Raw genomic sequence first — 57,029 nt, 5'->3', positions numbered from 1 at the left:
TGCACCCATTGAGTATTTTGGAGTTTCCGATGAAGATTCTTGTTCTGGTAAAGCGCGTACCGGATCCCTACGGAAGAATCCGCCTGACCGACGCCGGTATCATTGATGAATCGGAGATCAGGTGGGTGATAAATCCCTTCGACGAAATCGCCCTGGAGGAGGCGGTTCGGCTGCGTGAGTCGGGCCTCGATTGTGAGATCGTTGCGGTCGCGTTGGGCTCGGCTGAGTGGGCAGACCAGCTCCGCGCTGCGCTGGCGATGGGCGCAGATAGAGCGATTCTCGCGACATGGCAAGGGCCGGATGACTCGCGCAGCGTCAGCCGGCGTCTTGCGGAAATCTGTCGCCAGGAAGCGCCGGACCTCATCCTTGCGGGCAAGCAGGCTATTGATGACGATGCGAACCAGGTGGGCCAGCGCGTGGCCGCGCTGCTTGGCCTGCCGCAAGCAACCTGCGCATCGGCAATCACGATATCGAGCGACGGCGCCTACGCCGTGGTGGTCCGCGAGGTCGATGAAGGACGCGAGACGCTGGAGGTGAAGCTGCCGGCGGTTATCACAACCGACTTGCGATTGAACGAGCCGCGATACGTGGCGCTGCCCGCGATTGTGAAGGCGCGAAGCCGGCCACTGCAGACGCTGGATGCCGATCCGTCGGAGGCCTCATCGCCGGCCGGTTTCAGGATTGTCAAGCAGGCGCCGCCGCCGGCTCGCAAAGCCGGGCGTAAGGTTGCCGGTGTGGACGAACTGGTTGCCGCGCTGCGCGACGAGGCGCGCGTGATATAGCCGCCTCCAGGTAGAAAGCGAAAACGATGCCGCACCTGCTTGTGCTAGCCGAAACCGATGGGCGCAGCGTGGCGCCTAACACCGGCGCCGCGGTCGCGTTCGCCCAGCAGTGGGCGCGCGCGAGCTCCGGCACGTTCGACCTGCTGATATGCGGAGGCGCCGCCGTAGTCGCGGCGGCGGAGAATTGGCAGGAATTTGGCGCTCGCACCGTGGCTGTGGCAGCCGACGCGGCCCTGGCACAGCCTGTAGCGGATCGCCTTGGCGAGGTGGTGCGGACGCATTGGCGCCGAGCCGGCAATTGCAGCATTGCCGCGGCGTCGAGCACCTCCGGTAGAGACGTTCTCGCACGGATCGCGGGCCTCTGTGACCTGCCGATGCTCTCCGACGTGATTGCTGTGGAGGCGGCCGGCGGCACGCTTCGGGCTCAGCGGCCGATGTACGCCGGTAGCGTGCTTGCAACCGTGGAGCTTCTGGAGCCGGATTGCGTCTTCAGCGTACGGTCCACGGCGTACGGTGCGCCGGAGCGCAGCGACTCGGTATCGCCGGTGGAGAGCGTGCCGATCGACCCCTCTGCGCTGCCATCCGGTACGCGCTGGGTAGGCCTGGATGCTCCCGAGCTGAAGCGGCCGGAGCTGACCACCGCCCGCGTTGTGGTCTCCGGTGGCCGGCCGTTGAAGGATGCCGAGACCTTTGAGCGGGTGCTCGGCGCGCTGGCCGACCGGTTGGGTGGCGCGCTGGGTGCAACCCGCGCCGCCGTCGATAGCGGCATAGCGCCAAACGATTACCAGGTGGGGCAAACGGGCAAGGTGGTTGCCCCGGAACTCTACATCGCAGCTGGGATCTCCGGCAGCGTTCAGCACCTTGCCGGCATGAAGGAATCTCGCGTTATCGTCGCCATAAACACCGACCCGGACGCGCCGATTTTTCAGGCGGCCGACTACGGCCTGGTGATGGACCTGTTTCAGGCGGTACCGGAGCTCACCGCCAGGCTTTAGCGCCGGCGCGCAACCCTGATGTCACCATCAGCTTCCCAGGCTACCCGCACCATTTTCTTCCACATTGGTGTTGGCCAGCAGATTCTCTTCTATCTGCTGGCGGCAATCTCCACGGCCATCTGCGTGTGGGGCGTGGTGCGCCGGCTGGCGTGCTGGCGGGCCGGCAGACCGATGGATCGCCCGCGCGTGACCAGCATCCGGCTGCGCGAACTGTTTGCGCAGGTGGTGGCGCAGCGGCGCGTACGGCGGCGCACCTATGCCGGCAGGATGCACGTGCTTCTCTTTGCGGGCTTCTGCCTGTTGTTCACGGGTACCTGCATTGTTGCCGTGGAGCACTACGGGGCGCTCATTTTCGGTCCTCACTGGCTCTACCGAGGCTGGTTCTATCTCGGATGCAAAGCCGTCCTCGATCTTGCCGGCCTCGGGCTGTTTCTTGGCGCTCTCATGGCGCTGGGCCGAAGGCTGTTCGCAAGGCCGAAAGCGCTGGGGCATACCGCTAGCGACAACGCACTCCTCGGCCTTATCTGCCTGGTTGCCGTAACCGGATGGCTTCTGGAAGGAGCGGGCATCGCTGCGGATCCTCGTCGACAGATATGGGAGGCCTGGTCGCCGATCGGACGCCTCTTTGCCTTGCTGTGCCATGGGATCGGACCGGCCGGTTACACGGCGATCTGGTGGGTACACATTCCGCTGGTTCTCACGCTGATCGCACTGCTTCCCTGGGGCCGCTGGCTCCATCTGTTCACGATACCGGCATCGATTCTGCTGCAGCCGGAGCGGTCAATGGGCGCATTGAGGCCGGAATCGATGGCAGATGTCGAAGCCAGCGGCCGCATCGGCCTTGGCGCACTGTCCGATCTCGATCAGTGGCAGCTGCTCAGCTTGGACGCCTGCATGGAGTGCGGCCGGTGTACCGACGCCTGCCCGGCGAATGCCGCTGGTAAATCGCTCAACCCGAAGCAGATCGTGCTCGACTTACGGGCGTTAAGTCAATCCGGAATGCCGCCAGCCAGTGGCGACGCCGGGCCCTCGACCGATGTCATCACCGACGAAGCGCTCTGGGCGTGCACCAACTGCCATGCCTGCGTCCGCGAATGCCCCGCGCTGATCCGGCATGTGGATATCATCGATGGCATTCGGCGGTACCGTGTGGCAGAGGGGCGGCTGAAGGGTCCGGCAGCCGTGATGCTGCGCCAGCTAACCAGCCGCGAGAATCCGTGGGGGCTGCCGGCAGCTCAGAGGCTGGATTGGGCAAAAGATCTCGACGTGGCGCCGGCGGCTGAGGAGGACGGCCGCGAGGTCCTGCTCTGGGTGGGCTGCGCCGGCGCTTTTGAGCCGAAGGCGCAGGCAACAACGCGGGCCATTGCGCAACTGCTGAACCGTGCCGGCGTGAAGTTTACGGTGCTCGGGGCGCGCGAGCGGTGCACGGGCGACCCGGCGCGGCGAACCGGCGATGAGTTCCTGTTTCAGCAGCTGGCCGAGGCGAATGTCTCCACGCTGGAGGCGATCAAGGCGAAGATCATCGTGACGCAGTGTCCGCACTGCTTCCACACCATCAAAAACGAGTATCCTCAGTTCGGTGGTACGTATCGGGTGATGCATCACACACAGTTTCTACAGCAGTTGGTAGCCGACGGACGGCTGAAGACCTGGGCGTCAAATGGTGGTTCGGTAACCTACCACGATCCATGCTTTCTGGGCCGCGTGAACCGCGAAACGGAGGCGCCTAGGGCGCTGCTGCGGCAGGCGGGAACCGAACTCCACGAGCCGCCGCGCCACGGCAGCAAGACGTTCTGCTGCGGCGCCGGTGGAGGCCGGATGTGGATGGAAGACGCGCCCAGCGAGCGGCCGGGCATGGTGCGAGCCGTAGAACTGACAGCAACCGGCGCGGCCACGGTAGCCGTGGCATGCCCCTTTTGCAGGGTGATGGTCGGCGACAGCGTGGCTGCGGTCGGGGGTGACAAAGCGCCCAGAGTGGCGGACATTGCCGAACTGCTGCTGGAGGCCTCCGCCGAGCGCGCGGCCGAGCCGGAGCGAACGTAGCGCGAGCCGTTCCACCGAGCGCGCCAATTCGGATCTGGGCGCCGGGAAACGCCCTCCACGTGCAGCGACGAATGCTGCGTGACTGCCACAGTCGTTTCCGGTCGTCCGGAAAGCGCCGCGCAGCTCAGGCTCCTATGGCGTTCGGTACCGTCGGGGCAAAAACCAGCGCTCGCAGGAGGTGTACAGATCAGATGTCTGGCCCAAGCGTGTGGGACTCGATCATCATCGGAGCGGGCCACAACGGCCTCGTAGCGGCGGCGTATCTCGCCCGTGCCGGACTGCGCGTACTGGTGCTGGAGCGGAGGGATATCGTGGGCGGCGCCTGCGTTACGGAAGAGCCGTGGCCAGGTTACAAGGTCTCCACGGCGGCATACCTGGTGAGCCTGCTGCGCCCGGAGATCGTGCGAGACCTCGCCCTGGAGGAGGCCGGACTGGGACTGGTGCGCCGGGATCCGGCCGGTTTCGCTCCCTTCCTGGACGGCAGTCACCTCACCGTCTACCCCGATGAAAACCGGATGAGAGCCGAACTGAAACGGTTCTGCGCCTCCACGCCGGCCGACTGCGAGGCTTACTTCCAGTTCGAGCGGGATGTGCAGCGCGCGGCGGCGGTGGTTGACGCCACTTCATTGAGCGCGCCACCGACGCCGGCTGGCATGTTGCGCGCGTTTGAGGCAGCAGGCTGTGGCGAGCTGTACGCCGAGTTTGTGGAAGGCAGCGTGCGCGATCTGATGGATGGGCGGTTTGAGAGCGACCGTCTGAAAGCCGTGCTGGCGACCGACGGCCTGATTGGCACGGATGGCGGCCCATCTACTTCCGGAACCGCATACGTGCTGCTGCACCACTATCTCGGGATGGCCGCCGGCTCACGGGGAGAGTGGGCCTATGTGCGCGGTGGCATGGGGACGATCACACGTCTGTTGGCTCAGCGGGCGCACGAGGCCGGCGCCGAAATCCTGACCGGCTGCGATGTGGCCCGGTGTGAGCCGAAGCCGGTCGCCACCGGCAAAAGCGGCTGGGCGGTGCGCCTTGCCGATGGGCGCGCATTTACCGGCGAGACTGTGCTGTCGGGCGTGGACCCATTCAATACGTTTGTCAATCTCGTTTCCCCGCGGTTTGACACAGGCCGTACCCGTGAGACATACGCCATTGAGGCATACGGCAGGCAGACCGGCGCCTCCGCGAAGATCAATCTGGCCGTCTCCGAGCTGCCGCGCTTCACCTGCCTGGGTGACGCGGGCCACGGGGACACGGCGGGACCGGAGCACGTCGGCACGGTCCATCTATGCGAAGGGATGGATGCGCTGGAGGCTGCATGGGCCGACGCCGCGGCCGGCCGTCCATCGCACACTCCCATGATTGAGATGTATATCCAGACCTCCGTCGATCCTTCACTGGCCCCGGCCGGCCGCCACATCCTCTCGCTGTTCGTGCAGTACTACCCGTATTCGAAGCCGGCGAGCGAGCCGGATCCGGATCCCGATGCCTTTACGGACCGGGTGATTGAGATCGTTGGCCGGTATGCACCGAATGTGCCGGGAAGCATCCTCCATCGCCAGGTGCTGACGCCGTGGCGGCTGGAACAGCAGTTCGGACTGGGCGGCGGGCACATATTCCACGGTGACCTGCTGCCGCCTCATCTGTGGAGCGGCCGTCCGGGATACGGTTGCGATGGTCCACGTACCGGGTTCGATGGCCTCTACCTGTGCGGCTCCGGTGCCCACCCGGGCGGCTGTGTGTCCGGCGCGCCGGGCTATAACGCCGCGCGCGCTGCGCTGCAGGATTTGGGGCTCGCGCCGGGAGTGTAATACTCCGGTCGAACCGATGGCCGGCGACGCAAACCAGGGGTACAGCCCATTGGCCCAAGCGTACCAGACCAATCCGACAAACCAGACTGGTCTGGTGCGCACCGCAGAATGACCAATTCCGATCCGAGGTTGCCTTACGGCGTTACGTGTATTGTGATCGGATTGGCGTACAGCGTGGTCTGCAGCGCCGCCGCGGGCGGGTGCAGGCCGGGGTCAATCGCTGTGGCAACCGACCACGCGCTGAGCGTGTAGGTGCCGGGCGCCGGCGCGGTGGCGTCGTTCTCAAACCCATGGAGCGCGCCCTGGATTATCAGGAACGAATGAATGTCCGGTCCCGAAGGACCACCAGACCCTCCGCCGGCGACCTCGCCGATTCCCGGCGGAGTCGGTGGCACCAACGTCTGCCCGCCCCGAGTGTCTGTCAACAACCACCGTACCGGCTGGTAATCGTTCCCGTTCGCGAACGCAACGGAAACAGTGCCGCCGACGGCTTGCGACTGGGCAAGGTAGTAGACGAACCGCAGATGCATCACCTGGCCGGTCCGGTACGTGGCATGATCGGCCTCCTGAAGGAACGTCACGCCGAACACCGACCTCGGCGTCGATTCCACCATCATATTCTGCGCGGTCGTGCCCGCGCCCGAGCGTCCGCCGTTCCCGCCGCATCCCGAGCCGAGCAGGATGGCTGCAAAGAGAGCAGCCGCAAAGTACGTACTCTTCATAGCTCTATTTCCTTTTGGGGGATGAATGGGGGTTTGTCAGTATCCGAAATGGATGGGGGAGGGGTCAAGCCCATTGGCCCAAGCGTACCAGACCAATCCGACAAACCAGATTGGTCTGGTACGCACCGCAGAATGATCAATTCCGATCCGAGGTTGCCTTAAGGCAGTACGCGAATGGTGATCGGATTGGCGTACAGCGTGGTCTGCAGCGCCGCCGCGGGCGGGTCCAGCCCCGGCGCACCCGTCGAGGTTGCGGTCGACCACGCGCTGAGCGTGTAGGTGCCGGGCGCCGGCGCCGTGGCGTCGTTTTCGAACCCATAGATCGCACCCGCAATTATCACGAACGAATTAGCGTCCGCCGGAGAATAACCGGGTGGCCCGCCGCCTCCCTCGCCGAGTTGCGGCGGCGTCGGTGGCACCAACGTCTGCCCGCCCTTCGCGTTTGTCAACAGCCACCGTACCGGTTGGTAATCGTACCCGTACTCGAATTGAAGCGCCGCACTGGCGGTGACGGCTTGCGACTGGGCAAGGTAGTAGAAGAACCGCAGATGCATCACCTGGCCGGTCCGGTACGTGGCATGATCGGCCTCCTGAAGGAACGTCACACCGGATACCGACCTGGGCGTCGATTCCACCATCGTATTCTGCGCCGTCGGGACCGCGCCCGAACCTCCGCCGTTCCCGCCGCATCCCGAGCCAAGCAGGATGGCTGCAAAGAGAGCAGCCGCAAAGTACGTACTCTTCATAGCTCTATTTCCTTTTGGGGGATGAATGGGGGCGTGTCAGTACCCGAAATGGAACGGATAGATGATGGCAGGTTTGCGTCCACCTCTCATCGCTCCAGCACTGCAGCCTGTTTTAGCCACAGGTCGCCGGTCTCCTGCAGGCTGCTCAGCGTGGCCAGGACGTCGCTGTGGCGCCACTCCGGAGCCAATCGCTGGGCGCAGATGACGCGGATATCGGGCGTGCCGGCGCGCGCCAGGTAGATCATCTCGCGCCGCTGCAGCGGGGTAAGCTCGGTATCGTGCGGCTGCAGCAGCGCGCTTTGGGCCAGTGCCGGCAGCCTCAAATCTCGTATCACCCCTTCACGCAAGAAGGCCAGCCCGGCGGCGATTTCGGCCTGCGATTGCGCGCTGCCCAGGCGCTGAGCCGCGCTCCGCAGGAGCTGCGCCGGCCGGTCTCGGCGGTGTCCGGCGGCAGCGAGCAGAAACGCTGCGGCGCCGGATCCTATCCGGCTCCGGTCTGGGCGGGCGCACAGGAACGCCAGCCACCGAAGCAGCGCCAGCCGCACCGCATTACGCCGAACCCCGCGATGGCGGCTACGCACAAACCAGGCAAAATGTGTGAAACTCCGGCGCAGGTTGGCGCCGGCGAGGTTGACTGGCGCATCGCACGGCGCGGTAACGCACTGCCAGGCTGCCTCGGAGCCGTGAGAGAGTACAAGAGCTTCGCCGGTCAGGAGCCCGCACCGAACGAGGTTCCGACCGTTCCGTATCTCCGGATCTTCGTCCAGCGGATCGCCGCTGCCGGTGCGCTCCGACTCGAAGCGCAGCAGCGTGATGCTGCGTCCGCGCTGCCTCAACCGGTGAAGAGCGGTTTCGAGCCTTGCAGTGCGGCACGGCATCTCCTCAAACCGAACCTCGGCTCCAAGGGCGGCGAGGCCAGGCGCCAGCAGTCGGAGAATATCGGTGGCGTGCAGAGGATAGCCGGGCCGCAGCAGGCATCGCCCGGTGAAACCCCATCTCCACACGCCGGTCTCCTGGCGCCCGATAAGGGATTGTGCCGCCTGGTCAAGGCTCCAGCCGGCGGGTGCGGTAGAATCTGGCTGGCATTCGTACATCATGATGGACGACACCATTTCGATTTGTAGAGGAGAACCGCCATGCCGGAGTTTACCCTGCCCCCGCTGCCGTACGATTACGCGGCGCTGGAGCCAACCATTGATACGCTGACGATGCAGATCCATCACGATAAGCATCATGCCGCCTATGTGAACAACCTCAACGCAGCGCTCAAGGATCAGCCAGACCTTCAGAGTCAAACGGTGGAAGCATTGATCTCCGACCTCGGCGCTCTGCCGGAAAGCATCCGCACCGCTGTCCGCAACAACGGTGGCGGCCATGCCAACCATACGCTGTTCTGGGAATTCATGACTCCCGGCGGCGCCACGGCGCCGCACGGGGCGCTTGCCGCTGCCGTGAGCGCAGCCTTTGGCGATCTGGAAAGCCTGAAGAAACAGGTGAACGAAGCCGGCGCGAAGCGGTTCGGAAGCGGCTGGGCCTGGGTGGTGACGGATGGTCGCGGCGAGCTCTCGGTAATCAGCACGGCCAATCAGGATAACCCCCTTATGGAGGGAAAAAAGGCCGTGCTTGGAGTGGATGTCTGGGAGCATGCCTACTACCTGAAGTACCAGAACCGCCGACCGGACTACCTTGCCGCCTGGTGGAACGTGGTGAATTGGGACGTCGTCGGCAGGCGCTACGACACGCTCCGAGGCTGACGACTGCAATTCGGCAGGTGCCAGGGCGGAGCCTTGTTTGTGTCCCGGACGTGGATGAGGGATGAAATCCCGGGCCACGGTTTCGTACTCCGGCAGTTGACCGTGGGCCGCGGCGAGCGCTGCCTTGCGGCAAGATGCGACGGACAACAGCCGTCAGGTTCGCGTCAGCGGCGTCGAACCAGCGCCGTGGCGGACGAGTCGACCCACGAACCAATCCTGGGTCGCGCGGCCGTTCGCAGCAATCCGTCTTGATCAAAGGGGGCGTATTCATGAGGTTGCGGCATCTTCTGCCTCTTGCGCTGTTGCTGGTATCGGCCGGATCGGCGCGCGCCGGCAGCTTCCGCAGGCAATGTGACGCCTGGTGGAGTTTCCGTCTCGACGGTAGCTCGCACGGATACGCCCTGGAGCTTGTACCGGGTGGAAAGCCTCAGGTCGCCGCGGACTGGACGAAGCCGGACGCGCCCGGACTCTTTGCCGTTGGCGTGAGCACGTACGATCCCCCCCCACCCAAGGGCGACCGGCGGGCGCGATGGTTTGGCCCGCTCGGCAACATCTATAACCGGCCGCAGCGCGAGATATCGCTGCACTGGAATGGCCGTGAGATTGCCAACCGCGTTTGCAGCGCCGCACTGGTCACTCCACGGCCCCAGAGCGCCCACCTGCGGATTGAGTTTCGCGCAGGTGGCGCCTATGTGAGCGTTGTAATCGGCGGCGCCGACGCGGTGTACAACCGATACTTCGTGCCGGAACTTACCCCGTATGCCTGGCAAGCGGCCTTTCACAACCTTACTCCATCGCACGTCCGAACCCGGTTGTCCGGCGGCTCTTTCCGGATGCGGCCGCCGATACGCGTGCAGGCGATCGACCGCGCGTTCCTCAATCCGCAGGTCACTTCTGCGTCGAATACCGTCACCTTTCCGCCGGCCGTTGGCATCGGTCGGGTGATCTGCACGCTGAGGCTGGATCCCGGCCCCAAAGGGTTTGACGCCTGGGATCGGATTGGGCAGATTATGGTGAGCGGCGACGACGGAAAGCCCATCGAGATCTATCGCTACATCACGCCGTACGGCACGCCATGGCAGTGGAAAATGGACATGACGGACTACCTGCCGATACTCACCGGCAAACGCACCGTGACCGTGGATAGCGGTACCTACAGTCAGGGATGGGATGTGAGTGTGCGATTTGACTTCTTCACCGGCAGACGCAAGCTCGTTCCCTATCGCGTGGTGAGCCTTTGGAGCGGCAGCTTTCCCGCGGGCGATTGGGAAAAGCCGATGGACGCCTACTTGCCGCCCGTTCGTGTACCAACCGATGCCTTCACCGCTGCCGCAAAGTTGCGACTTTCGCAGACGGGCCACGGACAGAACGAGGATAACCTCGGTGAGTTTGCGCCTCTCTGGCGCGAGGTTATCTGCAACGGACGGAGATGGCGGAATACGCTGTGGACCACCGACAACTACCTGAACCCGGACCGACCGCAAATGGGAACGTGGAAGTTTGACCGTGCCGGTTGGGGGCCCGGCACGGTGGATCCTCCGTGGTCCATCGACCTGACGCCGGTGCTGGAGCCCGGCAACGCCCTATTGCTTGCTTACCACCTGCAGCCTTACCGAAAGAAGACCTTAACCTCACAGCCGGCGAACGAGGTGCTGAGCGCCCAGGTGATTCTGTACCGGCGCGGGGGTTAGCTCCGCTCGGTGGCCACTTCCGGTCTGGAATGCAGCCCGGTAGGAACGGGGTGCGACGGGTGTGGTTCGTCTGGGCACCGCTCTGTCCCACGGTCGTGTCAAAAAAGCCGCGCCGACCTCCTGTGCGGATCGCCGTTACCTTGCAATCCGCCCATCGCCGCCGGCCATGACGCGCTCAATCGCCGTCAGTGGTGCGATCAGCATGTCGCCCGGCGCTCCGTGCTTCATCGCGGCCATGGCGACGCCGTAAGCAAGGCCAACCTGCACGCTGCCCTCCAGCCAGCCGTGCAGCAGCCCGGCACAGAAGGCGTCGCCGGCGCCGACCGGGTCTACAATCTCGCGCAGCTGGTAGCCGCAGACGCTGAACGTTTCGTCGCCCGTCGCGGCCACCGCGCCATCCGAACCGCAGGTAATCACAGCCGCTTCGGTACAGAACCGTTCTCGCATGGCGACGGCAACTGCCTCGGCGCGCCCGCTCAAGCCGAAAACCTCCTGCGCGTCGCTGCGCGTGCAGATCAGCAGGTTTGCTTTCGTTAACAGCGGCGTCAGCGCCTTACGACAATCGGCTGCGCTCCAGAGTCGTGCCCGGTAGTTGACATCGATCGAAACCGCCATCCCTGCCGCCCGCGCCGTTGAAACCGCCGCTTGTACGGCATCCTTGCACGATGGGCTGAGGGCCGGGGTGATACCACTCACATGAAGCAGCTTCGCACCGGTGGCGCGTTCCCGCGTGATGTCGGCTGCAGAGATGGCGCTGGCGGCTGAGTGCGCCCTGTCGTAGGTTACTTCCACATGCCACGGCGGTGCGCCAAAGCTGACAAAATAGAGTCCGGCGCGCGCATCGCTCCCGGCATCCCATATCACGTGCGAAGTGTTGACTCCCCAGCGGCGCACTTCCGACTCGATGCGAACGCCAATCGGACTGGCCGGTAGGCGCGACCACCACGCCACGCTGTGTCCCAGCCCGGCAAGCGCCACCGCCATGTTCGACTCCGAACCGCCCACGCGCACCTCCAGGGTGGCAGCCTGCTCCAGTCGCTCACTTCCGAGCGGCGCCAGGCGCAGCATCGTCTCGCCGAACGTGATCACCTCAACGCGGGGCCTGGCGCCGGCCGCGGCCCTGGGCATTGTCACGCCACCTCGTTCACAGCGGCCAGCACCGCCTCGGCGTGGCCCGTCACGCTCACCTTCGGAAATATCCTGGCGATCGTGCCGTCGGCAGCGATGACAAAAGTCGTGCGTTCAACACCCATATACGTTCGGCCGTACATCCGCTTTTCCGCCCACACGCCGTACAGCTCGGAGACCGTATGGTCGGCATCGGCCAGAAGTCGAAACCGAAGCGAGAACTTCTCCGCAAACTTCTTCTGCGCTTTCACCGTGTCGGGGCTTACTCCGACGATGAGGGCGTTCGATGCGTCAAACCGTGGCATCGATTCGCCAAAACTGCAGGCCTCGGTCGTACAGCCCGGCGTATCGGCTTTGGGATAGAAGTAGAGTACCAGGACCTTGCCGCGCGCATCCGCCAACGAAAACGGCCTGCCGTCCTGATCGCTCAGACTGAATTCGGGCGCCGGATCACCGGGTTGGAGCATCATGCCCTCCTTGTTGCCCCGGCCTCCGGGGCCGGCAGCGCAAAGGTATCATACCGCCGCAGGGCAGCGGGGAGCATCACGGGATATGCAGCGACCTCAAGTTTCGATTATCGGCGGCGGATTCGCCGGGGTGGAAGGCGCATGGGCCGCAGCACAACGCGGTTGCCGTGTGACGCTCTACGAGATGCGACCGGAGCGGTTCACGGCCGCTCACAGGACGAGTGAATTGGCGGAACTCGTCTGTTCCAACTCGTTCAAGTCCGAGCTGATGACCAATGCCAGTGGCGTGCTGAAAGAGGAGATGCGTCGTCTGGGTTCCCTCATTCTGCCGCTGGCGGATTGTCACCGCGTCGCGGCCGGCGAAGCTCTGGCCGTGGATCGCGAGCCGTTCAGCCGGGCAGTAACGGCAAACATCGAGTCGCATCCTCACATATCGGTCGTGCGCCGGGAGATCACAGAACTGCCACCGGAACGCCCTTTGGTGGTTGCCACCGGCCCGCTCACCTCCCCGCCGCTGGCGCAGGCGCTTCGCGCCGTTACGGGTGAGGATGCCCTGGCGTTTTATGATGCCGTTGCTCCGACACTGCTTGCCGAGTCGCTCGATATGAGCCGCATCTTCCGCGCATCCAGAAGTCCGCGGAACGGACAGCCGGTCGCCGACGAGGGCGACTATCTCAATTGTCCACTCAACAGGGAGGAGTTTGTGGAGTTTTGGACTGCGCTGAAGGATGCGGAAACGGCTCCTCTCCACGATTTTGAGGCCGAGGCTGGGAGTACACCGTTCTTTGAGATGTGCGTTCCGGTTGAGGAACTGGCGCGCCGCGGCCCGCGCACGCTCTGCTTCGGCCCAATGAAGCCGATCGGCCTGAGCGATCCGACCACAGGCCGGCGTCCGTGGGCAGTATGCCAGCTGCGGCAGGAGAACCGCGAAGGCACGCTGTGGGGAATGGTTGGCTTTCAGACGCGGCTCAGGTGGGGCGAGCAGAAGCGCGTATTTCGGATGATCCCGGGTCTGGAGAGCGCCGAGTTTATCCGGTACGGCGTTATGCACCGCAACACGTATGTGAATGCGCCGCGCGTCCTCGGAACCGGCGGCGAGGTGATTGGTCAGGCCGGCCTGTTCCTGGCCGGGCAGATTACCGGCGTCGAAGGGTACCTGGAGTCGGCGGCAATTGGCCTTCTGGCCGGCATCAATGCAGCACGACGGGTACGGGGCTTTCCGGCATGCATTCCGCCGCGCGAAACCGTCCTTGGTTCGCTTTGTCACTACCTCTCGGCCAGCGACCCGCGGCACTTTGCACCAATGAACAGCAACTGGGGAATTGTTTCGGAGTTGGACGGGACCCCGATCCGAGACAAACGCGAACGGGCCCGGCAAAAGGGTGAGCGCGCTTTGGCCGCACTGGACGCCTGGTCAGCGGCTGACGGCGTGCTTCCCGAAGAGTCGACGCCGGCGTAAACTGCGGTACGCGACGCCAACGCAGCCGTTAACGGGAACTCTGATGTAGATATGCTCCGTATAAGTGAGTGTACTACCATCATGCAAATGAATGGTAGTACCATCATACGCTTTTGGGAGGAAGATCATGTCGATACAGAGTCGAAATGTCGGGACGGTTGCGCGATGGTCGCCATGGAGCGACCTGGATCGAGTGCAGAGTCAGATCGACGAGGCTTTCGGCCGGCTCGTGGGCGCGGGATCGCCGGCGCACGCGACCCTGACCGGTCGCCTGGACGCCGAGCTCTCGCCCGACGTCTACGAGACCGAGGCGGAATTCGTGTTTGCAATTCCCGCTCCCGGGCTCGATGCCGAGACGCTGAGCATTGAAGCGCTGCGCGACTCCATCACGCTGAAAGGCGAGCGCAAACCGCTGGTGACCGTGGAGGGCGGAAAGCTGATACGGCAGAGCATCTGGTCAGCCGCGCCGGGAGCTTTTCACTGGCAGTTCAACCTGCCGGCGGACATCGATCCGGATCGCGTCTCCGCCACGTGGAAGAACGGGGTCCTGGTACTCCACCTTCCGAAGCCGGAGTCTGCCCGCTCCAAGTCGGTCAAGGTCGCTATCGAGTCGGCCTGACGCTCGCGCCGGTCTACCGGTGCAGAAAGGGCCCGCTCCTCGATGAGGGCGGGCCCTTTCCGTATCGCCGGCGGAACGTCCTGTTTCCTACTTCACGGCGAGGCCCACCGTGGAGTTGAAGTGGCCGGCGCCGGTTCCCGCCGTTCCATACTTCACCAGGTTCGTCCCCGTCATGTCGTCCATCCGATAGACCGTATTCGCGGTGGTGAACAGGATGTGCTGCGGTGAGGCGTGGTCGAGAGCGACCGATACCGGCTTTGTTGAGCCGTTTCCGGCCGGCACGGCGAACACCGTCCAGTTCTTGCCGGTGATGTCATCGAACCGTACGATGCGGCTGTTGTTGAAATCCGCAACGTACAGGCGGTGCTGCGAGTCCATCGCCATTCCATGTTCGCCGCCATTGGCGCCGAACCCCTGCAGATCGAATTGCGATGCGCCGGAGCCGGTTGATCCCAGGGTTACAACGCCGGCGCCGGTCATATCACGGAACCGGAACACTTCATTCTTCACGGTGTCCAGAACATAGATCGGGCCACTTGAGGTGGCGCTCCCCACATCCGGCACAATGCAGCTTGGAGCGTTGAAATCGGCGTCCGTGAACTTCACGGGGTTGGCTCCGGTAAAGTCATCGATTCGGTTGATGTAGAAGTTGTCATCGCGGTAGTAGATCCGGCCGGCGCCGTCTATCGCGAGCGTGGAGGCCGCTGACGGAGGATGAAACTCCACCAGGTTGGCTCCCGTCAGGTCATCCACGCGCAGGACGCGATACGGATAGTCGGCGATGATGATACGGCCCTGCAAGTCGAAAATCGCACTCTGCGGGGAGAAGCCCTGCGTTGTGGTTGGACTGTAGACCTGCGGATGGGCTGGCGGAATCGCGTCCAGACCAATCACCTGGCTGTTCATAACATCGCATATCAGTATAGAGGCCGTAGCGGGTGGCGTAGCGGTGATGGTGAGTACAACCGACCCAGACTTACCCGACTCACTCTCAGATGCCGTTACGGCGTGGCTCCCGGCAGTGTTAGCGGTTGCAATTGCCGTGAGGCCGGACGGTGCTAACGTGATCGCGCTGGCGCTGTCTGCTGTCCACTTAACCGTGGCCGGGCTTACCAGAACGACTTCCGGTGGGTTCTCGCCGTCGGTGGCCGTCGCAACCAGCGTGCTCGTTTTACCCACTGCCAACGGATTGATGGAGGCGGTTACGTTGATGTGCTGAATCGTACTGCTCATGGTGAGCGCAGGCGTTGTCGTGGTTTTATTGGCGACAATAGTCGCTGAGAGGGCGCCTGTTGCCTGTGCCACGCCCGATCCGTCTGCGTTCGGATAGCTGGAGGCCGTAACGGTCACGCTGCCGGGTGAAATGCTCGGAAAGGTCACGGTGGTGGTGTTGGTTCCGGTTGCCGGTCGCGGCACTGTTTGGCTCTGAAGTATCTGAGCGCCTGCCGCGACCACTACCGTGATGCTCTGCGAGTCAACCGGTATCAGTCGCGTTCTGTTCGGCCAGTGTATGGTCATCGAAAGCGCGCCGGCCGACCGAGAGCCTGTGGGTGCTGTTGCGCCGCCGTTGCTGCAGCCGGCCACGGCGGTCAGAGCGACGGCGGCCATGGCGGCAATCCACGCTGTTTTGTGTTTCATTGTCTCATCCTGTCTCGTATCAGGTCAGAAGCGAGTGAAAGCCTGTCAGTTTGCCTACTTCACCGGTATCGAGATACCGCCGCTGCCGGGAGGCAGCGACGTCTCTGCGCCGGTGATGGCGAACGCGAGCGCATTCACGCCTTTTCCCGAGAAGGTCGGTGTGCCCGTTGCCGTGGGGGCAGAGAAGTCGTTGTGCAGCGTGTACTGCCAAACGGTTCCGTCACCGCTGTTCGCCACATACAGAAACGGCTTGGCAAGTTCCGTCGCGGTCGGTAATAAGGCGCTCGGTGATGGGCCGGTGGCCACGGCTGTTGCTGCGGCAGCCGGACCGGTATCATCGCCGCTCAAGTGGTACTGCAGAAGCTGACCCTCCTGAGTGAGCGCATAAACGGCACGGTCACCGTGGTGCGAGCCCACGTCGAGGTCGGCTGCCAACGCCACCGGGTGGCCCGGCACGGAACTGCTGGAGCCGGCCCCTGTAATCCTCGATGGCTGGATGCTTGCGGTATTCCACGTTGTTGGAAAGCTCGTGATGGTCTCTGCCGTACTGTTCGCTACCCACAAGCCGCCGGCAAGGTTTGGACCCTGCTCCCACGCGATGGCAGCCGCGCCCTTTCCAACGGGATAGGTCGCGGTCGGATCTTTTGGCGGCGCAGGTGGATCGCCGGTGTAGACGAACTCGCCCAGCGTATCGTTGGTGCTGTTCACCTCGCAGAGCTCCTCCGAAAGGATCGTCGCCGCCACCGGCGCTGGGCCGGTTGCAATCAGTCCGTCACCTGCCAGTTGGCCGTTGCCCTGGATCAGATATCTTGCTATTGTGTTCGAGCTTCTGTCGACCACAGAGACGACGTCCGTGAAGTTCCGCCGCACGAATGACACGGGGTCGGTTCCTGTGGGTATGGTGGCCGGTGACAGCGGCTGTAACAGACCGTTGCGGAACATCTGAAACTCGGAAATCGTGCGATCCCCGGCATTCAGTACATACACCACCCGCATGACGTTATTGGTGTCGGGCACGGCCACATCAACCGGCTGATGGCCGGTGGCCACAGTTGAGAGCCTGGTGAGAGCGCCGGTGCTTTGATCCACCTGGAAAACGGTTATCGTGTCGTCGGACTTGTTGGCTGCCAGAACGAAGTAACTGTCCGGTACTTGAACGCCTTTCTGGCCGCCACTGCCAAAGCAGGCGCCACCGGTGCCGAATACGCCGGCTGCGGCCACCGCCGCCAGGGGCAGCAGCATGCGGCGGCGAATGCAGATCCAATCGTTGAACTTCATTTGATCTCCTTGAGACTGCGCGGAACCAGGCGGTGGATTGCCGGCGTTGGCGCCGCATGTTTCCCGCTGGTTGCTTCGTACATAGCATCGCCGGAGTCGTCGACGGCGCTGCAACGCGGCTCAACTCCGTAACGGGGAAGATGCCGGATGCGCCGTTACAAATTCGTTAAATGGCGCGAACGTTCGATTTCAGGTGAGCGCAACGGTATGCCCGAGCCGGGCATCCGGACGGGTCGGGCGCTACAAAACTCACCCGGAGATAGCGCAATAGTGTCAATCCAGCGTCATAGCTGAAGTGCAGCCGCAAATGCAGCACACGAGGCAAGCGTTCCGTCCGTCGCCGTCGCCGTCGGCGCCGTGTCCAGTCCGGGCTTAGCCGGCCGAAGTTCCTTGAGCTTGCGTTGAATGCCCGCGCCGATTGCAGCAAACAGACGCAGGCGGCGGCATCCGGTACGATTGCGCCACGCCTCAACGATCGCCACCTGCTCGGCTGCGGTTCGCCGGTTTTGGGCGTTCAGTGTCACAAAGCAGAGGATATCAACCGCCTGAACGATCGCCAGACCATTCTCCGGTGTTTGAAATCGCGCCACGGCCCGCTTCGTTTCGGAAACAACTGCCGCTCGCTCCGTATTCGATATGGCTGTAAGAGCGAGCAGCGCTAACGTCTCCGTGACTTCGGTCTCGCCCTCCACGTCGCGCAGCAACTCCAGGCTTTGACGCGCGTAATCGGCAGCGTCGTTTCGTTCGCCCCGCAGCCAGGCGATAGCGCCGAGGCTGCCGAGCGACAGGCCAAAGCCGTGTTGGTCGCCGAGGTCCCGGTAAATCAACATGGCCTCGGATAGGGCCGACTCCGCCTCTTCCAGTCTGTTCAATTCAATATCGGCCTGCGCACACCCTTTCAGAGCGTTGGCTACCTCAATGGTCAAGCCGGCGGAGCGCGCCAACGCGAGGCACGACACGAATCGCCGATGGGCGGCTTGGTAGTCGCCTTGCAGTAGATCTACCGTTGCAAGGTTTAGCAGACTCTTGCAACGCCCGATGTCGTCCTCGCTCGTAACCTGCAGTGCTTCGGCTTCCGTCAGCAGTTCCCGGGTCCGCACCAGATCGTACTGCGTGATAGATACTATTGCAAGGTTATGGAGCGAGTTCGCCGCCTGCATCGGCGTACCGTACCGTTGGCGGAGAGCCAGAGCCTCCTCGTGACACTGCATTCCAAATGAGTCGTCGCCGGCACTCACGGCTACGATGCCCAGCATCGTCAGGGCCTCGGACTCCTCGGTTCGCAGCCGCAACTGGCGGCTCATCTGCAATGCGCCGGCGGCATCTTCGCGCGCGGCTGAGTGCTCGCCGCTTACCCACGCGTACGCGGCGGCGCCGATCAGAGCACGCGTTCGATGTTCGGATGGCGCCCGGCTACCGAGCTCCAGAGCGCGCGTGATCCATCCACGCATGTCATCCGTCCGTACTCGCTTGAACCATGGGCGCCACAACCAGCCCGTAAGCTCCAGCGCCAGGTCGGCCAGGTGCGTTTGCGGTTCCGCGTCGAGGCAGGTCCTGATGGCCACCTGCAGGTTTCGCACCTCGGGCTCCAGCCACCGCATCCATTGCAACTGCTCCCTGCCTGTCGCCGCTGTAGAGGCGCGACCGGCCAATTCTGCGTAATACGCGGCGTACCGTCGCGTCAGCGCCAGCCGTTCCTCCACGGAGCACAACGCTGCGGCGAATTCACGCAGTGTCTCGAGCATCGTTGCCCGCATTTCACCGTCGGCCTCCACCGTCGTAATCAATGATCGGGATCGAAGCTCCTCCAGCACCCTCCAGGCATCCGCTGCCGGAAGACCGCAGACTGCTGCCAGGGCATCGGTGGTGAAACCGCTCTGGAAGACACTGAGGGCGCGAAGCACGCTCTGTAAAGACGCCGGCAGCAGGCTGTAGCTCCAGTCGACAGTCTCCCAGAGGCTCCGGTGCCGAGAGTCCAGGTCGCGACGTCGGCTTACCAGCAACTCAAACCGTCGCTCCAGCTTCAGCAGCATCTGTGCCGGTGTAAGAACCTGTATCCAACCGGCGGCGAGCTCGATAGCGAGCGGAATACCTTCCAGTCGATTGCAAAGCGACCCCACGGCCCGAGCGTTGCGCGGAGTCACCTGGAAATCGGCACGAATCGCCTGCGCCCGGTCCACAAACAGCTGCACGCTGGAAAACTCCACAAGTCGCTCGGCAGTGGTTGGAAGGTGGGGCGCCGGAAGCGGTGCAACCGTAAAACCAACCTCACCATCTATGCCAAGCAGGTGGCGTGACGTCGCGAGTACCTTCAGCCCGATCGAACTGGCTATCAACCGGTGGACGAACTCGGCGCCGTCCGCCAGCTGCTCCATGTTGTCGAGGATCAACAGCGTGGCTCGGCCGGAAATCTTCTCAGCGACGGAAGCAATCGGGTCGATGCCATCCTGCATGCGATCGAGTGCTGTGGCGATGGCGGTCGCCGCCGCCGTGCCGTTGCTGGCCTCGGCCAGAGACACAAACCAGGCGGGTCCGCCTCCGGCCGCATGCCATCGTGATGCCGCCTCAATCGCCAATCGTGTTTTGCCCGCGCCGCCTGTTCCGGTCAACGTGATCAGTCGTTGGGGCGCCGTTGGCGAAAGCATCCGCTGCAGCTCCTCGAGCTCGTCGGCGCGGTCGAAGAAGCGCGTCAACAGGAAAGGCAGATGCAGTTCGCCCAGGTTCGGATCGACCGGCGACGGCGCGGCGTTTGTGCGCACCGGCTCGACGGGCGCGTGTGCAGCCGCTGCCGGTGCGTCCATGGGTAGGTCGGGCAGCGACGACCGCAGTCGCTTCAGTTCCGCCGATTCCGGTAAGCCCAGTTCAGCGCTAATTCGCCGGGCAAACGTATCACAGTGCTCGGCAGCGCGCGCTTGATGTCCGGAAGCGGCGTAGATCCGGATCAAGCGCAGCTGCGGACCCTCCTCCAGCGGGTCTACTGCGGCAGCGGCATGCGCATACTCCAAAGCCGAGGTCAACTTGCCACTCTCTTCCGCAAGATCCAGTAACTCCTGAAGCACGCCGCAGTAAGCGTCTTGAAGTTGAGCGCGCTCCGTGAGCACCCAGTCGTAATAGAAACCCAACAGGAACGGGCCCGAATAGAGAGATGCGGCGGCCTGCAGCGCCGGATACAGGTCCGGCGCGCGCGCTGAACGAGCAGTACGAACGGCGGAACGAAACTCCTGCAGGTCGGTCCCTGTGGAGGCGGCGTTCAGAGAGATCCAATCGTAACTGCTTGCAAGCACCGAGCCGGCCGCAACGCCGGGTGGTTCAAGCTGGCGCCGCAGTGAAGCCAGCGCTACACGCAGGCTCAGGCGCCCACTCTCTGGGCTGCGCTCGGGCCAGAACATCTCCGCCAGCAGTTCGCGGGAGTGCTGCTTGCCGATGTGAAGCGCCAGGTAGCCCAGCAGCGCCGCAGTCTTCTCGGTGCGAAAACGCGACAATAACGTTGAGCCGTACCTGGCCTGGAGCGGCCCTAGGAGTTGAATGCTCCAACTACTTGGTAACATGCGCAATCATTCGGCATCATCCGGGTCGATGAGATGCTGCCGCAGGCGTGGCACAGTCACGCGGGTCGGCGCGACGGCATAGCACGCATAATCCACCTAGGATACCACAGGAGGTGGTCCCGGTCTGCCGCCATCCGGCGGCGTTGGTCCCGGCGCCGTTCAGCGGCTCATGTGTGGGTGAATGGTCCGGTGGTGATCGTGTAGACCACGAAGTCGGCGACAGTGGCGTCGGATGCCGTGTTGGCTTTGGACCACGAGCTCACCGGGCGTATCGAGATGGTAACGACGTGGAGGCGCGGCATCTGCCGCCGCAGCCTGTCAACCAGGCCCCAACCCGAGTCGCTGTGCATTGCGCCGTTCAGCTGCATGATCAAGCGCCCATGCAGGCGGCGCGTTGCCTGCGCCACCGAGTCCGCCATCGTGGCGTCCCAAAGCTCCTGCGCCTGTTTCATATGCGGCGGTCCCTCGCCGGCTGTCGCGCCGCCGGGCGCACCGTGATTTGCAAAGATCGCCGTCAGGGCTTGATCATAGCCGGGTGGAATTGTTTGCGAGTAGGGCAGCTTTGGTAGAAAGCGTCGCGACATTCTCGGCAGTTTCAGAAGGGCTTGCTGGCCCTTGGCCGCAACCAGGCTGACGTACCGGTGCGGCACATTGGCAGCGACAACCGGCAGTTGGCGCCGCTTGCAAAACTCCACAAGCGGGGCATAGTCGGTTGCGTAGTTCGGCCATGGCCGCGCCTCCGCCAGGAAGCTCTGCTTGCTGATATCTCCAGCCAGGTACTCGTCCAGTACCAGCTGAACGTCGCGTTCGAACATCTCCATCGAGAGCGCCATATCCGGCCGGCGAGCGTACAGCGCCTGCAGGATTTTCAGCTCCATGGCGTGCCCGGGCTCGTTCGTATGCTCCTCACCGATCACCACAACGTCCGCCCTGGCCAGTGCATCCACCATTCGGTCAAACGGCAAGTAGGCGCCCCTGGCGTACACCTCCCAGGGCGGCCACTGTGCCGGTGTACCGGTCTGCATGGCGGTGACTGCGGCCGGCGCCTGCAGGAGGCAAATCAGGGCAAAAAGCGTCGTGCGGAAGTACTCTTTCATTCGAAAGTCTCTTGGAGCGGTACATGTGAATGCGCCGTGGTGAGCTTAACTTGCCGGCGGCAACAGGGGCGCAATCAGGATAACATGAATCGCCGGAGAAACAGCCCTGTGCGCACGCGTCAAATGCGTTTCCGGCACGTTGCGCCACTGCTGGAGCCTCCTGTATACTGCACGGCATGGCCAACCGGAAATGGCGATTTATTGCCGTAGACTTCGATCACCTCCACATTGGCGACCTGCTGCGACTGGTGAGCGAGCACCCGGGCGCCGAGATTGCCGGCATGTACGATGCCGACCCGCAGCGCATGGCCGAAGCTGCCGAGCGCTTCGGAGTCCCTCCGGATCGGCTCTTCACCAACCTGGAGATCTGCCTGGCGAGCGCTGCGGCAGATGTTGCGCTGCTCTGTTCCCGGCCGTCGCGTCACGCCGAATACGTTGAGCAGATGGCGTCATGCGGAATATCCATTCACGTGGAGAAGCCGTTTGCAACTTCGCTCGAAGAGGCCGACCGAATGATCAGAGCGATGCAGGCTGGAGGCGGCGCCCTGGTGGTAAACTGGCCACTGGCCTGGTACCCACCCCACGTAACAGCGAAGCGCCTGGTGGATAGTGGCGCCATAGGAGCGCTTGAGCAGGTTCACTACTACGATGGAAATCGCGGCCCCCTCCGGCATCTGGCCGACAAGGTTGAAGTTGCAGAGGCAGACGCTGCCGCGCGGATGAGCGATAGCTGGTGGTACACCCCGGGCGACGGCGGGTCGATGCGTGACTATCTCGGGTACGGCGCAACGCTCGCAACCTGGTTCTTCAATGGCGAGCTACCAAGTGAAGTGACCTCTGTGGCCCTTACGCCCGGCGGACGGTCGGTTGACGAACAGAGCGTAACCGTCGCGCGGTATCGTTCGGGCCTGTCGGTGTTTCAGACGCGGTGGGGAACCTTCACCGATCCCTGGGTGCTTCAGCCGCAGCCGAAATGCGGTTTCACACTCGTTGGCTCGGCCGGAACAATCTCCAGCTGGGATTATGAGCCGGTGATCCACCTCCAGACGAAGGAGCAACCCCGCGCGACGGAGATTCCGGTGGACACCCTGCTGCCGCCATTTCGCAACTCGATCGAGTATCTCGTCGCACACCTGGAGAGCGGCGCGCCAGTCACAGGTCCTCTCTCGGTTGAGATCAGCCGGGCTGGCCAGCAGATTACCGACGCCGCGCAGCGGAGCTCAGTGAGCCGACGACCGGAGAGCCTTGCACCATGAAAAAAGCGAAGTCGCCGCCGCCGGACGACCTCAACTACAGCCTCGCCGCGTCGCCGACCGCCGCTACAACTGCGCCGCTCTTGCCATGGGAGCCGCCCACGCCAACCGAGTACCAGCCGCGGATTGGTTTGATCGCTTGTGGCGGGATCACAGAGACGCATCTCAAGGCCTACCGCAAGGTAGGCTGGAATGTAGTGGGACTTTGTGACCTCATTGCCGAGCGGGCCGAAACCAGGCGACGCCAGTTCTATCCCGACGCCTTTACGACTACCGATTACCGCGAGCTTCTGAAGCACGATGAGATCGATGTGGTGGATATCGCGACGCACCCGCAAGATCGGGCGCCGATCATATCCGATGCGCTTCGCGCGCACAAGCACGTGCTCAGTCAAAAGCCATTTGTGCTCGATCTTGCTACTGGGCGCGAATTGGTAGAACTGGCTCGAAGCGTAGACCGGCGCCTGGCCGTCAACCAGAATGGGCGGTATGCCCCGCACTTCAGCTACATGCGCAAAGCTGTGGAAGCAGGCCTGGTCGGCGACGTGACCGGCGTCCACATGGCCGTCCACTGGGACCACTCATGGACGGCCGGCACGCCGTTCGAGAGAATCCGGGACCTGGTGTTGTACGATTTCGCCATTCATTGGTTCGATATGGCGATGCAGCTTCTGGATGGCCGGGCGTGGACGCGCGTTTACGGTGAGCGTACATGTGCGGCAAGGCAGCCGGTTAAGCCGCCACTGTTGGCCAGCGCGGCATTCCAATACGATGGAGGTCACGGAACGCTGGTATTTGACGGAAACGTGCAGTTCGGCCCGGCTGATTCCACATACGTTGCCGGCACACTTGGCTCGCTCTGCAGCACCGGTCCTAACCTATCCAGGCAAAAAGTGGTGCTGACCACCTCTGCCGGTGTGGCATCTCCGCAGCTCCACGGCGATTGGTTCCCAGATGGATTCCGCGGCACAATGGGCGAACTCCTTTGCGCAATCGAGGAAGGCCGTGAGCCGGCGAACAGCGCCGCAGCGAATCTGCGAAGCCTGGAGTTGTGCTTCGCCGCCATCGCCTCAGCGGATGATGGCTTACCCAAACTTGCCGGGGAGGTCAGCCGGCTGCCGACCGGCTCGGCGCCCGGCGCATAGTAGTCTGTCGGAGGAGGTCGCTGGATGGACGAGGGAGACCGCCTGGCCTTTGAACGCGACGGGTTCGTGCTCCAGAAGGCGCTGTTCACAGCACCGGAAGTTTCTGCCATGCTCGACGCAGTTGAAAGCGGTGAGCGCGTTGCCAACACGCAGAATGCAGCCAGAGACAAGGAGGGCCGCTCGTCGCGGTTGGCGATCTGGGGCGCCCTTGGAAACGACATCTGGGCTGCGGCCAGTACGCTTCCTCGTGTTGTGAATGGAGTGCGCGCGTTGATGGGCGAGGATATTGCCTTCTTCCACGGCAAGGTGATGCTGAAGGAGGCCGGAAGTGGCGGCGCCTGGGAGTGGCACCAGGATTACGGGTACTGGTACGGTGACGGATTTGTTTTCCCCAGGTTGATGAGCGTGTTTTGCGCGCTGGATCCGTGCACGAGAGAAAACGGCTGCCTACAGGTGCTTCGTGGATCGCATCGTCTGGGTCGGCTGGACCACGGAGCCGTCGGCTCCCAGGTCGGTGCGAGCGAATCGCGGATCGAGCAACTCGAACCGCTGTTTGAGCGCGTCCATTGTGAAATGCAGCCCGGCGACGCACTATTCTTTCATTGCAACCTTCTCCACGCGTCGGCCCCGAACACGTCGGATCGACACCGGCGCGCATTCATCATCTGCTACAACGCTCTCCACAATCCCGTGCTTGGAAGTCCGGATCGTTATCGTGAACCGTGCCCAACCTGCCCCGATGACGCCATTCTTGCGGCAGCGGCCGGTGAGGCCCGGGGCGAGGGCAGCAAAACACCGTGAGGTATCATGGTGAACGGCATGGCACAGAAGCAACAGATTGTAGGTGAAGGATGATCTCCTCCGTTGGCATCCCCACCGGAGCGCGAATACAACTGCGCAAAGCCCATCCGTGTGGAAGCCGGTGGTGGCTGGTTACGCAGCCAGGCGCCGATATGCGCCTCACCTGCGCCGGCTGCGGGCGCCGCGTCCTGCTGGACCGCGCCGAGTTTGAGCGGCGCCTCACAGCAGTTGAGCCACCAGCCTCCGGTGACGCCTCTTGACGGTTTGGGCCAGTCGCCGCATGGCGTCTATTCTTGGATGCGCCGCTAGTGTCGCCGTCCTGGCGGCCTGGAAACCCACAGGTCCGCCAACTACCGCGGTGCAAGCCGGCGGCTCGCCGGCCGCGACACTCTTGCCGATTCCGATCGTCGTGAACGTCGATTCGCGCTCGCTCTCAGCCGCAGACCCGGATGCACTTCACATGCTGCTCCACGCGGCGCCGCAGGATGCCACCGCACAGGCATCCTGGATTGCATGGGCGTCGCTTAGCGCACGGCGTGCGGCGGTCAGCATACGGGCGCCAATCAGCGCGCCGACCGACAGCCTTGCCGCGTATGCCGGATCGACCGGCGGCAGCGTGGGCGTGGCGCTGGACAACCGGGCGGCTGCTCCGGAGGTGATCCGCCTGCGAGTGCGCCTGGGAGAAGGCGCCTGGAGTTGTGACGCCATCGTTGCGGGACAAAATGGAGTTCGGTTCCGACGGTTCCAGGGCAACGAACTTAATCGCACCTCAGTACTGCTCAAGGTCATCACGCTGGATCCTGGCGGCCTCTGCATCGTTCGCCTGCACGATCAGCGGCGCGCCTCCCGGGCCGCCTGGATCGGTCTTTTCCAAACCCTCCACCGACTGGCGGCTTCCAAACCTGCGATCGCCCATCGAACCGAATTGATCCTGCAGGAAGCACGGCCGTTTATGGACGGCCTGTCGACCGCACGCTCACCAGAGACCCGCGTGGCCTGCGCGCACCGCCTGTTGCTGATTCTGGCTCAAGTCCTTTCGATGCAGCACAACGAGGTGGCTCATCACGGTGAGCCCAGCAGTCTATCCCACCAATTGCTGATAGAAATGGAGAATCTCGATCATTCGGTATCTGGCGCCAGCGCCGCAATCCTCTGCCTCGGCGCCCAGGCACAGCCGGAGGCGTCCACCACCGGTGACGGCAGCGCTATCATGGTGACGGTAAGCCTTGCAAATGGCGGAAGCACAACCCTTCATAGCGTCAAGCTGGGTATAGCGCTCGACGCGCTGCCACCCGGAGTGACCTGCCTGCCGGCCGCCCCGGGGTACTTCAACACACTTTCGCCGGGCCAAACGGCCAGCGCGCGGTTTTCGCTGGCCGGCCTCGAAAACGGCGTCGACGGCCTGCAGAAGACGCGGGCCATGGTATCTTACTTCTACGGTAGCGCAGCCGCCAGACTTCGCTTTTTGGTAGCACCGCCGAAGTAACGCCCAAGGTAGGCTGCCAACACCACCGCTTCTACTCCCCGATTGAAGGTTGATTTCATGAGAACTCCCCCACTGAACAGGATCTGGCATGGGCCGCTATGCCCGGTGGTTTGCCTGCTGGCAATTACGATCGGCAGCGGCGCGCGCGCACAGGTGTCGCTCCGGCTGGACCTGAAGGATGGCGACAAGGTGAGCGACGTTGCTCCGGTTCTGGCGCACGCTTACAGTAAGGCCGGTATCAACAGCGTTACGTTTGCCGTGGATGGCACGCTGGCAGCCACGGTAGCCAGCGTGCCCTACCTCTTCAATTGGGATACAATTGCCACAACCGAGGGCGCGCACACGCTTACCGTTACGGCAACCGACGCCGATGGAGCCACGAAAAGCGCGTCCGTTCAGCTTACGGTAGATAACGGATTGGGCGTCGGCTCGCACACGCTTGCTAAACAGGCCGATGCGGCATTTAAGGGTGGCGATCGGGCAGGCGCCGTCAAGTTTGCGCGGCGCGCGCTTAAAGCGGACCCGAACGAAACGCTGGCGACACTGGTGCAGGCGCGGGTAACCGCAGCAGATGGAGACCTTGCCGGCGCCATTGCCTTGCTGAGCAAAGCGCCGGCGCTGGCGACCGACCTGGCTGCCGAAGACCAGCTGGCCTCATGGCGTATAACTCTTGCGTTGGCGCCGGAGAATACGGCGAGCTTTGCTTCAGAGCTTCAGGCGGCCGTGAAGCTACGCCAGAGCGCTGCAGACCAAATGGTTGCGCGGCTGCGACAGGGTTCTCCGTCTCTGACCGCCGTGATCGGCATGGAGCAGATGCGCGCCGGAGATTATGACGGCGCGATAACCACGTATACGGCCGCCGGCGCTGGAGACGCGGCCGCCGCAGCCGACATGAACCACCTCGCGCTGGCGTATATTCTCGATGGCCGCTACTTTGATGCAATCACGCTCCTGCGCGTAGCCGAGCGCGCCGGCAGAGCAGATTCAAACAGCCATGCGCTGCGTGCGCTGGCGCTGCTTCGAGAAACGCACTTTGCCTCGGCACGGGCACAAATAACGGCGGCCGACCTCGATGGCCACTGCCCTGCCTGCAGCATCGTAGCCGCCATTGCCGACGTGGCATTGGCTCAGCCGGACGCTGCGGCGGCCGAGGCCCAGCAGGCGGCCAAACTCCTGCCAAACTCTGCAGACACGCAGTACGCGCTTTCGCTGGCGACACCAGATGAGCGTCTCTCGGAGACAGCTCTTCATCAAGCCATTGAGCTGGATCCGGTCCAACCGGGTCCGCTTCAGGACCACGCCGTGCGCCTGGCACAGGTGGATACCAGCGTCTACAGCGATGCCGCACTCGCGCTCGCAAAGTACCTGGTTGGCGCCACCAAGGAGAAGCTGGCGCCTTCAATCCTGGAGGCCATGGTCGATCTCATTCTCAAAGACAGCAAGAGCGCTCAAGTGGTACTTACGGCCCTCTACCACGACGACAAGACCTCCCCAGACCTGCTGATGGCGCTTGCAACCTACTGGCATACACAGGACGAGGGCAGCTACAGTTCTACATTCATGGGCTACGCGGCGAGCCACGACAAGAAGCGATTCGACTGGAACCTGCCGCGAAACCCGCGGGAGTACCTGCAGAAGGTATATCGAGGCCTGGCGTACCGCGTCTTGCCGTTCCTCGAGCTATCCACACTTAGCGCCCAGCGCGCCGTCGCCGGCGGGTGACCTTGGCCTAGCCGTTGACCCGTTGACCGTACAGGTAACGTGCTCGAACCTTTTCATAGAAGCCGGCATCTGCTGTAACGTAAAGGCGCGTGATACAGCTTGCACGCCGCGCTCGTACGCGATCGCCAGGCTCGAGTGTGGCGAGATCGGCGCCGTCCACCGTAACCAGCACCTCGGCGCCGTCGTCCTCCACTTCGATCTCCACGACCTCGCTCGCCGGTACCAGTAATGGCCGCGCGTTCAGTGTGTGAGGGCAAATCGGCGCCACGGTGAATGCATCTACCAGCGGCGCAACCAAAGGCCCGCCCACCGAGAGGGCGTACGCCGTGGAGCCGGTAGGTGTAGCCAGAACCAGGCCATCAGCAGGAAACGTGGCGAACGGCCGCCCTGCCAGCCACGTGTCGATATGGATGATGTGCGACAGCGCCGAACGGATCACCACCTCGTTGAGGCCGGCGGTTGTGTGCAGGATGCTTCCGGCTCGCAGGATTTCCGCCTGGATCATCATGCGGTCCTGGGTCTTCAGGCTGCCCTCCAGGGCCGCCTCCATGCATACAAATACATTGGCCGGCGAGACTTCGGCGATGAAGCCGAATCGGCCCATGTGCACGCCGAGTATCGGCACGGAATCGGGCATAACCAGGCGCGCCGCCGTCAATATCGTTCCATCGCCCCCCAAACTCACCACGAATCCTGCGCTTCGCCAATGGCTTTCATCCGCCAGCAGATCCGGCCGATTAAGCGCCGTGGCAGCGGGCTCCGACAGAATCACCTGCACTTCGCGCTCGTGGAGCCACGAAACAACACTGGCAGCCAGATCCAAAGCCTCCTGGCGTGATGGGTGCGTTACAATTCCAACATGGCGTCCCATAGTGTTCAGGCGCCGATGTGCAGCACAACCAACGCGTGCGCGGGGAGCGTGAGATCAATCTCGTTGCCGTGCCATGCCGGCAGTGGAAACGGCGCCGGATGTACGGCATCCCGGTGCGCGACGGTGTTGGCAGTCTGCAGCGTGCTGCCGGTCAGAATGGTCGCCTTGACACCGCCGACCGCGGCGCCGGCCAGTGTCAGCGCAACGCTTCGAGGCGCCGATGCCCGGCGGTTCACCAAAAACACCACCAGCCGCCCTCCAATGTGTGTTGTAGCCGCAAATGCGTCCACGTCGGGCACGTCGTTCACCGCTGGTAGGTCGCCGCGTGCCGGAACCGACTCTCCGGGACCGGTTTCGGATATAGCCACCGGCTGTTCGATACCCGCCGTGTCGTACAACAACTGGGTGTAGTACTGCGGATCCACTGTGACGATGCCCTGGTGCTTCTTGATGCCGCCGCCGTGCATCAATCCGGTGACATTTGAGAGTCGAACCGCGCCACTGTGGCGCAGCATGGCATTCAGAAACAGGGCGTTGTAGATGGCGCCGGCAAGGGTGACGCAGTTCGGACTCTGCCGCCACGTCGGGCCGCCGGTGATCATGCCCCACTCGGTGAACGCCAGATGCGTCTTGCCGCCGGCGCCCTCAACTGCGCGGATCTGGCGCTCCATCTCCGGAATGTACGTGCGATCGATGTATTGGGGAAAAGCGGCGATACTCGCGTACTGGCTGTCATATGGCAAACCGCGCAGGCTGCCCGGCATCGGCAGAAGCGGGTGGAGCGCCAGAAACTCCGGTTCACGGCCGCCATCCAGGCCGGCAATGTGAAGCAGTGTCAGGTTCCAGCGTCCATCATCACGCAGGCCCATCGGCGAGTACAGATCGCCCTCACCGCATGCAATCAGCTGGATGCTGCTATCCTGCGCGAGCATCGCATCGCGGTATTTCACATAGCGCTGAGCGTATCCTGAGGCATCGGTGTGGCCAATCTGCCAGCTGCCGTACATTTCATTGCCAACTTCCCACAACTTGACGCCGTAGGGGTCTGGAGATCGATTGGTGGCCCGCATGAGGCTGTACTTCAGGTGGGGTTCCGCGTTGCAATACTGCACCAGGTCGGCAGCCTCTTCCGGTGTACCGTTGCCGGCATTGACGGTGATCTGCGGTTGGGCGAAGGTCAGGTCGCACAGGTGGATGAACTCATTGATACCGAAGCTGTTCGGTTCGACGCCGCCCCATGCCAGGTTCGGACGCGTAACCCTGCGGTCTTCCAGGCCTAGGCCATCCATCCAGTGGTACTGACTGGCAAAGTTACCGCCCGGCCAGCGGATCGTCGCCGGGTGAAGATCCTGCGCCAACTTCAAAACGTTCGGGTCGAACTGCAGCTCACTGTCGCCCGGCCACAACTCCAGACGGTCCACGTCCGCCGCGCCGCCCGCCATGTTTTCAATCACCAGACGCACCTGTGTGCCCGCTGGAACGGTGGGGGCCAGATGAATAACAAATGCCTGTTTGCGCCACCCGCGCGTCACGGCCTGAAGAGTGGATTGCTCGATACCGCCGGCTAGCGGACCGGTAGCGGGTGGCGGCCAGTTCTGCGCTGCGCCCTCGAGGGTTATTCGCAGAGTGGCCGGCTGATCCACCACACGCGAATAGAGGTAACCGCGGTAGGTACCGGTTCGCTCCTCGGGAAGGTAGATTGCCTGCGACAACGCGCTGTTTGGCTGGCCGGCAACAGGCGCATTGAGACGCACGCACAGTGGCGACTGGTAGCCGCCGGTTTGCCACACCGCACCGCCCGTAAAGGCCCAGTCCGGCGGCACAGTCTCCGACGACGCGGCCTGCTCGAGGCTCGGGTTTAGCAGGATCTGTGCCCAAAGGCCGCCGTAAATCGCGTGGTCAAGGTGCTCCAGAAAGTTGCCGAACACCAGCCGGCTCACAGCGGGACCCGTGTGCGAAGCGTCAACGGTAAGGTGTGTTACGCCGGTGGCGCCATCGCGATTGACGTGCAGTCGATACATCGCGCCTGCGGCTTGCGCGCCGGCCGTGGCTGAGATGCAAACAGAGCCCACGCACAACAGAAGCCCTGCTGCAACTGCCGTCCACGATCTGATCCGCTTCATATGGCCCTGGATATCCTTCACCGCACCGCTAGGCAGACGGCAGTTCGAGAGGCGTACCCAGGACGGCGCCGGGTAGGCCCTTTTGATAGATTCTCGTCAGCAGTTCAACTGCTTTGCGTCCTTCATGACCATCCACTGCCGGCGGGCGTCTGTTGCGTACTGCGTCGTAGAAGTCCACAATCTGGGAGCGGTGTCCTGCCAGACTGATGTCGAACGGTTCGGAGCCACCGCCCGTTCGCTCACCAGGGTCGGTGAGGCTGGCCAACAGGTCTTCGCCGGCCACACCAAACGCAGTTACCTGGGCGTCACGCAGGGCCGCGGAGCCATACTCCCCGTAAAGCTCGATCCGTGTGGAAAGGTCCGGCCGGCAGCAGGTTGTCACTTCCAGCATGCCGCGCGCGCCGGAGGCATAGCGCATAACAACAAGCGCCACGTCCTCACACTCCATCTTGTGCGCCTCGGTCGACAATCGGGCAAACTCCACCTCTTCAACCGGTCCTGCAAGCCAGAGCATCTGGTCCAGAGTGTGAATGCCCTGGTTGGCCAGGGCGCCCCCATCAAGCGCCAGCGTACCGCGCCAGGCGTCCTTGTCGTAATATGCCTGAGATCGCCACCACTTGACCGATCCGCTGCATGAGATGATACGGCCAAGTTTACCCGCAGTAATTGCTGCGCGCACGGCGCGGCCACCGGCGCTCATTCTGCGCTGGAAGATGCAGCCCAGCAGTACCCCGGCGCGTTCACACTCTGTAACGAAGCGATCTGCATTAGCAAGTGAGATATCCAGCGGCTTCTCGCACAACACATGAACGCCACGACGGGCGGCGCAGATACCATGCAGGGCGTGAAGCCCGGACGGAGAGCATATATGTACGATATCCGGGCGAGCCTGCTCCAGAAAGCGCGTGTAATCCAGCCAGAACGGCGTACCGTACTGCCCATTCATGCGCTGCACACGCTCCGGGCGCTCATCACAGATGCCCACGAGTTCCACATCCGGCAGCGTACGGATAATGCGAATGTGTTCCGCGCCCATTCCTCCGCAACCGACCAGGCCGATTCGCAGCAGACTATCCATAGAGTGGTTCCATGTATGCGGTGTGCCGCTCCGGTGCGTGATGCCGTTGCATTATAACGGCTTGGCGCGCCCGTCGCACTCAACCGCCATGTTCAGGTCGCGCCACAACGGCAGGCGGATCGCTGCTGTTCACCGGCAGAGGCGGCAGCCGGTCACTTGAGTCGCGGTTCTCGCAGGAATCTGTGCCACATGAAGCGAATACGAGTGCGAGTTTTGGATTGTATCGCGCAGATTATTCCTTCGTCGCCACGTTACACGCCGGGTCGGAATTGCCCATAGCAGGTACTCGAAATGCAGTTCACCAACAGACCATACTTGACGAAAGCGGCCGCACTGGCATTGCTGATCTTCCCGGGCGCCGTCGCCGGCGCCCAGTTTCGCGGGCCGCAGGGGCAAGCCGCGTGGGAGCCACCGCTTGCCCACATGCACTACGCGCGAACGCGTGATTACCACGTGCGCCACCTCAACCTGGTGCTGAGTATCGATCCTGCCACACACAGCGCGGCAGGGGTCGTGACCCATGAGTTGGCGCCGCTTCGCGATGGGCTCCGCAAGATTGAGGTGGATGCCGGCGCGAATCTCACCATTAGTTCTTGCACCATAGGCGGCGTCTCCAAGCCATTTACGCACACGGGAGAGCAGCTTTTCATCGACAACGGTTCCGCGCTCGCCCGTGGGCAGTACGTCTCGGTAGCAATTCACTATGCAATGCCGGGTGGTGGCCGCTTTGGCGGGGCAAACGGCGCCGGAGGATGGCATTGGATCGACGCTGACCCCAACCAGCCGGATCGGGTGCCGGGATTCTGGTCGCAGGGAGAAACCGACGGTAACCACCACTGGGTACCGCTGTACGATTATCCCAACGATAAGTGCGCCAGCGATGAGATTGTAACGGTCCCGGAGGCCTGGGAATGCATCGGCAACGGCGCTCTCATCAGCGACACGGTTGACCCGGCGAACCACACGCGAACGGTGCACTGGCAGATGAAACTGCCGCACTCCACCTATCTCCTTTCGCTGGCTGGTGGTGAACTCGATATCCAGAAGGCCGAGTGGCGCGGTGTTCCACTCTACTACGTTGTGCCCAAGGGGCGCGGCTGGATGATCCCGGGCAGCTTCGGAAACACGCCCGATATGCTCAGCTTCTACTCGGATAAGCTGGGATACAAATACGCGTGGCCAAAATACGCCCAGGACGCCATGATCGACTTTGGCGGTGGCATGGAAAACGTCAGCGCCACCACGCTTGGGGCGAACAGCCTTACCGATCTGCGCGCCGGTCTGTACCCGATGGCCAGCCTTGATTCCCACGAGCTGGCGCACCAATGGTTTGGCGACAACGTCACTTGCAAGGATTGGGGCGATATCTGGCTGAACGAGAGCTTCGCTACATTCATGCAGATGATGTACACCACCCATCTGAATGGAAAGGACGCTGGCGATTTCGATCGCGACCGCGCTGAGCGGCAGTATCTATTCGAGGCATCCCGGTATATTCGCCCGGTGCGCGACCTGATGTACTCCGACAAGAACCAGATGTTCGACAGCCACACCTACCCCAAGGGCGGCCTCATTCTGAACATGCTGCGCCTCTGGATGGGTGACGGGCCGTTCTGGCGCGGGATGGGCCACTACCTGAGAACAAACCAGTTCACGCCGGTCGATACCAAGGACCTCGAAAAGGCTCTGACCGACAGCAGTGGAATCAACGTTGGGCCGTTCTTCGACCAATGGATATTCAAGCCGGGCCACCCCGTCCTGTCGTTTACGTGGAATTACGATCAGGGTGCCGGCTCGGTTTCCGTTGAGGTGCTGCAGCAGCAGGACACCTCCAACGGCACACCGATCTACAACATGCCGCTTACCCTTGCCGCCATAGACGGAGAGACGGGCGCTGTTACGCGACATGCCTTCACGCTCGATGCCAGGGACCAGACCTTTACGTTCCCGGCGGCATCGCGTCCCGGCGCCGTACTCCTCGATCCGGACCACTCATTGCTCAAGCAGATGAAATCCAGTGGCTGGACGCCTGATGAGCTGCCTGTGATTCTCGAACATGCGCCATGTGTGGTCGACCGGGTCGCCGCCGCCAATCTGCTCGCAGCCAGAGTGGTGCCGCCTTTCCAGAGGTTCCGGCGGGGCCAGCCACGGCCTCAGCCAACGCAGGCGCTGACAGACGCCAATGCACGCCTCATCGCCGGCGCGCTGGCCAATGAGAAGAGTCCACTCGCCGCATCTGCGTTCCTCACGATACTGGGCGCCGGCGCGCAGGAGTGGATGCGCCCGCTGTTTCGCAGCCAGGCCGCAGTGATGACCGAACCAGATCGGAGGGCCGCTGCTCTGGCCGCGCTCGGCCGCCTCCCGGCTACCGATGCCGATGTGGCCACGGAGCGTACCGCCGCGCTCAGCGATACCGAGCAGTACAGCGTCGTGGAAGCCGGCCTCCGTACGCTCGCCGGCTGGAACGACAAGGCGAACCTGGACGCGTTCACGCATCAGGTGGCGGTCCGCTCGCCCGGCGACCAGTTGGCCGCCACCGTGGTGAGCGCGCTCACGGCGGATAACACCGACGCGGTTCTGCCGGTCCTCACGCTCGCGTCGCAGGGCAGCGAGAGGGCGGTGAGTGTGCGGGCCGACGCAATCAAACACCTTGCAGCACTTCCGGCTGGCGATGCCTCGGTTACCGCGGTCCTGGTCTCGCTGCTTAAACCCTCTAATCCGCCGGTACTGGCGGTCGACGCCATCAACGCACTGCATACCCGCGGTGATAAGTCTGCCGCGGCCGCGATTCAAAACCTGGCGTCCGAAACCAGGGATCAGGCGGTCAAGGATGCGGCGCAAAAGGCGCTCGCCGATCTCGGGTAAATACAGCGGAGAACGGCTAACGTCTGCCGTACCCACAGGAAGTAGTTCCGGCCGTATCGCAGCCGCGGCCGGCGCCGTACATTAGCTGATGTCTGTAGAAGCGCCAGGCCTGAGCAGGTCCCGTACGGTTGTTGCCGTAGTTGTAACAACCTTACTTTTCGACTCGGCCTGGCTCTACATCGCCAATCATGCTTCCGGACCACCCCGCCTGCAGGTGGCAGCCGTTTTCTACGAAGGAGCTCTGCTCCTTCACCTCACCATCGGTCTGGCAGCGCTCGGCTGGTTCTGCCGGCGTATCCGGCGGCTTTGGGCAGTCTCCCGTGGTTCTGTGTCGGCCGTCTTCGGGCGCGTTGCACTGGTGGCTCTTGCCGGGTCGCTTGCCACAGGGTTGACGTTCCTCCCAATCGGCCTGCAGTGGCTGCCGATCGGGACCCGGCACACCATCGAGCCGCTGCACGATGTCACCTCGGCCGTGGCCGTTCTGGCAGCGCTGGCATGGCTGTGGCTCCGGCCTGTACAGCCATCGCCACAGCGAACCTCCGCCCGGAGGCTCAGCCTAAAGCTTGGCATCGTGCTGGGAGCGCCGCTACTCGCGCTCTACCTCTACACCGCCTTCGCACCGAATACTGACCGTTCTATTCACAACCCCGCCCTCGCCCCGGCCAGCATGGAGCTGGAGGGCGATGGCGCCACCGGTAAGTTCTTCCCGGCCTCCGCGCAAACCGTTGACGGACAGTTCTTTCCCAAAGCCTACTTTATCGATTCCAAAACGTGCGGAGCGCGGGGCTGTCACCCCGATATCTATCGGCAGTGGTCCAGTTCCGCGCACCACTTCGCCTCGTTCAACAACCAGTGGTACCGCAAATCTATCGAGTACATGCAGGATGTGATTGGTACCAAGCCTTCGCAGTGGTGCGGCGGCTGCCACGACATGGCCGTGCTCCTTACGCAGGACCCGCACAACCCGGGTAAATCACGCTTCGGGTTGCCGATTGCCAATCAGGATTGGCCGCCTGAGCAGTACCCGTGGTCGCATGCCGGTATCGGATGCGCGGTGTGCCATTCCATCGTTCATGTCAAGAGCACGATGGGTAACAACGACTATCTCGCCGATTACCCGCCAATGCACAAGGTGATCATGACGCAGAACCCGCTTCTGCACGGCCTGTACGAGTTTCTCACACGGATCGCGCCCGAGCCGCACGCGAAAACGTTTCTGCGGCCGTTCCACGTGGATGATACGGCCAAGTTCTGCTCCGCTTGCCATAAGGTACACCTCGATGTGCCGGTCAACGACTACCGATGGTTCCGCGGATTCGATGAGTACGACGCGTGGCAGTCGAGCGGGGTCTCGGGCTTCGGCGCCGCCTCGTTCTACTATCCTGTTGACCCAAAATCGGGCGGTCCCGCGTTCAAAACGTGCGCCGACTGCCACATGCCGCTGGTCGCCTCGGGCGACGCCGGCAATATCGAGGGGTTTGTCCATTCCCACCGGTTCCCTGCCGCCAATACCGCCTTGCCATTTGTAAACCACGACAAAAAGCAGCTGGATACCGTGACGAAGTTTTTGACCGACAAGGCGCTCTCGGTAGACATCTTCGCAATTCGGCGGTCGCAGCAGCCGAAACCGAAAGTGAGCGCCCCACGGCCGGCGCCACAAGGCTATAACGGACTGAGCACCACTTCAGGTATGCCTCTCCAGGCGCCTGGCGCCACCGACCAGGACCAGATCACGGCGCCCATCAACCGGGGCGCCGTATTGCATCGGGGCGAGGATCCGCTCGTGGATGTCGTCGTACGTACACTCAAGATGGGGCATGCCTTCCCCGGGGGTACATTTGACGCATTTGATGTTTGGGTGGAACTGATCGCCAAAGAGAGCAACGGGCATGTTATCTACCACTCCGGCTCACTTCAGTGGAAGAACGGCCCGGTTGAGCCCGGCGCGGAGCAGTACCGCGCGCTGCTGATCGATAAGCACGGCCACATCATCGATAAGCGGAACGCATGGGCGGAGCGCGCGGTTGTGTATGCGAAGGCAATTCCGCCCGGCGCCGCCGACGTGGTTCACTTCCGGATTCCAATTCCGAAAAACTGCGGCAACTCGATCACCCTTACCGCCAAGCTCAACTATCGGAAGTTCAGCTGGCGCAATACCTGGTTTGCGTATGCAAGCCGCACGCCCGACGAACCCAAATCTGCGCCGAACGGATTGGTACCTACTGCGGTTGGTGTGGGCAAGACCAGCGGCCCGGTCGCGTGGGGCTGGGATGATCGCAAGCTGCTGTACGATGCCGACCTCTCGCGTGTTTCCGGCAAGATAAAGGCGCCGCCGGTTTTGCCGATTATCGTGCTGGCGCAAAACTCCGTAACCATTCCCGTAGTGGCGGCCGGTGCGCACGCGCCGGTACACGTTACACCGCCGAATCCGCCAGTCGATCGCATCCGCTGGAACGATTACGGTATCGGGCTGCTGTTGCAAGGCGATCTCAGTGGCGCCAAGCGTGCCTTCCACCGTGTCATCGCGCTAAGCCCGCAGTGGCCGGAAGGCTGGGTGAACCTCGGGCGGGCCGACCTTGCCGAGAGTGACGCCGGCGCGGCCATTTCAGACTTCAACAACGCGTTCACACGGTATGCCGCGCACGCAACACCGATGAATCCATGGCTGATAGCGCGAACCCGATTCTTCTATGCACGCGCACAGTTTGAGTTGGGCCAGCTCCGGCGCGCCTGCGGTACATTGCGGCAGGTAACGCAAGTCTTCCCGCAGGATCGTAACGTACGAAACCTGTACGGTGAGATTCTCTTTCGGCTCGGTAACTTTCCTGAGGCTGTCCGACAGTTCCTGGTAACCACATCTATCGATCCCGAGAACGCTACCGCGCACTACAACCTGATGAAGTGCTTCCGTGGTGAGGGGAACATGAAACTGGCCGCGGTTCACGAGGAGTTGTATAACAGGTTCAAGGCCGATGAACTGAGCACAGCGCTCGCGGGCAACTACCTGCGCAAGCATCCAAACGTAAACAATCTCGCACAACCGATTCACGAGCACGCCACCGGTATTTCGCGTCCGCCACCGGCCTGGTACGTGCGCTGGTTGAAGCAGGGATACCCCACCGGCCAATGGACGGCATCCGCTGGCCCGGCGCCGCAGCGTGTAGCCCGGCGATAGGTGGCGTAAGCGTAGAACATGCAGGAGCGCCCATGAGTTCATCTCGCGCCGTGCGGCCGGACCGCCGGCAGTTCATCACCGGAGTTGGCGCCGCAGCGCTTGCAGCCGCTCAGGGCTGCGGAAAGCGGGGCCCGCGTTCAATTGCGCCTGAGGCAGTCGCGACGCCGTTCGGCATCACATTTGCGGATGTAACGGAACAGGCCGGAGTTCACTTCAACCATGTGAACGGCGCGTTTGGATTGAAGTGGCTTCCCGAGACGATGGGCAGCGGCGTCGCATGGATCGACTACGATGGAGATGGCTTCCAGGATCTGTTTCTTGTAAATAGCCGAAACTGGACTCCCGCCGAACTTGCCTCCGCGGGCGTCCACGCGCCGGCGGGATACGGAACCGCTCCGGACGGCGTTTGCGCGCTCTACCGCAACAACGGCGACGGAACATTTACCGATGTTACGGCCCGCGCCGGCCTCAACGTGCGCATGTACGGTATGGGCGTTGCCGTTGGAGATTACGACAACGACGGCTTTCCCGACCTGTACGTTACGGGCTTAGGACGCAACTACCTGTTTCACAACAACGGCCGTGGCGGCTTTACAGAAGTCGCAGCCGAGGCCGGAGTAGCCGATGGCGGCTGGAGCACCAGCGCCGCCTGGGTGGATTACGACCGCGATGGTCACCTGGACCTACTGGTTTGTCATTACGTCCAGTGGACGCCTTCCACCGACATTCCGTGCCCGCGAAACGGTGAGCGCGTCTACTGCACACCGCAGCAATACGCCGGCGCACCTCTCGCGCTCTACCATAACAATGGCAAAGGCCGCTTTACCAACATTGCCGGCCGCGCCGGCTTGCTGCACGATTCCAACGGACGTTCGCTTCAGGGTAAGTCGTTAGGCGTGGCCGTTCTGGATTACAACAACGACGGCTGGCCCGACATCGCTATCGCCAATGACACGGAACCGAACTATCTGTTTCGGAATGGCGGAAACGGCACATTTGCCGAGGTCGGAGTGCGTGAGGGCATTGCATTCCCCGATAACGGAACGGCCCGCGGAGCGATGGGGATTGACGCTGCCGACTACGACCGGTGTGGACGGCCAAGCCTTATCATCGGCAACTTTTCCAATCAGATGCTGTCGCTCTATCACAACGACGGACGGATCTTCCGCGATGTGGCTGCGCAGGCTGGGATCGGCACTCCAAGTCTACTCTCGCTCTCGTTCGGGTGTTTCTTCGCCGATCTGGATGGTGATGGCTGGAACGACATCTTTGTGGCTAACGGCCATATCGACGACACCATCCAGCAGATTCAGCGGGAGGTGACCTACGCAGAGTCGCCGCTGCTGTTCCGCAACCTGTGCAACGGCCAGTTCGAAAACGTGTCGCGGTCTGCGGGCGCCGATATTGCCCGGCCCATGGTCGCCCGCGGCGCCGCTTACGCCGATTATATGCTGCGCGGTGTGCCGGATATCGCGGTGAGCACCAACAACGGCGCGGCACGTCTGCTCAGAAACAGCGGTAAACCCGGGCACAACTCCCTCAGGCTGGAGCTTACCGGCACGCGGAGCAATCGCAGCGCGATCGGTGCCGCCATTGCGGTGCATGTCGGATCCGGGGTGCAGCGATACCGCGTACGCAGCGGTTCGTCGTACTGCTCGCAGAGTGAACTGCCGGTGACCGTCGGGTTGGGGACCGCGACGCAGGCCGACACTGTTGCCATCACGTGGCCCTCCGGCGCTCAGACCACGCTTGCCAACCTTCCGGCCGCAGCCATCTACGAGGTTGTGGAGGGTCGCGGCGTCGTCAGCCGCCGTGCGTTTGGGCAGGGCCGCAAACAGCCCGCGGCATAAGCGCGCAGTGAGATGAGCAAAGGGTTCGGGTGCATCGCTGCAGCCGACCCTTCGATCCGCGCTCCGGCACGTGCGGGCTTACTACACCAGTTGCATCGTTTGTAATGTGCGCAAGCGGATCCGCACGTGGTCATCCGTGTGGTTAGCCGTTCTGGAACACCCTTAAACAATGTACGCACGCGATTATGTCCCAGGCAGATGCCTCATAAGGGGGCTTTACCGGATCGCTTATTGAGTGCCTCGGCGATCGCTTCAGTCAGATTCATCCCGCTTCTCCTTGCTTCGATCAGCCGGTGCGGGCGTTGGCGCTTGTCTACCCTGGCCGACAGGTTCACCAACTCTGCCGCGCCCGTGTTTCTTGGCTGTCTTTCTGACAAGCTGGCATGCTGGCTAACCTGCTGAAAGCGCTCCCGGCTAGCTGCCCAGATCGCGTCCGAGAGGGATGAAGCAGAATCGGACCTCTTCACGCAACAGCCACCCGGGTTTCACTGCCAAGTGCTTGGTAGTCCACCCAGGCTGCCGCAGGTTGTGGGTCGGCCAAGTCACGAACCGTAACGCCGCCTACAGTCGCTCTGGTGAAATCCACCGACCGGCGAGTAATCGTGATAAACGTTGACTACCCGGCAGATCACAGTTCCTCTTGGGCCGCCTCCCCGTCCCTGCCTGGCTTTGGCGGAACAATCGTAGTCAGTGCCTGATAGTTGGCACTCCCGAGCGCCTTCAACGTCTCGACCACTGGGAGGAGGCTAACGAGACCCAGCGATGCCGGTAGAACCAGCCGACCGCAGCCTTTGATCGATTCGGCAAGGTCTTCGCTATTGGGTCTGGCGGGCGTGTCGAAAACAACCCAGCCTTTTCCGGAAACAGACCTAAGGCTCTGCTGTGCCGTAGCGACTTCAAAGGGCAGTTGTCCTCATCGCGCCCGGGCGATGGCGGTGTGGCTTGGCGCGCCGTCCACCAGCAAGGTTTGACCCAGGGCGCTGAAACATGCGTCAAGGTGAGTGCGAATAGTGCTCTTACCCGCTCCGCCTTTGAAGCCTGTTACCGTAATGATCTTCATCCACTCGCTGGCTTGCTTGCTGGCTTTCTGGCTTGCCAGAGTGCAGGTGAGATGTCAAAGAGAATTGTCGAGCCTTTTTGCTCTTACCCTTGACTCTTAAGTCGGATATGTCATAATAGCGGCATAACCCGCTCATGTCTTAACATGAGTTGCAAAAACCGCCTCCGGGCGGTTTTTGCTTTTCAGGACATTCTGTGAACATCTCGGTTTACATAGATGGATTCAATCTCTACAATGGTGCGCTCTAAGGGACGGCCTATAAGTGGCTGGACTTGCATGCCTTCTCTCAGAAACTATGCCTTGGGCAGCAGACGAGGCTTCCCGAAGAAGCTTCGGTAGCCGAAATAGAGGCGCGATTGCGGGATGGGATGCCAATCACCGGAATGGCACCGAGTTTTGTGCTTGTTCGTCGTTCGGAAGAGAAGGGTACTGATGACAACATCGCGACCCATCTCGTGCATGATGCTCACTTAGGTCGATTCGATGCTGCTGCTCTCGTCTCAAATGACTCGGACCTAGCCGAAGCAGTGCGCATTGTCTGTAAAGACCTAGGAAAGCCGGTACATATTTATCGCCCGTCTACAACTCATCCCAATCACAAGCTGCAAAGCGTAGCAGCAAGCTTCAATAATATCACCGTCCACCACCTCAGCACGAGCCAGTTTCCTGCCAACTTGAGCGATGCAAAGGGATCGATCGCGAAGCCTCCAACTTGGTAACGCCTCAAAGCAGACCCGCATGAGCCGGTCTTAAGACAACTACGGCCTCCACTGAGCGATTTTAAACAGATTGCAATACTTTGCATATTTCTTTCTGGTGTAATCGGCTCCGATGCGGAATGCACCAATTGGCTCGTCAAAGCGGAGATCGCCGGCATTTCAAGCGGTCTACTGGCGGACGCTTACGCCGATTTGTCTGCCGACATCGCCGCACGCCGTAAGGGCCTGGAGAATCGTCGTGGCGTCCTCCCGTCCCGTCCAGCAAGGCAGCCCGGCTCGAAGCGTTCGCGGTGCGATGCGAAGAGCGTCCTAAGCCGTGCGTTTAACGAACTGCTTACCGTCCTTACCGACGAGTTCGTAGAGGGTCAAGAAAAGCGTGTGCGACTGAGGATGATCGTGCATAAGGTCGTGCCGCACAAAGAAGGTGCTGACGTACTGTGCGCCCCCGGCTTCATACGTGAAGCCGAGGGCGACACAGATGCAGACTCCAGCGCGCACATTTTCACACCAGCTGCATCGGCATCAGGACGTACAGAAACCGGTCCGTCGCCGATTCGGGCTCCTCGGTAGCTGGCCGCACCACAGCCGGCTTGAGCGGCTCGGTAAGATCGATGTGGACCTTGTCGGTCTCCATCACCGCCAGCGCTTCCAGCAGATAACCGGCGTTGAACGCCAGCACCATCTCGTCGCCGTCGCTCGAAGCCTCAAGCTCCTCCAGCGATGACCCTACAATCGCGCTCTCGGCACTCAGTTCTACGGTATCCTGTCCGACCGTCATCATCACGCGTCCGGCATTCTCACGGGCTACAACCTGCGCGCGGCGCAGCGCTTGGGTCAGCGCCGAGGTGTTCATGGTCACGCGTTTGTTGTACTGGCCGGGAATAACCCGGTTGTAGTTTGGGAACTGGCCTTCGATGAGCGTCGAGCCGATCTGTGTCTCGGTCTCACCCGGCAGGTCAAACCGCACCTGGTTCCCCGAAAGGGTTATCGTCACGTCGCCGGCAGCATCGGTAAGGAGGCGGCCAAGCTCCTTGATAGTGCGGGCCGGCACAATGGCGTCTCGCACCACGGCCCCACTCCCGACCTCGGTGGTTCGCAGCGCCAGCCGATGCGTATCGGTAGCCACCATCCGCAGCGTCTCGCCGTCAAACGACATCAACACGCCGTTGAGTGTCCGGCGCGTTTCATCTCCCGAGACGGCGAACGCCGTTTGGCGGATCATCTCGCGCAGCAAAACTTGCGGCACGGTGCACACAGCGTCGTTTCGCAAGTCCGGCGGGCGTACAAAATCGGCGGGAGAACGGCCCAAAACCTTCGTTGTGGAGCGCTCGCAGTGAATCTGCACGGTGGAACCGACGTCGCTGGAGATATCCACGTCGCGGTTTTCGGTCAGATTGCTCAGAACGCCGACCAGTGTTTTTGCCGGCGCCGTCAGCATTCCCTGCCGCGAAACGCTGGCGGCCACGCGGCAGCTCATGCTCAATGCTTCGCCATCGTATCCGATCAGTCGCAGGGCGCCCTCCTCGGACTCGATCAGTATGTGAGAGAGTATAGCGATGGTGGTACGGTCGCTCACGGCGTGAGCCACCGTCTGCACCGCCTCGTAGAGATCCCTGCAGGGCAGGGTGGCGTTCAAGGTATTCCCAATCTCGGTTGCAGCGACCATAGTTCCTCCAAAGATGTCACAGGTTATAGAGGTGACGGCCGGGCGGGCCGAAAAGTATCGGGCCGGAAATCATTTTTCGGATCCGTCCGACTGCAGCCTGAAACCGGCCTGGGGCCGATGGTGAACCGGCTCTCGCCGGGTTCCGCTACGGCAGTCCTATAGCCTCGCGCACTTGCTTCAGCGTGTCGGCCGCTACAGGTCGCGCTTTCTCGGCTCCGGCCATCAGCACGCGGTCAAGTTCAACGGGATCGGCCAGCAGTTCGGCCCGCCGCACGCGAATCGGCTCGAGAACAGAGTTCACGATTTCAATCAGCTCGGTCTTGCTCTGCATGCATCCGCGCTCGCCGGCCCGATCCTCGTCCCAGGACGCTCTGTATCCGGAAGGATCGTACAGACGGCGAAGCTGACAGACCACGCAGCTCTCCGGCACGCCCGGGTCGGACTTGCGGATTTTGGTCGGCGTTGTGAAAGCGCCTCGTATCTTTGCCGCAACCTCGTCGGCGGTGTCGCGCATATAGATCGCGTTGCCGTACGATTTCGACATCTTGCGACCGTCCAGTCCCGGAACTGCAGCCGCGGTTGCAGGAATCACTGCCTCCGGCTCCGGAAACACGGGTCCATAAAGCCGGTTGAAGCGGCGCGCTATCTCCCGCGTCACCTCCAGATGCGCTGCCTGATCGCGGCCAACGGGCACCACATGTGCCCGGTACACCAGAATATCCGACGCCTGAAGTACCGGATAGCCAAGCAGGCCGTACGAAACCGATTCGTCACCGACCCCGCGCTCGGCCAACAGGTCGCGTTTTTCCTTGTACGTTGGCACGCGCTCCAGCCATCCGACCGGCGTGATCATTGAGAGCAGGAGGTGTAGCTCGGCGTGCTCCTTCACCATGCTCTGCAAGAAGATCGCGCACCGTGCCGGGTCCAGGCCCGAAGCGATGTAATCTGCAGCCACCTGCCGGCACGCGGGGCCAATAGCCCGTGAGTCGTCGTACCGTGTCGTGAGGGCGTGCCAATCCACAATACAGCAGAACATCTCGTAATCGTTCTGCAGCGCGATCCAGTTTCTTAGCGCGCCTTCCAGGTTTCCCAGGTGCAGCGCGCCGTCACCGGTCGGCTGCATTCCGCTTAAAAGGCGTCGGCGCCCACCGGCGCCAGGATGATCCGGATCCACCGCTCTACCTCCGACTAGAAGAGCCCTGCCGGCATCAGCAGGCGTGCCAAATGAAATGTTGCGGGCTCAAGCGTGTTGCCGAGAAGCCGCCCACCGAGCAGGAATAGTCCGATCAGACAGAGTGCACCGTACCGTTGGCCGAAGGCCGTCCATGCCATCGACATCCGATCCGGCATCAGGCCGGCGACAACCTTCGAGCCGTCCAGTGGAAAGATCGGCAGCAGGTTGAAAAGCATCAACGCGATGTTCAGGATCACTCCAGCTGCACAAATCCTCAGTATAAACGCCGCAAGCGCGGCATGTCCGTAGAATACCGGCGCGACCACAAATAACAGCCGCAAGGCCAGCGCAAACGCCAGCGCCTGAGCCAGGTTCATGGCCGGCCCCGCCAAGGCAACCAGCATCATGTCGCGCTTTGGCCTGCGGAACCATCGCGGATTCACCATTACCGGCTTGGCCCAACCTAGCCCGAATCCGGCATACAGTGTAATGACAATAAAAACAAACCCAAACAGTTCCATGTGCCGATCCGGCCGGATGGTCAAGCGCCCAGCAGCACGCGGGCCGGGATCGCCGAGACGATCAGCCGCTAGCGCGTGCCCAAACTCGTGCAAGGATAGGCCTAGAACAATAACTATCAGACCAATTGCAAAGCCGGTAAACGTCATCGGGAGTCCATTCGATCAGTTCACTGCCACGTTGGCGGCCGGACGCCTGGCAAGCCGCTCCGGAACGCGCTCCCGGCGGAGCAAATCCGATAACGACTCCCGCTCTACAATCAAGTCAGGCTTACCTGCGCCAACCAACACCATCGCAGGTCTTGGCATTCGGTTATAGTTGCTGGCCATCGTAGAGTTATAGGCGCCTGTGGTCTGTACCGCTACCGTGTCGCCCGCCTCAACGTGCGCCAGATGCGCCCGCTGCACCAATACGTCGGTCTCACAATGTTTGCCCGCGAGTGCACAGACTTCCGTGTGCGGCTCGTTCGCTCGATTTGCCACCACACAGCTGTAAACTGCACCGTACATCTGAGGCCGCGGATTGTCTGACATGCCTCCATCAATCGAAACGTACTTTCTACGTCCGGCCGGCTCCGAAACCGGAACCGATTTAATCGCTCCGACCGTGTAGAGCGTCAAGCCGGCCTCGGCGGCGATGGATCTGCCCGGTTCCAGGCCCAGTACCGGCAGGCGATCCTCATCCATTGCCAGCGCAGCCTTCAAAGCGCCGGAGACCCGTGCGGCAAACTCCGCGTAGGTAGGCGGATGGTCGGCGTCGCTGTAGCGGACGCCAAGCCCGCCACCAAGATTCAGCTCCTCCACCCGGGCGCCTAGTTGAGCGTGAACTTCGCGCGTAAGCGACGCCATAATCGCCGCTGCCTGCTCGTGTGTCTCCGCATCCTGCAACTGCGATCCGATGTGACAGTGGAGGCCTACAAAATGCAGATGAGGGGTATCCAGCACGCCGGCAACCGCCTTCAGCGCCGAGCCATCGGTGATGTTAAAGCCGAATTTGGTATCCGCCTGCCCGGTTCGAATCAGCCGGTGCGTTTGCGGATCCACACCGGGCGTGCACCTCACCATGACACGCACTCGCTTGCCGGTCTGTGCCGTGGCCGTGCGCAGCAGTTCCAGTTCGTGCTGATTGTCCAGCACAAAGTGGCCAATGCCGGCGCCCAGGCCGGCCATCACTTCACCCATCGACTTGTTGCTGCCGTGAAACGCGATTCGCGCCGCCGGTAGTCCGGCCGCCACGGCGACCGCCAATTCGCCCTCCGTCGCTACATCCAGGTTCCAGCCAGCCTCATCCACTATGCGCACCACGGCGAGATTCAGCAGGGCCTTACCGGCGAAGTAGCAGCGACAGCGGGGGTACGCCTGTTCAAATGCCGTGCGGTACCGATTGAGGTTGCCCCGCAGCGCATCCTCGTCCAGTACATAGAGCGGAGTGCCGAATTCCGCCGCCAGGGCAACCGTGTCGCAGCCTCCAACCGTCAGGTGGCCCTGGTCGCTGATCGCTTGCGTTCCTTGCAGATGTATCGGCACGCGAATCCTCTGATAGCAAAAAATCGCGGCCATGCGTCGCCGCAGGCCGCTCTGTCACGCGCCAGTGTACCTGCTTGATCGTATGGTATGTCAATAAACTTATAGCTAAAGTAACCCTATTAACCAGAATCCACGCCAGACCGCTCCGACTGGTTGTTGAGTCTCTTCGGTATCGGAAACGGTTTGCTATGCAGGTAACGCTACATAATGCACCCGGTCGGAGCACGGGCCCGGTGGCGCCAGGGTGAAGCTGTTGAACGCCTCCACGCGACGGAATCCCGCCAACATCAACAGGCGTGTCACCTGTTCCACGGAGGGCGCCCGTTGAACATGGGTTTCGTGCAGCATCTCGTCCGTGCCGTCCTGCCGGCGAATCCAGAACTCCATCTCGACGCGGCACAGGCCCGTATCTGCATCATAGCGACTGAGCCACCGGTGGCGTAGAGGCTCCTCCTCATCCAGCACCTCCTGGTCAAAGAACTCGTTGGCCAGGGCGAACTCCGTGTTCATGTCAAAGATGAACGCGGCGCGTGGCGTCAAGCTGCTGCGCACGCGCGAGAAGCACTGCAGCAGGGCGGTGTCATCCAGGATATAGTTGAGACTGTCGAAGAGGCATACGCACAGATCGAACGGCTCGCCGCCGACGTCGAGAGCGCTGGCTTCCTGTACCAGGTATCGAACATCCAGGTTTTGTGCGGACGCTTTTCGGCGGGCCTCGTCGATCATGCCTGCGGAGCGGTCCACACCGGTTACCGCCATACCGCTCTTCGCCAGCAGCAGGCTGAATGTGCCGGTGCCGCAGGCAAGGTCCAGTGCGCTCGTCGGACTCCGGCCGTTGCGCTGGAGCAGCAGCAGCACGTAGTTGTACCACTTGCCGTACGGTACTCCCCGCATCAGTTCATCGTAGATCGGCGCGATCTGCGAGAACGCCGAGCCGGCTTCCGACGTCATCCGCCGCCGAATCCGAACAGCGAGATCGCACCAACCTCTACAAAGCCCATTCGGTGATAGACCGGTTTGCCCATTGGCGACGCCTGCAGCGTGCCCACCCGGCATCCCATCTCGCGGCCCGCGGTAAGCGCTGCCCACGTCACTGCAGTGCCGAGACCCCGGCCGCGTGCTTTCGGGAGGGTCGACACCGCGTAGACTCCGGCCACGCCCAGCGCCACCGCAAGCTGGGCCGTGGCGACCGGCACGCCATCCAGCGAGGCCAGGAACATCCGGGCGCGTACCTCACCGTCGCGTGGCATGCGCATACCGGCATCGGACCAGAGAGCGATGGCGCCACGTGGACATTCAAACGCTTCAGCGGCTATATCCGTGAAAGTCGCGAGCTCGCTATCCGTCTCTACCTCGGAAATCGTGACTCCCGCTGGCGTCGCCGTCGAGCTGTACTTCTCCAGGTCGATATTCATCAGCGGCAACTGCGTCTGGTTTATAAGACCATGGGCCTCGAGTTCTTTGTCCAGGTTGCCGGGCGTTGAGGCGGGCCCAACCAGCCAGGCGATGGGGCTGCCCAGCTTGCGGTAGGTATCGAGAAGGTTTTCGATCGCTCCTTCACGCGGTGGCCCGCCGAGGCGGGTGCGTACTACCATGTTGGCTACCGGGCTCGCTATCCGGCTCGCGAACCATGATAAACCATCCGCGTCGCCCCGAAACTCGGTGGCTGCCAGCCGGGCAACACAGCGGTTGGCCTCCTCCATGCTTCGATGGTTCAGTATGGCGGCCAACAACATGGCGTCGCCGCTGGATTCGCCGTCATGTTCCATCCTGCGCCTTCAGCCCGTCTTCGGCTGGACGACCACCGCCGTGCCGTAAGCGAGAACCTCGGTGATGCCCGGGCCCAATTCCGTGGCGTCGTAGCGCATGCCAACCACTGCGTTGGCGCCATGCTCGCGGGCATGCGTCAGCATGTACTGCAGCGCCTCCTCGCGGGCGTATTCACACAACTCCACATAGGCGCCGATACGCCCACCGACCATCTGACGCAACCCCACAGCGATCTGAAACAGCGCGCCCCGAGTACGGACTGTAATCCCGCGCACAATCCCCAGGTGGCGCGTAATCTCGAAGCCGTCGACCTCAAGAGTGGTGGTGCACATTACATCGTGCACCGGGGTCATGGTAGTACCGGTCATTTGGAACCTCCCGTGCTGCCCGGGTCGTTGTCCGGCAGCGAGTACATCTCAATGCTGTAGCCGTCCGGGTCGGTGAAGAACAACTGCATGGGGCCATCTGGACGCGGCGCCGGGCCACGAAGGCCCGCAACGCCATGCTCCTCAAGGTGCCTGCGCGCCTCGAAGGCATTGGGTACACGCAGCGCGAAGTGGTGGTGCAAACGTGGGCCGGTAGGCGGAGGCCAGTCTGCGATGAGGTGGAGTTCCTGAGAGCCGAGTGCGAACCAGGCGCCAGGAAACGCGAATGCCGGCCGCGCAATCTGCGGCAGTCCCAGGGTTTCACCGTAAAACCGAATGGAACGGTCCAGGTCGCTAACGTTAATCGCCACGTGGTTGAGCTCGAAGACCCGAATTCCCATGGTGGTGGTTCTCTCCTCCGCTTTTGTAACTTCACCGGCGGCATCTGTTTTGCCTGCTCCCCGCAGGAGTTCCGCAGCCGGCAGACGAAATCGCACCGGCTGGACCTAAACCCCAGCGCAAGCTACGGTAGCCGAAGACCTATGGCGAACTCAATCATCAATGCAGCGCTCGTGGGATGTGGCGTCATCAGCGGAGCGCATATGCGCGCCTGGCAGCACGTGACCGATTCTGCGCGGGTGACCGTTTGCTGCGACGTGAATGGAGCGCTTGCCGCTCAGACTGCAGAGAAGTGGAACGCCCGCTCGTGTGTGGAGTTCCAAATGCTCCTCGACGACCCCGCCATTCAGGCCGTGGACCTGTGCCTGCCACACCACCTTCATGCTGAGTACGCCATCCGCGCGATGAACGCCGGCAAGCACGTTCTGTGCGAGAAGCCCCTGGCAATCAGCGTTCAGGATTGCCGGGCGATGATCGATGCATCGGTGCGGAGCGGGGTGGTACTGATGCACGGCGAGAACATGCGATTTGCCGCGACGATAGCGATGGCGGCGGATGCAGCGGCGTCCGGCGAAATCGGCGATCTGGTTGGGGTACAGGCCGCTTACAGCCACTACCAACGCGCGGAAATGAACAGCGGCTGGCGTGGCGATCTCAGTCTGGCGGGTGGCGGCCACCTGATAGACGGGGCAATCCACGTCGTAGATGCCATGCGGCAGGTGGCCGGCGATATTGAGACGGTTTTCGCAGCCTGTGCACGGCACCGGCCGGAATTAGGCGCCGCGTCGGAAGATACCGCGAGCCTCTCGATGCGCTTTGCCAGTGGCGTGCTGGGCCAGCTCTTCGCCACGCATGCCGCCACCGGGCGCGGCGGCGCGCCGGTACTCACCCTCTTTGGCACAACGGGTTGCGTAAGCGTCGGAAGCCCACTTGGCGCCGTAGTGGCCTGGTATCCGGGCAGTGAACCGAACGTGATGATGCCGGCTTACGACTGGCAGGATACCTTTGACGGCGAAATCCGGAACTTTGTGGACGCAGTCAACGGCATTCAACAACTCCGCGGCACGCCGCGCGATGGATTGCTCAATCTGGCCGTAGTCCTGGCAGCGTACCGCTCCGCGGAGGTTATGGCGGAAGTCTCCGTGGCGGAAGTGCTGAACGGCTAGGCAGCCGTTACCGTGTTCGTGAGCGTTCCAAGCCCGGAGATGGTGACCGCCACCTCGTCACCCGGAAGCAGAAACACCGGTGGATCGCGGAATACGCCAACGCCGCCCGGTGTACCGGTGCTTACGATATCGCCAGGCTGCAGCGTAACCACCTGCGAAAGATAACTGACCAGCGAGTCGACGCCAAAGACCAGGTTTCCCGTATTCGACTGCTGCATCACCTTACCGTTAAGCGTCAGCGAGATTGCCAGGTTGTGCGGATCATCTATCTCGTCCGCCGTCACCAGCCATGGTCCGCATGGAAAGAAAGAATCGAACGTTTTGCCGCGAACCCACTGCTTGTCGCCAAACTGGATGTCACGCGCCGATACATCGTTGGCGCACATGTAGCCGGCAATATGGCGCCGCGCCTCAGACTCAGGAATGTCGCGCCCGCCAACGCCGATAACAAACGCCAGTTCCGCCTCGTAATCCACCTGTTCCGATATCTTCGGCAGAACGATTGCGCCGCCGGGCCGGTTGAGGGCAGTGGCAAATTTGGAGAAGATAATCGCTCGCTCGGGTATAGGCTGATTCTGCTCGGCACAGTGATCGCGGTAGTTCTGACCAATGCAGATGATCTTCGGCGGATCACCCACCGGGGATAGCAGCTGAACGGATCCGGGTGGCAGCACGCTGGTGGGCGATGCCGCGTCCGCGGTTCGAACTGCGTCTGCGAAGCCCTCAGCTCCGCGCGCCAAAAAAGCCGACATCGAAGCCGGAAACCTCTCGATGCCGGCCGGGCCGGCCGCCGCGGCAAGGTCGATCACCGAACCGTTCGGGGTCGCGACGCCAAGGCGTCCCTCATTAAAGCGAACAAGCCTCATGGAAAGCTCCTCTAACCGTGCTGCAACCGGTTGTATTGCCTGCCCGAACCTGCTAGAATAGTTTGTGAAATTTCATGCAAACGCGAACCGCGTTTCGGCAGCGATCACGCCGACCCGGCAGGAAGTTCCCGCTCAGCGTTCATAATAACGCAAACCGCGTGCCGGTACAACGTACCCATGCCGGCCCGTCTCAACGCCACGCTTCGCCACGCCGCCGGGTCGTTACGCGGCCGGTTCTACGCAAAGGAGCCAGTAGCCCCACATGGCAACCGGACAAATCGTACAGGTTCAGGGACCGGTAGTTGATCTCGGCTTTCCGGCCGGAGAGCTTCCGCAGATACTGCATGCCTGTACCATCACGGATCCCGCCCGAAACATCAACCTGACCGTTGAAGTAGCGCTTCACCTTGGCAACAATGTGGTGCGCTGTATCGCGATGTCCAGCACCGATGGCCTGGTGCGCGGGATGCCGGCGCAGGATACCGGCGAGGCGATATCCGTGCCGGTCGGCAAGAATGTACTGGGGCGGATCGTGAATCTGCTCGGCCGCCCGATTGACGAGAAGGGTTCGATCGAGGTAGCGGAGCGCTGGCCCATCCATCGTCCACCGCCGAGCTTCTCCGACCAGAATCCCACGCAGGAGGTCCTGGAGACCGGCCTCAAGGTCGTTGATCTGCTCACACCGTTTCTCAAGGGCGGCAAGATTGGCCTGTTCGGCGGCGCGGGTCTCGGCAAAACGGTGCTTATTCAGGAGCTTATCACCAACATTGCTACCGAACACGGCGGCTATTCGGTGTTTGCCGGCGTGGGGGAGCGCACCCGCGAGGGCAATGACCTCTGGCTGGAGATGACCGAATCCGGCGTCATTGATAAAACCGCCATGGTCTTCGGCCAGATGAACGAGCCGCCGGGCGCGCGCCTCCGTGTTGCGCTCTCCGCGCTCACTATCGCCGAGTACTTCCGAGAGCAGGAGGGCCAGGATGTACTGCTCTTTATCGACAATATCTTCCGCTTCGTGCAGGCCGGTTCCGAGGTATCCGCGCTCCTCGGCCGCATCCCGAGCGCGGTCGGTTATCAGCCGACGCTCGGCACCGAAATGGGTGACCTGCAGGAGCGCATCACGTCAACCCGGAAGGGCTCTGTAACCTCGGTGCAGGCAATCTACGTGCCCGCCGACGACCCAACGGATCCCGCTCCGGCCACAACCTTTGCGCACCTGGACGCCTACGTCTATCTGGAGCGGCGGGTATCGGAGAAGGGCATCTATCCGGCGGTTGACCCGCTCGCCTCTACCTCGCGCATCCTCACGCCGGCCGTGGTCGGTGAGGAGCATTACCAGGTGGCGCGGCAGGTTCAGCAGATTCTTCAGCGGTATAAAGAGCTTCAAGACATCATTGCCATTTTGGGAATCGAGGAGCTTTCCGATGAAGACCGCACCGTGGTGAACCGCGCCCGGCGCATCGAGCGGTTCCTGTCGCAGGCGTTCCGCGTCGCGGAGCAGTTTACTGGCCAGCCCGGTAAGTACGTGCCGATCAAGGATACGATCCGCTCGTTCAAAGAGGTCGTAGAGGGCAAATACGATCATCTGCCGGAGCAGGCGTTCTACATGGTCGGTACTGTGGAAGAGGCGGTTGAGAAAGCGCGCACCATCGAGGCCGGCGCCGCGTAGTTAACGGATCCTAAAATGCCCACCTTTCAGCTCGATCTCGTCACGCCGGAGCGCATGGTCTTCTCCGATCACGTGCAAAGTATCGTAGCGCCCGGCGTCGAAGGGTCCTTTGGCGTGCTGGCAGGCCATGCCTCCTTCCTCACCGAGCTGCGCGTGGGGTTGATCTCACTCACGCTTCCCACGGGGTTTGGTTCCCACATCGCCACCAGTGGCGGATTCCTCCAGGTCAGCGGCAATAAGGTGATCATACTGGCCGATACAGCGGAACTGGCCGAAGAGATCGACGTGGAGCGAGCCCAAGCCTCGGCGGATCGGGCGCGCAGTGCGCTGGAAGTTGGGGGCGGTTCGGGCGGAGCGGAAGCGGCTCGGGCCGAGTTGGAGCGGTCGCTCAACCGGATTCGCGTCGCTCAAATGCGCCTGCACACGTAGCTGGGGTCGGTTTCCGCCGCCACATCTACGCGCCATGGCGGAGATAACGACTGCGGTGAGTGCGCATAACCCAGGTTTGGATCACGCCGCGCCGTCGTATCCTGACGTTCGGCGCAGAGGCATGCACCACAAGGGACGAGCGAGGCGCTCATTCCCAACTACAGGCGCCTGGTCGAACTATCCATGCCGGTGTACCCGCCAACCACATGCTTGCTTGCGACTGCGGTCAGCCCCTGCCGGTAAGCTTTTGTGCGGCCACCGTATCAACCGGTACGCCAGGGCTCATGCTGGAGCTGACTGAGATGGCGCGCAGGTACTTGCCTTTGGAGGTTGGCGGCTTTGATTTGATCAGCGCCAGCAATAGCGCCACAAGGTTGTCGCGCAGGTGGTCATCCGGGAAGCTGGCCTTACCGATGGACGAGTGGATAATGCCCGCCTTCTCCACGCGGTACTCGGTACGCGTACCCTTTTTCACTTCCGTTACAATGTCGCCGGGCGCTGCCGTCACCGTTCCCGATTTGGGGTTCGGCATCTTTGCCTTGAGCAGTTGCCCAAGCGGGCGCAACAGAACCATCATATCCGGCGCGGCGACCAGCAGGTCGCACTCGGCGCCGCCGGCCTTCTGAATTCGTTCAACAAGGTCCTCGGCGCCAACCACATCGGCGCCGGCTGCGGTAGCGGCGGCCGCGGCATCGCCCCGCGCGAATACCCAAACAACCTTTCCCTTCCCGGTGCCATGTGGAAGCATGGTGGTGCCGCGCACCGCCTGCTCGCCATGGCGTGGGTCTACGCCCAACTGCACCGCGACTTCGATGGTTTCGTCGAAGCCGGCTGTCGCCATCGATTTTACAAGAGCAATCGCCTCATCCACCGGGCGCGGCGCTCCGCGGCCAACGCGGCGGACTAGCTCCAGATATCGGTTGCTATGTTTGCGTCTGCCGCGCTTTTCCCGGCGGCGAGTCGCAAAGGATCGACTGGCCCTCTCAGGCTCTTCATTGGTCTTCAGATCTTCCGGTGGCATGCATTATTCTCCGGTGGTGCAAGCGGGCATGCGCCCTCCCACGGGTGGTGTCGGCGCAATTGCGCCGGCGGTGGATCTACTTGCGGTCGCTGCTGGACCGCATCTCTGGCGAGCCCGGCAAGCGGCCGGTAACCAGATGGGCAGTTTGCGCCCATACGAACGCTGTTACTACGATTCCCCAAACGCCTGCAGAGCGCAGAACGCCAAGAAGCAGTTCACGCTGTGCCACAGATGCAAACGACACAAGCGGCAGCAGATCCTGAAGCACCAGGCTAAGGAATGCGGCCGCCAGGGCAACCCATACCGATCGGACAAAGAAGAGGCGTTGGCGGGTTTCACGGCGATCTACGGCAACGTGAAACGGAACGTCGGTGTCGGTCCTGCCGGCATGCAGGCAGGCGATTGCCCACATGCTTCCGAGCGTCAGAAACGTTACTGCCTTTGCAATAGTGGGTGATGGAAGCATAAACTGCCCTCCGATTCCGTCCGCAGCGGCTGGCGCCGGGACTATTGTGCCACGTCCACGCCCATGGAGCGCGCCGTGCCGGCCACCACCTTCATGGCGGCCTCCAGATCGTTGGCGTTCAGGTCGGGCATCTTGATCTCGGCGATGCGCCGAATCTGTTCTGAGGTCAGCACGCCAATCTTGTCTCGATTCGGTACGCCCGAACCCTTCTCCAGGCTCAACTCCTTCTTTATCAGTTCCGCCGCCGGTGGCGTTTTGGTGATAAACGTGAAGGAGCGATCTTCATAGATGGTGATCTCCGCAGGCACGATCGTTCCGACCTGGCTGGCCGTTTTGTCGTTGTACGCCTTGATGAACTCCATCATGTTGATGCCATACGGGCCCAGGCTGGAGCCGACGGGCGGCGCCGGGGTAGCCTTGCCGGCTGATATCTGTAGTTTTACAACCGCCGTAATCTTCTTCGCCATGTTCCTCTTCCCGCTAAACGATCTTTTCTACCTGTTGAAAATCAAGCTCGACCGGCGTATCGCGTCCGAAGATGGAGATCAGTACCTTCAGCTTCTCCTTGTCGGCATTCACTTCTTCGATCTTGCCGGTGAATTCCGTGAACGGACCCGAAATCACGCGCACAACCTCGTTCTTCTCGAAGCGCACCACCGGTGTCGGCTTGTTGCCCTCAACCGCCTCCAGAATCTGCTGAACTTCGCTCTCCTGAAGCGGAATCGCCTTGTCACCCGACGTGACGAAACCGGTAACGCCCGTCGTCGACTTCACCAGGTGCCACGTGGTGGGGTCCAGAACCATATCGATGAGTACGTACCCTGGGAAGACTTTGCGCTTGTGTTCCGTCTTCTTGCCCGCGCGGGTTCTCAACTCGGCTTCCGTGGGCACCAGCACGCGAAATATCTTGTCCGCCAGGCCCATCGATTTGGCCCGGCTCGTGATGTTGTTCATCACCTTGTTTTCGTGGCCGGAGTAGGTGTGGACGGCGTACCAATGTCGTTGCATTAAAGGGTGTTTCCGTAATAGGGCGGATGCGGTAGCGGCGGTGGGCCTGTTAGCGCAGCAACTGGAACCTGTTGACGATCTGCGTGCAAAGCCAATCCAGCGTGCCCATGTAGATGCCGACGACCAGGAGCACCATCAGCACTTCCATTGTAAGCCGGTTGGCTGCCTGGCGGGTGGGCCAGGTGGTCTTCTTCAACTCGGTAATTACCTCCGCGAAGAAGTTCGGCTGTTTGCGGACCGGCTCACCGGGCGCGCCCGTCGTTTTTTCTGCTGCCATGTTCGCCCTTCGTTGTTTGCCGGTACCTCGCCGGCCCTTGTCAGTAACGTGCAGCGCCTGTGTTCGCCACCGGCGCTGACCGGCAGGGGAGGCAGGACTTGAACCCGCGACCTACGGTTTTGGAGACCGCCGCTCTACCAGCTGAGCTACACCCCTGTACGCTCGCGCCGCAATCCGCGGCGCGAGCGGCAAACCTACTTGCCCTCTGTGTGCCGCGTGTGTTTCCGGCATTTCGGATTCGGGCAGAACTTCATCAGCTCCAGCTTCTTTTGAGTCTTCTGACGATTTTTGCTCGTCGTGTAGTTCCGCGACTTGCACTCCGGGCAGGTCATCGTCACCAGTACCCGGACCTCTTTTTGCGCCATCTCGGCCTCCAGTTCAGCCCGTGCAGCCTACTCCAGTATCTTGGTCACAACCCCGGCGCCAACGGTATGGCCGCCTTCACGAACGGCAAAACGTAGGCCCTCCTCCATCGCGATGGGCTGGCCAAGTTCGCCCGTGATGCGGATGTTATCGCCCGGCATCACCATCTCCACGCCTTCCGGCAGGTTCATGGCGCCGGTTACATCCGTGGTGCGGAAGTAGAACTGTGGCCGGTAACCGGTGAAGAACGGCGTATGCCGCCCACCCTCTTCCTTGGTCAGGATGTAGACCTCGCCCTCGAACTTGGTGTGCGGCTTGATGCTGCCGGGTTTGGAGACCACCTGGCCGCGCTCCACGTCGGTGCGGTTCACACCGCGAAGCAGTACGCCCGCGTTGTCACCGGCGAAGATCGTATCGCAGATGCG

At 62.3% G+C, this 57,029-nt stretch carries 50 protein-coding genes and 1 tRNA gene; 21 read left to right on the top strand and 30 right to left on the bottom strand.

The features are described 5' to 3' along the window. Positions 1-29: 29 nt before the first annotated feature. The 4 genes from KGJ62_00255 (at position 30) to KGJ62_00240 (ending at position 5,625) form a co-directional block, all read left to right on the top strand. Complete coding sequence (locus KGJ62_00255) at positions 30-782, top strand: electron transfer flavoprotein subunit beta/FixA family protein (GenBank protein ID MDE2125006.1); 753 nt, start codon at positions 30-32, stop codon at positions 780-782. 26 nt (positions 783-808) lie between these two features. Continuing rightward, positions 809-1,777 carry an FAD-binding protein gene (locus KGJ62_00250; protein MDE2125005.1) on the top strand — a complete coding sequence of 323 codons (969 nt, stop codon included), beginning with the start codon at positions 809-811 and terminating at the stop codon, positions 1,775-1,777. An 18-nt stretch (positions 1,778-1,795) separates the two neighbouring features. Further along, the gene (locus KGJ62_00245; GenBank protein MDE2125004.1) at positions 1,796-3,820 is read left to right on the top strand and encodes a 4Fe-4S dicluster domain-containing protein; all 2,025 of its coding nucleotides are present in this window, start codon (positions 1,796-1,798) and stop codon (positions 3,818-3,820) included. 191 nt (positions 3,821-4,011) lie between these two features. Beyond that, positions 4,012-5,625, top strand: coding sequence for an NAD(P)/FAD-dependent oxidoreductase (locus KGJ62_00240; GenBank protein MDE2125003.1), 1,614 nt, complete (start codon positions 4,012-4,014; stop codon positions 5,623-5,625). A 134-nt stretch (positions 5,626-5,759) separates the two neighbouring features. Here KGJ62_00240 and KGJ62_00235 read toward each other — a convergent pair whose 3' ends face one another. The 3 genes from KGJ62_00235 to KGJ62_00225 all read right to left on the bottom strand — a co-directional run bounded on the left by KGJ62_00235 (position 5,760) and on the right by KGJ62_00225 (position 8,190). Beyond that, a complete protein-coding gene (locus KGJ62_00235) occupies positions 5,760-6,347 on the bottom strand; it encodes a hypothetical protein (protein ID MDE2125002.1) in 588 nt (195 codons plus the stop codon). 158 nt (positions 6,348-6,505) lie between these two features. Further along, positions 6,506-7,093 (bottom strand): hypothetical protein, encoded by a 588-nt coding sequence (locus tag KGJ62_00230; protein ID MDE2125001.1) that lies wholly within the window; start codon positions 7,091-7,093, stop codon positions 6,506-6,508. 86 nt (positions 7,094-7,179) lie between these two features. After that, positions 7,180-8,190, bottom strand: coding sequence for a hypothetical protein (locus tag KGJ62_00225; protein ID MDE2125000.1), 1,011 nt, complete (start codon positions 8,188-8,190; stop codon positions 7,180-7,182). 39 nt (positions 8,191-8,229) lie between these two features. On the opposite strand from KGJ62_00225, the gene KGJ62_00220 reads away from it, so the two are divergent. Next, positions 8,230-8,847 carry a superoxide dismutase gene (locus tag KGJ62_00220; GenBank protein MDE2124999.1) on the top strand — a complete coding sequence of 206 codons (618 nt, stop codon included), beginning with the start codon at positions 8,230-8,232 and terminating at the stop codon, positions 8,845-8,847. Between the two features lie 269 nt (positions 8,848-9,116). Next, complete coding sequence (locus KGJ62_00215) at positions 9,117-10,538, top strand: hypothetical protein (protein MDE2124998.1); 1,422 nt, start codon at positions 9,117-9,119, stop codon at positions 10,536-10,538. A gap of 135 nt (positions 10,539-10,673) precedes the next feature. On the opposite strand, the gene KGJ62_00210 is transcribed toward KGJ62_00215, so the two are convergent. Continuing rightward, positions 10,674-11,672, bottom strand: coding sequence for a sugar kinase (locus tag KGJ62_00210; GenBank protein ID MDE2124997.1), 999 nt, complete (start codon positions 11,670-11,672; stop codon positions 10,674-10,676). Continuing rightward, on the bottom strand, positions 11,669-12,133 hold the full coding sequence (gene bcp, locus KGJ62_00205; GenBank protein ID MDE2124996.1) for a thioredoxin-dependent thiol peroxidase: 465 nt from the start codon (positions 12,131-12,133) through the stop codon (positions 11,669-11,671). The genes KGJ62_00210 and bcp overlap by 4 nt, the downstream gene beginning before the upstream one ends. Positions 12,134-12,218: 85 nt before the next feature. Between bcp and trmFO the strand changes: the two genes are divergently transcribed. After that, on the top strand, positions 12,219-13,592 hold the full coding sequence (gene trmFO / locus KGJ62_00200; GenBank protein ID MDE2124995.1) for a methylenetetrahydrofolate--tRNA-(uracil(54)-C(5))-methyltransferase (FADH(2)-oxidizing) TrmFO: 1,374 nt from the start codon (positions 12,219-12,221) through the stop codon (positions 13,590-13,592). Positions 13,593-13,719: 127 nt separating this feature from the next. Continuing rightward, positions 13,720-14,211: an Hsp20/alpha crystallin family protein gene (locus tag KGJ62_00195; protein MDE2124994.1), complete on the top strand. Its 492-nt coding sequence runs from the start codon at positions 13,720-13,722 to the stop codon at positions 14,209-14,211. 87 nt (positions 14,212-14,298) lie between these two features. Here KGJ62_00195 and KGJ62_00190 read toward each other — a convergent pair whose 3' ends face one another. From KGJ62_00190 to KGJ62_00175, 4 genes are all read right to left on the bottom strand, one after another. Next, positions 14,299-15,849 (bottom strand): hypothetical protein, encoded by a 1,551-nt coding sequence (locus tag KGJ62_00190; protein MDE2124993.1) that lies wholly within the window; start codon positions 15,847-15,849, stop codon positions 14,299-14,301. Positions 15,850-15,903: 54 nt separating this feature from the next. Next, positions 15,904-17,127, bottom strand: a complete 1,224-nt coding sequence (locus KGJ62_00185) for a beta-propeller fold lactonase family protein (protein ID MDE2124992.1) — start codon at positions 17,125-17,127, stop codon at positions 15,904-15,906. Positions 17,128-17,411: 284 nt separating this feature from the next. Continuing rightward, the gene (locus KGJ62_00180; GenBank protein ID MDE2124991.1) at positions 17,412-20,609 is read right to left on the bottom strand and encodes a hypothetical protein; all 3,198 of its coding nucleotides are present in this window, start codon (positions 20,607-20,609) and stop codon (positions 17,412-17,414) included. A gap of 233 nt (positions 20,610-20,842) precedes the next feature. Continuing rightward, on the bottom strand, positions 20,843-21,772 hold the full coding sequence (locus KGJ62_00175) for a ChaN family lipoprotein (GenBank protein MDE2124990.1): 930 nt from the start codon (positions 21,770-21,772) through the stop codon (positions 20,843-20,845). Positions 21,773-21,948: 176 nt separating this feature from the next. Here KGJ62_00175 and KGJ62_00170 point away from each other — a divergent pair, with 176 nt between their 5' ends. From KGJ62_00170 to KGJ62_00145, 6 genes are read left to right on the top strand one after another with little or no spacing between them, the layout of a single operon-like run. Further along, entirely contained in the window at positions 21,949-23,028 is a 1,080-nt protein-coding gene (locus KGJ62_00170; GenBank protein MDE2124989.1) for a Gfo/Idh/MocA family oxidoreductase, read from the top strand. After that, complete coding sequence (locus KGJ62_00165; GenBank protein ID MDE2124988.1) at positions 23,025-24,170, top strand: Gfo/Idh/MocA family oxidoreductase; 1,146 nt, start codon at positions 23,025-23,027, stop codon at positions 24,168-24,170. Before KGJ62_00170 ends, KGJ62_00165 begins: the two co-directional genes overlap by 4 nt. A 24-nt stretch (positions 24,171-24,194) precedes the next feature. Then, complete coding sequence (locus tag KGJ62_00160) at positions 24,195-24,971, top strand: phytanoyl-CoA dioxygenase family protein (GenBank protein MDE2124987.1); 777 nt, start codon at positions 24,195-24,197, stop codon at positions 24,969-24,971. 50 nt (positions 24,972-25,021) lie between these two features. Further along, positions 25,022-25,231, top strand: a complete 210-nt coding sequence (locus KGJ62_00155; protein MDE2124986.1) for a DUF951 domain-containing protein — start codon at positions 25,022-25,024, stop codon at positions 25,229-25,231. 20 nt (positions 25,232-25,251) lie between these two features. Beyond that, complete coding sequence (locus tag KGJ62_00150) at positions 25,252-26,457, top strand: hypothetical protein (protein MDE2124985.1); 1,206 nt, start codon at positions 25,252-25,254, stop codon at positions 26,455-26,457. A gap of 57 nt (positions 26,458-26,514) precedes the next feature. After that, positions 26,515-28,179, top strand: a complete 1,665-nt coding sequence (locus KGJ62_00145; GenBank protein ID MDE2124984.1) for a hypothetical protein — start codon at positions 26,515-26,517, stop codon at positions 28,177-28,179. A gap of 7 nt (positions 28,180-28,186) precedes the next feature. On the opposite strand, the gene KGJ62_00140 is transcribed toward KGJ62_00145, so the two are convergent. From KGJ62_00140 to KGJ62_00130, 3 genes are read right to left on the bottom strand one after another with little or no spacing between them, the layout of a single operon-like run. Then, complete coding sequence (locus KGJ62_00140) at positions 28,187-29,050, bottom strand: NAD(+)/NADH kinase (protein MDE2124983.1); 864 nt, start codon at positions 29,048-29,050, stop codon at positions 28,187-28,189. Between the two features lie 5 nt (positions 29,051-29,055). Further along, on the bottom strand, positions 29,056-31,173 hold the full coding sequence (locus tag KGJ62_00135) for a hypothetical protein (GenBank protein ID MDE2124982.1): 2,118 nt from the start codon (positions 31,171-31,173) through the stop codon (positions 29,056-29,058). A 28-nt stretch (positions 31,174-31,201) separates the two neighbouring features. Beyond that, positions 31,202-32,251, bottom strand: coding sequence for a Gfo/Idh/MocA family oxidoreductase (locus tag KGJ62_00130; GenBank protein MDE2124981.1), 1,050 nt, complete (start codon positions 32,249-32,251; stop codon positions 31,202-31,204). Between the two features lie 291 nt (positions 32,252-32,542). On the opposite strand from KGJ62_00130, the gene KGJ62_00125 reads away from it, so the two are divergent. The 4 genes from KGJ62_00125 to KGJ62_00110 all read left to right on the top strand — a co-directional run bounded on the left by KGJ62_00125 (position 32,543) and on the right by KGJ62_00110 (position 41,920). Further along, positions 32,543-35,116 (top strand): hypothetical protein, encoded by a 2,574-nt coding sequence (locus KGJ62_00125; GenBank protein ID MDE2124980.1) that lies wholly within the window; start codon positions 32,543-32,545, stop codon positions 35,114-35,116. Positions 35,117-35,204: 88 nt separating this feature from the next. After that, complete coding sequence (locus KGJ62_00120) at positions 35,205-38,291, top strand: tetratricopeptide repeat protein (GenBank protein ID MDE2124979.1); 3,087 nt, start codon at positions 35,205-35,207, stop codon at positions 38,289-38,291. A 32-nt stretch (positions 38,292-38,323) separates the two neighbouring features. Next, positions 38,324-40,141, top strand: coding sequence for a CRTAC1 family protein (locus KGJ62_00115; GenBank protein ID MDE2124978.1), 1,818 nt, complete (start codon positions 38,324-38,326; stop codon positions 40,139-40,141). 1,443 nt (positions 40,142-41,584) lie between these two features. Beyond that, entirely contained in the window at positions 41,585-41,920 is a 336-nt protein-coding gene (locus KGJ62_00110; GenBank protein ID MDE2124977.1) for an NYN domain-containing protein, read from the top strand. 309 nt (positions 41,921-42,229) lie between these two features. Here KGJ62_00110 and KGJ62_00105 read toward each other — a convergent pair whose 3' ends face one another. The 9 genes from KGJ62_00105 to KGJ62_00065 form a co-directional block, all read right to left on the bottom strand. Beyond that, positions 42,230-42,418: a hypothetical protein gene (locus KGJ62_00105; GenBank protein MDE2124976.1), complete on the bottom strand. Its 189-nt coding sequence runs from the start codon at positions 42,416-42,418 to the stop codon at positions 42,230-42,232. Positions 42,419-42,422: 4 nt separating this feature from the next. Continuing rightward, on the bottom strand, positions 42,423-43,586 hold the full coding sequence (gene dnaN, locus KGJ62_00100; GenBank protein MDE2124975.1) for a DNA polymerase III subunit beta: 1,164 nt from the start codon (positions 43,584-43,586) through the stop codon (positions 42,423-42,425). Between the two features lie 145 nt (positions 43,587-43,731). After that, positions 43,732-44,709, bottom strand: coding sequence for a tryptophan--tRNA ligase (gene trpS, locus KGJ62_00095; GenBank protein ID MDE2124974.1), 978 nt, complete (start codon positions 44,707-44,709; stop codon positions 43,732-43,734). Between the two features lie 65 nt (positions 44,710-44,774). Next, the gene (locus tag KGJ62_00090) at positions 44,775-45,428 is read right to left on the bottom strand and encodes a site-2 protease family protein (protein MDE2124973.1); all 654 of its coding nucleotides are present in this window, start codon (positions 45,426-45,428) and stop codon (positions 44,775-44,777) included. 15 nt (positions 45,429-45,443) lie between these two features. After that, positions 45,444-46,838: a diaminopimelate decarboxylase gene (lysA, locus tag KGJ62_00085; GenBank protein ID MDE2124972.1), complete on the bottom strand. Its 1,395-nt coding sequence runs from the start codon at positions 46,836-46,838 to the stop codon at positions 45,444-45,446. A gap of 153 nt (positions 46,839-46,991) precedes the next feature. Further along, positions 46,992-47,756, bottom strand: coding sequence for a class I SAM-dependent methyltransferase (locus KGJ62_00080; protein ID MDE2124971.1), 765 nt, complete (start codon positions 47,754-47,756; stop codon positions 46,992-46,994). Continuing rightward, positions 47,753-48,574 (bottom strand): GNAT family N-acetyltransferase, encoded by an 822-nt coding sequence (locus tag KGJ62_00075; protein MDE2124970.1) that lies wholly within the window; start codon positions 48,572-48,574, stop codon positions 47,753-47,755. Before KGJ62_00075 ends, KGJ62_00080 begins: the two co-directional genes overlap by 4 nt. Before the next feature lie 9 nt (positions 48,575-48,583). Continuing rightward, on the bottom strand, positions 48,584-48,907 hold the full coding sequence (locus KGJ62_00070; protein MDE2124969.1) for a YbjQ family protein: 324 nt from the start codon (positions 48,905-48,907) through the stop codon (positions 48,584-48,586). A gap of 32 nt (positions 48,908-48,939) precedes the next feature. Then, positions 48,940-49,335 carry a VOC family protein gene (locus tag KGJ62_00065; protein ID MDE2124968.1) on the bottom strand — a complete coding sequence of 132 codons (396 nt, stop codon included), beginning with the start codon at positions 49,333-49,335 and terminating at the stop codon, positions 48,940-48,942. A 147-nt stretch (positions 49,336-49,482) separates the two neighbouring features. On the opposite strand from KGJ62_00065, the gene KGJ62_00060 reads away from it, so the two are divergent. Next, entirely contained in the window at positions 49,483-50,505 is a 1,023-nt protein-coding gene (locus tag KGJ62_00060) for a Gfo/Idh/MocA family oxidoreductase (GenBank protein ID MDE2124967.1), read from the top strand. Here the strand turns inward: KGJ62_00060 and KGJ62_00055 are convergent. Next, positions 50,502-51,371 (bottom strand): fumarylacetoacetate hydrolase family protein, encoded by an 870-nt coding sequence (locus KGJ62_00055; GenBank protein ID MDE2124966.1) that lies wholly within the window; start codon positions 51,369-51,371, stop codon positions 50,502-50,504. The genes KGJ62_00060 and KGJ62_00055 overlap by 4 nt on opposite strands. Positions 51,372-51,633: 262 nt before the next feature. Between KGJ62_00055 and atpD the strand changes: the two genes are divergently transcribed. Both atpD and KGJ62_00045 read left to right on the top strand, forming a co-directional pair. Beyond that, positions 51,634-53,040 carry a F0F1 ATP synthase subunit beta gene (atpD, locus tag KGJ62_00050; protein ID MDE2124965.1) on the top strand — a complete coding sequence of 469 codons (1,407 nt, stop codon included), beginning with the start codon at positions 51,634-51,636 and terminating at the stop codon, positions 53,038-53,040. Positions 53,041-53,055: 15 nt separating this feature from the next. Continuing rightward, on the top strand, positions 53,056-53,469 hold the full coding sequence (locus KGJ62_00045; protein ID MDE2124964.1) for a F0F1 ATP synthase subunit epsilon: 414 nt from the start codon (positions 53,056-53,058) through the stop codon (positions 53,467-53,469). Positions 53,470-53,695: 226 nt separating this feature from the next. Here KGJ62_00045 and rplA read toward each other — a convergent pair whose 3' ends face one another. From rplA to tuf, 8 genes are all read right to left on the bottom strand, one after another. Further along, complete coding sequence (rplA, locus tag KGJ62_00040; GenBank protein MDE2124963.1) at positions 53,696-54,490, bottom strand: 50S ribosomal protein L1; 795 nt, start codon at positions 54,488-54,490, stop codon at positions 53,696-53,698. A 76-nt stretch (positions 54,491-54,566) separates the two neighbouring features. Further along, positions 54,567-54,956, bottom strand: a complete 390-nt coding sequence (locus KGJ62_00035; protein MDE2124962.1) for a hypothetical protein — start codon at positions 54,954-54,956, stop codon at positions 54,567-54,569. Positions 54,957-54,997: 41 nt separating this feature from the next. Beyond that, positions 54,998-55,423, bottom strand: coding sequence for a 50S ribosomal protein L11 (rplK, locus tag KGJ62_00030; protein ID MDE2124961.1), 426 nt, complete (start codon positions 55,421-55,423; stop codon positions 54,998-55,000). A 13-nt stretch (positions 55,424-55,436) separates the two neighbouring features. After that, positions 55,437-55,964, bottom strand: a complete 528-nt coding sequence (gene nusG / locus KGJ62_00025; GenBank protein ID MDE2124960.1) for a transcription termination/antitermination factor NusG — start codon at positions 55,962-55,964, stop codon at positions 55,437-55,439. A 49-nt stretch (positions 55,965-56,013) separates the two neighbouring features. After that, the gene (secE, locus tag KGJ62_00020) at positions 56,014-56,241 is read right to left on the bottom strand and encodes a preprotein translocase subunit SecE (protein MDE2124959.1); all 228 of its coding nucleotides are present in this window, start codon (positions 56,239-56,241) and stop codon (positions 56,014-56,016) included. 83 nt (positions 56,242-56,324) lie between these two features. Continuing rightward, a tRNA-Trp gene (locus KGJ62_00015) sits at positions 56,325-56,397 on the bottom strand. A gap of 38 nt (positions 56,398-56,435) precedes the next feature. Beyond that, positions 56,436-56,606 (bottom strand): 50S ribosomal protein L33, encoded by a 171-nt coding sequence (gene rpmG, locus KGJ62_00010; GenBank protein MDE2124958.1) that lies wholly within the window; start codon positions 56,604-56,606, stop codon positions 56,436-56,438. A gap of 27 nt (positions 56,607-56,633) precedes the next feature. After that, a partial coding sequence (gene tuf, locus KGJ62_00005; GenBank protein ID MDE2124957.1) for an elongation factor Tu occupies positions 56,634-57,029 on the bottom strand: 396 nt, incomplete at its 5' end.

This window comes from Armatimonadota bacterium (assembly GCA_028871815.1).
In the GTDB taxonomy this organism is placed as follows: domain Bacteria; phylum Armatimonadota; class Chthonomonadetes; order Chthonomonadales; family Chthonomonadaceae; genus REEB205.
The sequence above is the reverse complement of the archived record's forward strand: the minus strand, read 5'-3'. Positions and strand labels throughout refer to the sequence as shown.

What these genes read in the sequence shown, in the direction of transcription:
- rplA (MDE2124963.1), bottom strand. Translation starts at nt 54,490, where the DNA reads ATGCCACCGGAAGATCTGAAGACCAATGAAGAGCCTGAGAGGGCCAGT.
- KGJ62_00110 (MDE2124977.1), top strand. Translation starts at nt 41,585, where the DNA reads ATGGCACCGAGTTTTGTGCTTGTTCGTCGTTCGGAAGAGAAGGGTACT.
- dnaN (MDE2124975.1), bottom strand. Translation starts at nt 43,586, where the DNA reads ATGGTCGCTGCAACCGAGATTGGGAATACCTTGAACGCCACCCTGCCC.
- KGJ62_00250 (MDE2125005.1), top strand. Translation starts at nt 809, where the DNA reads ATGCCGCACCTGCTTGTGCTAGCCGAAACCGATGGGCGCAGCGTGGCG.
- KGJ62_00140 (MDE2124983.1), bottom strand. Translation starts at nt 29,050, where the DNA reads ATGGGACGCCATGTTGGAATTGTAACGCACCCATCACGCCAGGAGGCT.
- KGJ62_00160 (MDE2124987.1), top strand. Translation starts at nt 24,195, where the DNA reads ATGGACGAGGGAGACCGCCTGGCCTTTGAACGCGACGGGTTCGTGCTC.
- atpD (MDE2124965.1), top strand. Translation starts at nt 51,634, where the DNA reads ATGGCAACCGGACAAATCGTACAGGTTCAGGGACCGGTAGTTGATCTC.
- KGJ62_00135 (MDE2124982.1), bottom strand. Translation starts at nt 31,173, where the DNA reads ATGAAGCGGATCAGATCGTGGACGGCAGTTGCAGCAGGGCTTCTGTTG.
- lysA (MDE2124972.1), bottom strand. Translation starts at nt 46,838, where the DNA reads ATGGCCGCGATTTTTTGCTATCAGAGGATTCGCGTGCCGATACATCTG.
- KGJ62_00155 (MDE2124986.1), top strand. Translation starts at nt 25,022, where the DNA reads ATGATCTCCTCCGTTGGCATCCCCACCGGAGCGCGAATACAACTGCGC.
- trmFO (MDE2124995.1), top strand. Translation starts at nt 12,219, where the DNA reads ATGCAGCGACCTCAAGTTTCGATTATCGGCGGCGGATTCGCCGGGGTG.
- KGJ62_00185 (MDE2124992.1), bottom strand. Translation starts at nt 17,127, where the DNA reads ATGAAGTTCAACGATTGGATCTGCATTCGCCGCCGCATGCTGCTGCCC.
- KGJ62_00175 (MDE2124990.1), bottom strand. Translation starts at nt 21,772, where the DNA reads ATGAAAGAGTACTTCCGCACGACGCTTTTTGCCCTGATTTGCCTCCTG.
- KGJ62_00130 (MDE2124981.1), bottom strand. Translation starts at nt 32,251, where the DNA reads ATGGATAGTCTGCTGCGAATCGGCCTGGTCGGTTGCGGAGGAATGGGC.
- KGJ62_00080 (MDE2124971.1), bottom strand. Translation starts at nt 47,756, where the DNA reads ATGACGTCGGAAGCCGGCTCGGCGTTCTCGCAGATCGCGCCGATCTAC.
- trpS (MDE2124974.1), bottom strand. Translation starts at nt 44,709, where the DNA reads ATGCAGCCGACCGGTGACGGCGCGCTGCACCTGGGAAACCTGGAAGGC.
- KGJ62_00195 (MDE2124994.1), top strand. Translation starts at nt 13,720, where the DNA reads ATGTCGATACAGAGTCGAAATGTCGGGACGGTTGCGCGATGGTCGCCA.
- KGJ62_00235 (MDE2125002.1), bottom strand. Translation starts at nt 6,347, where the DNA reads ATGAAGAGTACGTACTTTGCGGCTGCTCTCTTTGCAGCCATCCTGCTC.
- KGJ62_00045 (MDE2124964.1), top strand. Translation starts at nt 53,056, where the DNA reads ATGCCCACCTTTCAGCTCGATCTCGTCACGCCGGAGCGCATGGTCTTC.
- KGJ62_00165 (MDE2124988.1), top strand. Translation starts at nt 23,025, where the DNA reads ATGAAAAAAGCGAAGTCGCCGCCGCCGGACGACCTCAACTACAGCCTC.
- rpmG (MDE2124958.1), bottom strand. Translation starts at nt 56,606, where the DNA reads ATGGCGCAAAAAGAGGTCCGGGTACTGGTGACGATGACCTGCCCGGAG.
- KGJ62_00060 (MDE2124967.1), top strand. Translation starts at nt 49,483, where the DNA reads ATGGCGAACTCAATCATCAATGCAGCGCTCGTGGGATGTGGCGTCATC.
- KGJ62_00120 (MDE2124979.1), top strand. Translation starts at nt 35,205, where the DNA reads ATGTCTGTAGAAGCGCCAGGCCTGAGCAGGTCCCGTACGGTTGTTGCC.
- KGJ62_00035 (MDE2124962.1), bottom strand. Translation starts at nt 54,956, where the DNA reads ATGCTTCCATCACCCACTATTGCAAAGGCAGTAACGTTTCTGACGCTC.
- KGJ62_00225 (MDE2125000.1), bottom strand. Translation starts at nt 8,190, where the DNA reads ATGATGTACGAATGCCAGCCAGATTCTACCGCACCCGCCGGCTGGAGC.
- rplK (MDE2124961.1), bottom strand. Translation starts at nt 55,423, where the DNA reads ATGGCGAAGAAGATTACGGCGGTTGTAAAACTACAGATATCAGCCGGC.
- KGJ62_00255 (MDE2125006.1), top strand. Translation starts at nt 30, where the DNA reads ATGAAGATTCTTGTTCTGGTAAAGCGCGTACCGGATCCCTACGGAAGA.
- KGJ62_00215 (MDE2124998.1), top strand. Translation starts at nt 9,117, where the DNA reads ATGAGGTTGCGGCATCTTCTGCCTCTTGCGCTGTTGCTGGTATCGGCC.
- KGJ62_00240 (MDE2125003.1), top strand. Translation starts at nt 4,012, where the DNA reads ATGTCTGGCCCAAGCGTGTGGGACTCGATCATCATCGGAGCGGGCCAC.
- KGJ62_00145 (MDE2124984.1), top strand. Translation starts at nt 26,515, where the DNA reads ATGAGAACTCCCCCACTGAACAGGATCTGGCATGGGCCGCTATGCCCG.
- KGJ62_00230 (MDE2125001.1), bottom strand. Translation starts at nt 7,093, where the DNA reads ATGAAGAGTACGTACTTTGCGGCTGCTCTCTTTGCAGCCATCCTGCTT.
- KGJ62_00150 (MDE2124985.1), top strand. Translation starts at nt 25,252, where the DNA reads ATGGCGTCTATTCTTGGATGCGCCGCTAGTGTCGCCGTCCTGGCGGCC.
- KGJ62_00245 (MDE2125004.1), top strand. Translation starts at nt 1,796, where the DNA reads ATGTCACCATCAGCTTCCCAGGCTACCCGCACCATTTTCTTCCACATT.
- secE (MDE2124959.1), bottom strand. Translation starts at nt 56,241, where the DNA reads ATGGCAGCAGAAAAAACGACGGGCGCGCCCGGTGAGCCGGTCCGCAAA.
- KGJ62_00055 (MDE2124966.1), bottom strand. Translation starts at nt 51,371, where the DNA reads ATGAGGCTTGTTCGCTTTAATGAGGGACGCCTTGGCGTCGCGACCCCG.
- KGJ62_00125 (MDE2124980.1), top strand. Translation starts at nt 32,543, where the DNA reads ATGCAGTTCACCAACAGACCATACTTGACGAAAGCGGCCGCACTGGCA.
- KGJ62_00220 (MDE2124999.1), top strand. Translation starts at nt 8,230, where the DNA reads ATGCCGGAGTTTACCCTGCCCCCGCTGCCGTACGATTACGCGGCGCTG.
- KGJ62_00170 (MDE2124989.1), top strand. Translation starts at nt 21,949, where the DNA reads ATGGCCAACCGGAAATGGCGATTTATTGCCGTAGACTTCGATCACCTC.
- KGJ62_00075 (MDE2124970.1), bottom strand. Translation starts at nt 48,574, where the DNA reads ATGGAACATGACGGCGAATCCAGCGGCGACGCCATGTTGTTGGCCGCC.
- KGJ62_00115 (MDE2124978.1), top strand. Translation starts at nt 38,324, where the DNA reads ATGAGTTCATCTCGCGCCGTGCGGCCGGACCGCCGGCAGTTCATCACC.
- KGJ62_00070 (MDE2124969.1), bottom strand. Translation starts at nt 48,907, where the DNA reads ATGTGCACCACCACTCTTGAGGTCGACGGCTTCGAGATTACGCGCCAC.
- KGJ62_00090 (MDE2124973.1), bottom strand. Translation starts at nt 45,428, where the DNA reads ATGACGTTTACCGGCTTTGCAATTGGTCTGATAGTTATTGTTCTAGGC.
- nusG (MDE2124960.1), bottom strand. Translation starts at nt 55,964, where the DNA reads ATGCAACGACATTGGTACGCCGTCCACACCTACTCCGGCCACGAAAAC.
- bcp (MDE2124996.1), bottom strand. Translation starts at nt 12,133, where the DNA reads ATGCTCCAACCCGGTGATCCGGCGCCCGAATTCAGTCTGAGCGATCAG.
- KGJ62_00190 (MDE2124993.1), bottom strand. Translation starts at nt 15,849, where the DNA reads ATGAAACACAAAACAGCGTGGATTGCCGCCATGGCCGCCGTCGCTCTG.